Below are 57,671 nucleotides of genomic sequence, written 5' to 3' on the forward strand. Positions count from 1 at the left end.
GATAACGTGTTGCCTTTCAGCGTCAGCGTTACGCTCACATCTGCTTGTGCAGAAGCTTTCTTATCGAAGTTAGCGGTGTTTGTGCTTAGCTCACTATTCTTCGGCGTAGTATCGCTCACTGTGATTGCCAGTGTCTGTGGGTTGCCTGCGCTGAATTCAAAGGTTAGTGTTGTCGTACCAACCGTTTGCGTCGCTAAATACGATTTTTCAATTGTCACTGTGTTGCCTGTAACCGTATAATCTGTGCCGTCCACTAATGCTGCTGCACCATTCTTGATGCTGGTTAGCGTGTTGCCATTCAACGTTAGCGCAGTTGTTACATCCGCTTGTACTGCAACATTCTTGTCAAAGTTGGCGGTGTCCGGGCTGATGGTGGATGATACAGGTGAGGACGTGGTCAGCACCAATTGTGAATTGCCGGAGATGATCACTTGACCATTCACAGACATCAGAGAATACGCTTGTGCATCTGTTAAATCAACGTTGGCATTCTGCCAAGTCGTTCCCTGATCATTGGAATAATAGACTTCTGGTTTATAGGTACCGGAAACTGCACCAAGTGCATAGATATTATTCCCTTTTGCCCCCAATACCGGTGTCAAACCGAATAAGGAGTCATTCCCTATTACCGTTGGCGCAGACCAGGTGGCCAGATCCGTACTGGTACGGGAGAACATTTTATATGAGGGATCATAGCCTAGCAAAATATATTTGGTGCCGTCATAGAGAATATCACTGATAGCATCCGTCTGGTTCGGATAGCTACTAGAGCGATTGGTCCAGTCGGTGCCGTCCGGGGATGTCCAAATGCTCAATCCGTTCACATTAGCGGAGTTATCGTAGGAGTAACCCAGCGCAATAAATTGATTGTTGGTGAAAGTCACAGAGAACAACGCCTGAATAGCTTGATTTGGCACGACAGGATCACTCCATGTGACACCATCTGCTGATGTTTTAAGAGAAGGAGTCGTGTACCCCTTCGTACCTACCGCTACGAACTTGCCATTTCCAAAAGCGATATCTGAAAAAAGAGTAGAGTCCGTAACACCCGTCTGCACCGTCCAGGCGGAACCGTTCGCGGAAGTTGCAACTGTGGTTTTATCCTGGTTCCAGTCGCCTACAGCAACGTATTTACCATTACCGTAAGCAACGGCATTAAAACTGTTAGCTCTTGCCGACACACTTGCCGGGTTCCAGGAAGTCAGATCACTCGAGGTCCATATTGCCCCGTCGCTTCCTTGTTTACCCACTGCAATATACTTCGAGCCGTCATGAATGACTTCATTATAAGTTCCGCCCCACTTGTAGCTCCAATCGGAGCCGTTGGAAGAAACCATAAGCCCCTCATTGCCAAGACGGAAATACTTCCCGTTGAGGAAGGATGAACTTTGAGTCACGAAAAAATTGTTATAGGGCTGCATGGTCCATGAGTTACCGTCTGTAGACGTGTAAACCGCCCCATAACCATAAGGAGCTTGAAAGCCAAACAAATAATATTGGGTGCCATCGTAGAATCCATTGAACATCTGATTATTTACTTGTGAGGAGTTTTGTTTAAACGGAGCACCCGCTAGCGTAAATGCAGACAAATTTGTAGACGTCCACATATAACCCCAAGGGTCTGAAATGTAGTACTGGTCTTTCATCCAAACCAGCATATTGGTACCGATAGAGGGGTTGCCCTCTGGATTCACCGGACGTGCAGACGTCCATGTCGTACCATTGGTTGTAGAGTAAATGAATCCTGAAGTATCACCAACTGCAAGGCGGTTACCATTATTGCCTACGGTGATTTGTGTTAGCGCTGTCGTAGCATTCAAACCTGTTGGCACAACTGCGGTCCATGTGATCCCATCAGCGGACTTCAGCAGCTTGCCTTCCGTTAGCGCATAAAATGCAGAGACCCCATTATGATCCAGGTACTTCACATTCGTGATTGTTTTGGTCACACCTGAAGTCCGTTGTGTCCAGTTCGTACCATCTGTAGAGGTGAGTATCACACCCTCATTTCCGGTAACAACGAACTTTCCACTTCCATAAGCTGCTCCGTAAAAGACAAAAGAGCTGGGATTGCCCACGCCGGTGTAATTAACATCCGCCTGCGTTTTTACATTACTCCAGTTTTCTGCGTCCGTCGATTTGATAATTGCACCATAGTAGCCGACTGCAATATACAGATTATTGCCGTAAGCAATATTGGTCATCGCTGAACTGGGCAAATCTGATTTGCTCTTGGTAATAAAGGTGTCGGGTGCAGCACCTGCTGCGAATGAAGCGGAGGGATGAATGCTGTAAAGAATAAATATACTGAATAACAACAGGCCTATTTTCGCTAACCTTGATGCCGTGAAGCCTTCTCCCATAAGGTAACCCCCAATATTTTTTTCGAAAAAATATAATTAGTAAAGAAGCCGCATACTCCTTCCTCTCATGAATGAAAATCAAAACAAACTAGACTTTGTTAAATCAATCCTATATTTCGACAAAAAAACCGAAATTCCTTCACGAATTCGACCTATAAACAAAAATATTTATGATTATTTTCATAGCAATTTCCGATTAATCCGATTGAAAAGCAAATAACCCATAAAAAGACCACTTTTATTCAAAGGGATTCACCTTACGGGCTAGTGTTCAAATGAGCTTATCCGGTTCTATTCTTGACGCCTTTCAGTATGTATGGGTACCATAGGAATAATATAGTTTATATTTTGATTAACCTAACTAGATAACCGTGGCTGGAGCAAAAGAAGAATAATGCACCCTATTGGGTTCTTGCGACATCTTAACCAGCTTAGACATAGGAGAGTGAGATTTTGAGTAGCTTGCAACATTCATTTCAAGAGGTCTTTACCATTATGGAGGCTTCGTTCCCAATTTCGGAATTCAGAACACGTGAAGCACAGGAGGCTCTACTGAATCATCCACGTTACCGCCTCATTACAGACAAGAATGACACGGGTAGCGTTATAGCGTTTATGGGTGTGTGGGAGTTTCCCGAATTCCGCTTTGTGGAGCATATCGCCGTCGATCCGGCTGCTCGGGGCAAAGGTGCAGGGGACAAGCTCATGCGCGCCTACATCGCAGCATCGGAAATACCGGTACTGCTTGAGGTGGAACCACCGGCTGATGAATGGTCCCGCAGAAGAATCGGTTTTTATGAACGTTTGGGCTTCTGTCTAAATACGTATGACTATATGCAGCCACCGCTCAGAGAGGGTCAGGATGATTTGCCTTTGAAGATCATGAGTCATGGCCGTCCTATAAATGAAGATGAATTCAATCATTTCAAAGACACTGTATATAGACATGTATATAAGGTCTTGCCTATTGTGTAATATGTCTTACAGGAGCTAGAACGAGGCGTGATGAACAGCTCTCTGCTGTCAAAGAGACCAAAAAAGCCGGCAAGTCTTCGTGTAAACGAAGGCTCCCGGCTTCTTGCTTTATAGAACAGATAATCAGCAATCTACAGGCTCATATGGAGAATAGGGAATGGTTTACCGGAAGGATCCAGCTCCGAACGGCTCTGCTGCACAAAACCGAACTTAGTGTAAAAAGCACAGGCACCTGGATTTTGCTCATTGACATCTACCTGTAGCTTGTCACCCTTCAGGCTGATTGCCTTATTTAACAATCCCTTGCCAATTCCCTGACCATGCACCTTAGGGTCCACGAACAGCATCTCTACCTTCGGTCCATCCAGGCCGATAAAACCCGTCGGTTTCCCAGCCTCGTCTACTGCCATCCACACTTCCACGCTGGTCAGCGCTTCATCACGCACCATTCCATGGAAGAACTGAATGTCCTCCTCCGTCAAAAAATGATGTGTAGCCCGCACAGCCTGCAGCCAAATCTCCACTAGTTGTTCATGCGCTTGTGCTTCATAAGGAATAATCTTCATCGTAATCCGATCCTGCTTTCATAATATTAATAATAGAAAATAAGTTCGTTATTATTTCAAAAGCGTTACCGACTGCTGCTGTGGATTCCATTTCACATTGATCCCGAACAATGCGGGCACGCTGCTGAGTGGAATCAACAGACGGTCATTCACATTCCGGGAGGGCAGCATAGTAACACTCGTACCATTAACTACAGCCTTATCAGACAATGGCTTATGCGTCACCGAACGGTTCCCGATTGCTATGGTCAGCTCACCTGTTCCGGCGTTACGGTTCATCGTTCCTCCGCTCAGAGTGACCAATTCCTTTAACGGAACGTAGACCCGGGATTGTTCAACGACAAACGGTTCTTGCAATTTCGTGGAAACCCCGCCTACGATGAACGTTCCGGGAACAATGGTCTTCCCTACAGCGTATCCATGATTGACCGCAATGCTCTCCATATCGGCAGAAGTCGAAATAATAACAACTGTAGTATTCTTGGAGATCCGAGGATACAACCAGCGAATATCTTCATTATGCATGCGGATGCATCCGGCACTTACATATTTTCCGATAGATGATTCGTTATTATTGCCATGTATCGCATAAGTAGTGCCTTTCGTCCCGTTTACTTCCAGCCCCAGCCAGCGGTCGCCCAGCGGATTAGAAGGATCTCCTCCAGGAATCTTATCTTTATAATAGGGTCTGTTCTGGATTTTGACAACAATCTTGAAGCTGCCTTCCGGGGTTAAAGCTTTGGTCTTACCTGTAGCTACCGGGAAAGTCTTCTCCAGCTTCCCACCGCTGAAATACGCCAGCTTGTTGGTTTTCTTGTTCACAATCAGCAGGTCCGTGCTGGCGGATGCTTCCGCCACGCCCCCTATGCAGGCTGTGAACAGCAGCCCGAGCACAAGCATAAGCCCAAGGGTCCGCTTCAGGGAAAGCCGCAAAGGGCCTTCCGTCAAACAAAAATTCATGTATGCACCTCCGACAAGTCGTTGAGTGTTTCCAGATGAAACACTTTTATTTACATACGAAAACCAGCCGTAATTGTTGCACCACGACCTGTACCTATTTCGTTACCCTTGTCCACGTTGGATCTACCGTTTCTTTCCCGAAACAAATGCGATAACATAACCGTCCACCAATCCGGCACCACAGGGCTAGTAAATAATGGGGCTACAGAATAATCCAAATTGCTGCAAGTCATAATAAAAGCGCATTATAAACCGAACCCGCCAAGGAGGCTACCCAATTGAATTCAAATCTTTCCAGCCAAATCAACCAATGTGAGCAAATTATTCAGCAACTCGTGAACCAAACGCAACAAGCAAGCCAAAACTACCAACAGCTGCTGCAACAGGAGCAGCAAAATGCAGTAAGACTTGAAGAAATTGCCCAGCGTGAACATAAAGCTGCCCAAATGATTCAAAGTGCCCTGCAAGGTCATCAAACGGCCATCCAGCAAATGCAGCAGATCTCTCAGATCTGTAGACAGCTTGAGAGCAGTGCACAGACCAGCAGCTACAACACTTCAATGCCAAGCTACACTCCATCCTTCACCCCGTCTTATAACCCGTCGTTTAACCAGCAGCAACCTATGCATACATCACAGCATTCTCCAATGCAATCAAGCAGTAGCATGGGTAACAATTCAGGGTTTTCGAATCATTCCGGATATAACACAGGTTACAGTTCCGGTATGAACCATTCCATGCCGAACAATTCCATGCCAAACAACAACAGAAGCTATCAATAAGCAGCATACCATGGTAAAAAAGAGGCGAACGGGTCACCGTCCGCCTTTTTCTAATGCTGATCATCTGGTCAGCCGATCTGCCGACCTGCTAACCCACCGACCTGCCGGCCTTCATAAGGCCTTTTACTATATAACCAATCGGCCTCTCTTCTCGGCCAGACTAATCGTTGCCTCCACTCCGGAGTTGAACTCCAGAAAGTCACTCTCCACACCGTCACTGAAGATTACCCCGTTCTCCGGCATCTGCGAAGTGATGCGCAGCGGACTCTCCTCACCAATCTGTCCAAAAACCAATTCGGCAGAGGTGGCTCTGCTGGGAAATGGCTCTCTTACCGTGAAATACAGCTTGGAATGATCCCAGGGCAGCCTGACTTCCGGCGGATCCTGAGTTCCTGTAGCAGCATTACCTCTGCTGCTATCCGTATCTTCCAACATAGACATCACCTTCATTTCTGCCGCCCTCTTCGATATACCAGCAGCCCCAGCCAGCACGCTTTTGAGCCAGCCAGTCGAGCCAAGCCCAGTCGATACGATAACCCCGCTGGAGGATTGCTGCTCTGTCTGCCCGCTAACCTGCAACTGGTAACGGGCGGACACATGTGTATTTCGGCCAATGAACAGATCGTTGACGCCGTAGAGACTTTGCCCATCGTTAAGCTGAGCCTTGGCTAGTGTTACTTCTGTCAGCTGACGTCTGCCGCGAAGTACATCTGGAATGATCAGTTTCAGATCCTTGACCGTAAAGGGCAATAGCACTCCGTCCCAACGGCCTGGGTCGGGGTTGACCCCAACCAGCGGCTGGCCGTTCAGATATTTGAGGATATTAGCGACAAGTCCATCCTGCCCGACAGCCACCACTGTATCCTCTTCTCCAAAGATAAAGTTCGGGACATGCTGGCGGTCCAGCACCTGCACCCGCCCCAATGCGCCAAGCTCAATTACGGCTTGTTCCACGGCTGCCCTATAATGAAAGTCCTCAGACACATAGTCACTGAAGTCTGCCCCAAGCCGCTCGATATAGAATTGGGCTTGCTGGATCGTATTATAGCGGACGACCAGCTCCTCCAGCCGGGTCTTGCGTTTCACCAAAACAATCTTGTTCTCCGATCTTGCTCCACTCATCGGCCGCCCGCCCCTCTGCCCGCTGGCGCTGCGATGCCGTCAGGCTTCGCAATCAGTCCTTGCAGCAGATCAGGCGTGATATTAAGCTGCCCGATCTTTCCGGCGTTGCCGGCCAGATCCTGAAACGCGATGGCGATCAGCTTCTCCGGATTCATGCCCACCTGGGTCAAAGCCTGTAGCACATTCGGTGCCACATTTTGCAGCGAGTTCATAATGGCCGACAGCTCATAGGCACGGGCATCTGCTTCTGCTTTTTTATTGGCAATAGCCAGTTCAATTAGCTCCTGCTTCTTCTCTTCCAGTGCCGTATCGAAGCTGAGCTGTTCTTCCTTCATCTGATTCTGCTTCTGCTTCACCGCGCGCTCGGCGTCCAGCTGCGTCTCGCGGATCTGTTTTTTCTTCGTCTCTACAGCGATCTCGGTGCTCAGCTCATTCTCCTTAACCCGTCTCTCTTGTTCAATCGAAGCATTGCGCCGCTCGTACAGCGCATTGTCGGCATCGCGCAGAATTTCTTCTCTGGCCTGCGCTTCCAGCGCCCGCAATGTCTCCTTATTCGGCACGATGGCCAGAATCGATAAGCCCATTAGTTCAATACCCAGCTTCTCAATCTCTTCATTCCTGGCGATTTCCTGTGTGATGCTCCGGGCCAGGCGTTCACTGGATTGAATGGCATCCCTGAGCGGAAGCTGCTCCATTTGCTTCTTCGTCAGTACTTTGGCGATATTAATGACCCGCTGGGCCAGCTTGCCGGGATCATCGGAGAGGTACGTATTTTTTTTCAGATTATAGGTATAATTCAAAATTTGCGTTGTTTTACGGTAATCGACGATCCGATAAGTCAGCTGCCCCTGTACAGTCACAGTCTGATAGTCATGGGTAATTTCCTCGAATATAAACGGAACATCTATCGACGATACCGGAACAACAACCACCGAGGTCGTAGGCGCATAATAATGAAAAGAAAGACCGATACCTTCACGGACGACTTTGCCGTTCTTCACCTTCAGTACATATTCACTAGGCTGGAATTTCACAAATCTGAATCCGAACATGGACAAAACCTCCTGTTGTTAACTCTTTCGTTATTAACATTTTGTTATTAACAATATAATACCATGACATTTTGTTATTATCAATATGTTATTAACAGTTTTTTGAGTTGTTCATGTTCACTGTTTGTATTGTTCATTTTCTTTGTTTAAGCGACTCATTCCTACTGTTTTTGCACAAAACCAATTGTTCGCTTTAGGTTTGTCCATTGAGTCATGAAGCACATTCCTTTATGATAATTTTTATCGAGAATGATTATCATTATTGGTGATGGTCTTATATCTATATGGGGGGACAAACTATAATGAAGCAAGTTAGACAATCCATAGCCGTAGTATGCATGATCGTACTGATGGGCACGCTGCTGCTCGCCTGCAGCAGTAAGAACGAGCCACAGGTCAGCAATAACAAAGGGAACAATGCCAGCACTAGTAACACCACTGCAGAGGCATCTTCGTCACCAGAAGCTACAAGCGATACGGCTACAAAGACTGGGGGTACCCATTCGTATACAGATTACAGAGGACATACTGTAGAAATTCCAGATAACCCGCAGAAAATTGTCTTCTTCGGGGAGACTTACGGCGACCTGCTGACTCTGGGTGTACAAGCCATTGGCGCGGCCAAAGTATTGTATGAGAACCAAATTTATGAGGATAAGGTTCAAGGCGTAGAGGATGTTGGCTTACCCATCAGCCTGGAGAAGACACTTGATCTGCAACCCGACTTGATCATTTACTCCGTTACGGATGAAGCAGATTTTGAAGCGTTGTCCAAAATCGCCCCTACCGTCATCTTCGATACCTTTGCACCGCTGAAGGAACGGATGCTGGAGCTTGGAACAATCCTTGGTAAAACAAAAGAAGCCGAATCCTGGCTGGCCCAGTACAAGGTTAAGGAAGCAGCGATGTGGGAACAGCTTAAAGCTTCCGGCATGAAGCCAGGTGAGACCGCATCGGTCTTCACGTATTACCCTGGCGACCGCCTGTTTGTTATGGCCACTACAGGACTTTCACAGGTGTTGTATGAGGAGAATGGCTTTAAGCCAACTCCATTAATCCAGAAGGTACTGGATGATAAGAAAGGCTTCGAGGAAATATCCATGGAGCTGCTTAAGGAATACGCTGGTGATCGTATCTTCATCCTGAATCCGGTAGCGGACGAAGCCAAAAAATCCACAGAACAGCTGATTAGCAGCCAGCTGTGGAAGAACCTCCCTGCCGTCAAAAACGGATATGTATACTTCCAGGATATCGAGCAAACATCTGCTGACGCCTCCACCAGAGATTGGCTCCTGCAGCAGATTCCGAACCTGATTTCCGAAAAGTAAAACGGAGTTACCGCTGCAGTAAACGATTCGAAGCCGATCAACATCTGTTGATCGGCTTCTTTGTTTTATATACAATAGATATAATTGATAATGATTATCACTGAACTAAGGAGGACACTACCTATGCTTCACCCCACACCCCCTACCGCGCCGCTACATTCCTTACTGTTTCAACTGTCGGATGTTGAACTAAGAATGCAAACTGCCGGTACATCCTCCCAGCCAGCACCCGCTAAGCAGTATACTCTGCTCGTCTTTACCAGCGGTACAGGAGAGCTGCAAGCAGGCGACGAGACTGTGATGCTAAGAACAGAAGCATGCGTCCTACTCTCCCCCGGGGAGTCTCTCCAAATCTGCGACAACGAGTCAACGCTCTATTACTATGAGGTTAGTTTTACATCCATTTATACCAGTGAAAACAATTCACCTGTAGCGTATTCCCGCCGGTTGCTGACAGGCCGACGGGAACTGGTCGCCTATCCGTTCTCCAAGCTGATCCGGCTTGTGGAAGAATTATACTCAGAACGTACGTATACCGATGAGATCAGTCGTATGAAGCAGAATCTTAAACTTCAGGAGCTACTGCTGTTCTTGTTCGAGTACAATTTCCGTTCTGAAGACATTGAAAGTCCTACCCAATCTGTTGAACGTACGATACGTTACTTGCAGGATCACTATATGGAGAACATTACAGTGAAGCAGCTGTCCGAGATTGCCGGCATGTCCATCTGGCAGTACACCCCAATCTTCCAGAACCTTACCGGGAGCAAGCCGTTAGAGTATTTGACTGATCTGCGCATTCAACACTCCAAGCAGTTGCTACTCCACTCGGGTGAACCGCTACGGGAAATTGCCCGCCAGGTCGGTTATGCTGATGAGTATTACTTCAATCGCCGCTTCCGGCAGAGAACAGGGATCGCCCCGGGTCAGTACGCCCATTCCCATCGCCCAACACGCCGGGTAACCGACTGGACTGGTCATGAAGTAGAAATTCCGGAGAAGCCGAAACGTATCATCTATCACGGCGAGACGATCGGCGATCTGCTGGCGCTGGGGATCAAGCCTATCGGTGGAGAAGATGCCTTCTCCTGGAATCGGGTCTACAAGCACCGACTGAAAAAGCTGGTCAATGTCGGCTTCCCTATGGATGCCGAAGCAGCCGACTCCCTGAGTCCCGATCTGATCATTCTGGCCAATTCCAATGATCAAGAGTACAGCCGAATCTCCACCATCGCGCCGACGCTGGCCTTCAATTCATTTGCTTCGCTGCAGGATCGACTCCGTCTGCTGGGAAGCTGGCTAGGCAAAGAAGGTGAGGCCGCAGCCTGGCTGGACAGCTTCAACACAAAAAACGCTGCCTTGTGGCAGCGCCTGTATGTTGAAGAGCTGGTGAAACCGGGTGAAACGGCCTCTGTTCTAATTCATGACCATGGAAACCGCCTGTTTGTCATGGGTTGCTCCGGTTTGGCCCCGGCGCTCTATGCGCCGGGCGGCTTTATGCCTGTGGACAGGATCAAAGTGGAAATTCTGGACCAGGATCTCGGCTTCGGCGAGATTGAAGCCGGTGACATGGCTGCCTACACAGGCGACCGCATCTTCATGCTCATCCCCGAACGGGAGGATTCCCGTTTGGCCATGGAAGAGCTATTGCGAAGTCCCGAGTGGGCCAGCCTGCCGGCTGTGCAAAACGGCCTCGTCTATTTGCTGGACGGGGCTAAATGGAACGCCTCCGATGCCCTGACCAGGGAGAAGCTGCTGACATGGCTGCCCAAGCTGTTGCAAGATCCTGCTCGGTAAATCGACTACTTCAATGACCCCAGAATCCTGCGAATCTCGGTGACCCGCGCCGCGTCCACCGGGCGCAGCGGATCACCGTTCTTCCGAGCGGCGGAGCCAAAATGCAAACGGCGCACGCCTGTGTCGCGCACAAAATCACTTAGGCCACTAGCGGTCAAACCGCTGCCGGCCAGAATACGAAGCGGCTTCCCCACAGTCAGCCGCTCCAGTACGGCCAACCGTTCCGCCCCTTCCGGGGCTGTCCGGCGGCCACCGGACGTTAGGATATCCGTAATCTGTGGATATCCAAGCAACACCTCCAGAGCCTCCAACTGGTCGGTCACTTCATCAAACGCCCGGTGGAAGGTAACCGGCACACCAGGAGCCTCCTCCAAAAGCGAAGCCAGCGCCCGCTCATCAATGGTACCATCAGGGTGCAACACCCCCAACACCATGGACAACCCGCCTACCGACGCAATGTGACGGATATCTCTGCGCATAACTCTAAGCTCGGATTCATCATATACAAAAGAGCGAGCATGCGGACGAATCATTACCCGGACCGGGATGTTTACGGCCGCTCGCACCTGCTCAATCAGGCCAAGGCTTGGCGTTAAACCGCCTTCAGCGATGCCTGCAATCAGTTCTATGCGGTCAGCACCAAAACGCTCGGCTGTCACAGCATCCCCTAAGGTTGTCGCAATCACTTCCAATAGCATAGTCACTCTTCCCCCTATCCATGTCTTCCTTATGAATACTGCTAATATGGCTTTATCCAATCTCTCTATAAGTTACAATAATCTACATTCATTGTACTGCGTTCCAAGGAACTTTTACAATTTTACATCAATTCAGGACTTTATTAGGTAAATAATTACCTCGTAAACTTTTATATATTACATACATGTAACATAATCACCCTACTGTCGAATTATATTGTAAATATAGTTCACATCAGTATAATGACAATTAGTATATTTCATCATCGTCATATTGAAAGGATGGGTCGCACATGACTACCGAACCTATAATCACACTAGTGGAATCATTGACTCCAGAAATTGAACTTGGGTTAAGTGAAATGCTGATCTCCGTTGTGAATGATGGAGCCTCCATCGGCTTCCTCCCGCCATTAGACAAAGCCGAAGCCTTGGATTATTGGCGGAGTGTCCTGGGTCCCGGTGTCTTGCTCTGGATTGCGCGGGAAGGAGATACCGTTACAGGTACGATCCAGTTGCAGCTGGCTAGAAAGGCCAATGCGCTCCACCGTGCGGAGATCGCCAAACTAATGGTTCATCCGGATCATCGCAGAAAAGGCATTGCCGGGCGGCTCATGGATACCGCCGAGGCTACAGCTGCTGCAGAAGACCGTGAGCTGTTGACACTGGATACCCGTGAGGGTGATCCCTCCAACCTGCTCTACCAGTCGCGCGGTTTTATTGAGGCGGGCAGAATCCCGTATTTTGCCCGCTCCGGGAATGGAGAACTCCACACCACAGTGTTGTACTACAAAAAGCAATAACGAAGCACGATTTTATGAATAAACGGCAAGCCCCGGGAGTTGGGGCTTGCCGTTTATTCATGAGGATAAAACTGATGATCTGCAAGCAGCGTTGCTGGGTCTTTGGTCATTTGACTCCCCTTTCGCCAAATGATAGGGTAGTTTCGAAGTAAAACTTTTTCCGGGAGGGAACATCATGACTGAAGTGAAGCTTACGATTGGCTACGACGAATTCGAAGAGGGTAAGCGGATTGGTGAAGAGATTGAAAAGCTCAGCCAGAGCGCTGAAAGTGCAGCACTGAGCAGCCTGATTATTGGCGATTGGGGACAGACCTATGAGAACAGCTCGGAAGAGGTGGTAGAGGCCCTTGTCCAGCACAGTGCAAGCTTCCCACTGCTTCGTAAGCTGTTCATCGGCGAGATGGACTCTGAGGAATGCGAGATTTCGTGGATTACCCAAAGTGATCTGTCGCCGCTGCTCACTGCCTTTCCGGAGCTGCAATCCTTCACCATTCAAGGCTCGAATAATCTGAGCCTGAGCCATCTGAAGCATGACAAGCTGGAGGAACTGAGAATCATCTGTGGCGGCCTGGGCAAGGATGTTCTTGCGCAAATTGCCGGCAGCAGTCTGCCGAATCTACGCAAGCTAGAGCTGTACCTCGGTGTAGATGAATACGGATTTGACGGCAGTCTGGAAGATATTCTCCCACTGATTGAACCCGGCAAGTTCCCCAAGCTCAACTATCTAGGATTGAAAAATAGCGAGATGCAGGACGAGATCGCAGCAGCGATCGCAGATGCTCCAATTCTGGATCAGCTCGACACACTCGACCTGTCCCTTGGCACTTTAAGCGATACCGGTGCTGAAGCACTGCTCGCCAGTGATCGAATCAAGAAATTAAAAGCGCTGAATCTCAGCTATCATTATATGTCTAATGAAATGGTAGCCCGCTGGCAGCAGAGCGGACTGCCTGTCGATGTCAGCGACCAGCAGCAAAGCGATGATGACGAGGACTGGCGTTATCCGTCCATCACGGAGTAACGCAGAGATGCAGCCGCTGATCGTCATCGGCCATCCTGGCGACCGGCGGACCGAGGGCATCCGGCAGGCCAGGGAGAGGCTTGGCCTCCCGCCCGCCATCATCCTGCCCTACGCCGGACTGCTCCAGGGCCGGCATATAGCTGAGCTGCTGGCAGAGCAGCAGCCAGCAATAGCCGACGCTGCCGGAAGGAGCAGCGTTTCCCCGCTGCTGCGCCTGGATTCGCCAGGCGGCAGCTTCGAGAGTGAGCGCGCCCTGATTGCCCTGGGCGCGCCGGACGCCCCGGATGCCAGCGATGCGCTGTATCCGGGCTTGGAGCGGCAGCAGCAGAGCTCGCTGCTGCCGGGCACTGGGCAGCGCGGACACGATTCGCTGCCTCCGAACATGGAGCAGCGACAGCTCGATTCGCTGCCGCCAAACACCGAGCAGCGACGACTCGGTTCGCTGCCGCCAAACACCGAGCAGCGACAACTCGATTCGCTGCCACAGAGCGCTGAGCGGCGACAGCTCGGCCCGCTGCCGCTCAGCGTCAAGGCGGCGCTCCGGCTGCAGGACTTGCCGGGCGTGCTGCACCATCCTTCCCAGTGGTTCCGCGGCTACAGCCGACTGCTGGGAAGGTTGAAGCGCGAGGCGGCGGAGGCCTGGCCCGGCGCGGAATGGCTTAATGATCCGGCGGAGATTATCGCCATGACCGACAAGCGGGAGACACAGCGAACTCTCGCAGCAGCGGGAGTTCCCGTGCCGCGCCCGCTCGGTGGCACTCAGCCCCCTGTGGACTATGCTTCGCTCCGTGAGAAAATGGCCGCGGAACGAATGCACCGTGTGTTCATCAAGCTGGCCTGCGGCTCTGCCGCTTCCGGCGTGATCGCTTATCAGGTGAACCCTTCCGCTGGGGCGGAACTGGCGATAACAACCGTCGGGGTAGAATCCTTCATTACCCGGCCTCCAGTCTATTATAATTCCGGCAAGCTGCGCCGCTATACCGACAGGAAAACCATCGAAGCTATTATCAACTGGCTCTATCGGCACGGGGCCTATGCCGAGCAGTGGGTGCCCAAGGCTAGTCAAGGCGGACGATCCTTCGATATCCGTCAGCTTGTCGTCTTCGGAGAGGCCTGCCATGCTGTGGCCCGCTGCAGCACGACGCCGATCACAAATCTGCATCTGCGCAGCCAGCGGATGACACCCACCGAAGCCGGGCTATCCGAAGAGATGCTGGAACAAGTGCAGGAGACTGCCAGGCAGGCACTTGCTGCTTTTCCAGGCTCCGCAATCGCGGGGATGGATGTACTGGTATCTGGCAACCCGCAGCGCACATATATTGCCGATGTTAATCCATTCGGCGATCTGCTGTATGATGTGGAGTACCACGGCTACGGTACCTATGAATGGGAGATGAAGATGCTGGCTGACAGAGCCCAGCCTTCCCTCCCTCAACATCGTTTATAAAGGACGGATCATCATGACAGATATGAACACTATTGTTGGCACCCATGACATCCTAATGATTACACTCGATACTCTACGTTATGATGCTGCCGTTCTGGAGGAAGAGAATTGTCCCAACCTGTGCGGAACCGGATCATGGGAGAAACGACATACGCCGGGAAGCTTCACTTATGCGGCTCATCACGCATTTTTCGGCGGCTTCCTGCCAACGCCTGCAACAACAGACAAGTCGGAACATATTCGCATGTTCCATTCCAAGAACACCGGGATGAAGACCCATCCCCATACCTGGCTGTTCGATACACCGGACATCGTCTCCGGACTGGCGGCTGAAGGCTACCGGACGGTTTGTATCGGGGGCGTTATTTTTTTCACCAAGAAGAATCCGCTCGCCCGGGTACTGCCCGGTTATTTTCAACAAAGCTACTGGCGTATGAACTTCGGTGTGACGAACCCCCGTTCTACAGAGCATCAGGTGAATCATGCCCTTAAAATTCTGGATACTGTGGATCGGTCACAGCGGTTATTCATGTTCCTGAACGTATCCGCGATCCATGGACCGAACCATTATTTCCTGCCAGGAGCCAAAAAAGACTCCGTCGACAGCCAGCGCGCTGCGCTCCGCTACGTCGATGGAGAACTCGGCCGTCTATTCCAGGCCTTCCGTGAGCGCGGCAATCCGACATTCTGTCTGGCCTTCTCCGACCATGGCACAGCCTATGGCGAAGATGGCTATCAAGGTCACCGGCTCGCGCATGAGACGGTATGGAATGTTCCATACCGCGAATTTATTTTGTGATACCAAATGGATTCCGAAAGGATGGAGAACAGTCTATGGCGTCATCGTATCATCCCCGGTTGCTCCATGGCGACGTTAGCCCGTCCCCCTCATCGGAGGAGCTTCTGCAATGGAAAAGCGGAATTACCGCTGATCCTTATCGTTCTTATCTGTATTCCTATCCGCATAAAACGGCTTACCGTGATTTGGAACCGCCGCTGCCCTTGAATGAACTATGGCGTGACGAACCTGCCGAATCGTTCTTTCTATACATGCATATCCCGTTCTGCGGTGCCCGCTGCGGGTTCTGCAATCTGTTCACACTGCCGGACAAACGGGCTGATGTGCACGCCCGCTATGTGGATGCTCTGGAGCGTCAAGCCCGGCAGTGGGCGCCGTTCACGGCCCATAAGCCATATGCCCGGTTTGCCATTGGCGGCGGCACCCCGACCTTACTTGCCCCGGATCAGCTCCGCCGCCTGTTCTACATTGCCACGGACATCATGGGGCTCGCAACAGACAAAGTCTCGATCTCGGTAGAAACTTCGCCAGAGACCCTTACTGTAGAAAAACTGGAAATTCTGAAAGACGCAAACGTAGACCGGGTCAGCATGGGCATTCAAAGCTTCGTCGCCTCAGAGTCGGCAGCGATTTACCGGCCTCAAGACCCTGACATTGTCTACCGGGCGCTGGAGCTGCTGGGGCGATATGATTTTCCAATTCTGAATCTCGATCTGATCTATGGACTTCCAGGTCAGACCGTAGAGACTTGGCTGTATTCGCTGAACCAGACGCTGTCTTATAATCCAGGTGAAATCTTCATCTATCCCCTCTACACCCGTGAGCACACGATAGTGAAACCCGGCGATCTGGACCGACAGGAGGATATCCGGATACAGTGCTATAATGCTGCCCGCGAATTGCTTGAGCGTCATGGGTACCGTCAGTATTCTATGCGCCGCTTCGCTAAGGAGACAGCCGAAAGTCACAAGCCGCTTCTGGATTACAGCTGCCAGGAAGAAGGGATGGTGGGGCTGGGGTGCGGAGCCCGCTCCTATACCCGGGGCGTACACTATGCCTCTCGTTATGGAGTCAGCCGCAAGGCTACGGAGAGCATCATCGCCGATTATGTGGCCGCAGAACGTTATGATACCGCCGATTACGGAATTGTGCTGGAGCCGGAAGAACAGAAACGCCGCTTTATCCTGAAGGCTATTCTGCACAGCGAGGGCTTGAAGATGTCTCAGTATACGGAACGTTTCGGCACCCTGCTGTGGAGCGATTTTCCTGAGCTAGCGCTGCTTACCGACTCAGGCTTCGGCCTTGTGGAAGACGATGTGCTACGCCTGACTGGCGAAGCCCTCGGCTACTCTGACTCTATTGGTGACTGGTTTATTTCATCCGACATCCGGGAGCGCATGGAAAGGTTCGTCCTCCCATGAAGGCCGTTCTCTATTACCGCGGCACTCTCACCTCCTGTAACTATGACTGCCCTTACTGCCCCTTCGGCAAAACACGGGATAGCGCCGCCACACTCGCCAAAGACCGCGAGGGCGTCGAGCGGTTCGTACAATGGGCGGGCGATCAGGGAAAATCCGGTCACCGCCTTTCCATCTTCTTCAATCCGTACGGTGAAGGCCTGACTCACCGCTGGTACAAGGACGCCATCACGACCCTTGCAGGTATGGAGCATGTCGATAAGGTGGCGATCCAGACCAATCTGTCGGCCAGATTGGATTTCACCGCCGGGCTGGACCCGGCCAAGGTAGCATTCTGGGCAACCTATCATCCCGGACAAGTGGAAGAAGAACGTTTTCTCGCCCAGTGCATGAGACTCTACAATAAGGGAATTCCGTTCAGTGTAGGCAGTGTGGGCGTCCGCAGTGCCTTTCCCGCTATAGCTTCACTGCGTACCTCTTTGCCTGAGGACGTATACTTGTGGATCAATGCCTACAAGGATCGCCCGAATTACTACACGGCAGAAGACCTGACCTATCTGCGAGGGTTAGACCCGCACTTCGAAATTAATGCAACAGATTATGAAAGCCTCGGTAAATTCTGCAGCGCTGGCAGCACCGTCTTCTATGTCCAGGGAGCCGGGCTGGTGAAACGCTGCTACAAAGACCGGGGTGTAATCGGCAACCTGTACCGGGACGGACTGGAAGGCCTCTCGGCCAAGCGGGCTTGCCGAATGAATGTTTGCGACTGCTATATTGGCTACATCCACATGCCCCATCTGGAGCTGCAGGAAATCTATGGCTCCGGGCTGCTGGAGCGAATCCCATACGGAGATATGAACCTATGAATGAGAACAAGAATACCGGATTTACATTGTGGCTAACCGGCTTGTCCGGTGCCGGCAAATCAACGATTGCCTCCAGACTGACGGCAGTACTGGAAGAGCTGGGCCAACCTGTCGAATGGCTGGATGGCGATGACCTCCGGCAGCATGTCTGCAAGGGCCTGGGCTTCAGCCGTGAAGACCGGTTCGAGAATATCCGCCGCGCTGTCTATCTCGCAGGGCTGCTGAACCGTCATGACGTAATCACAATCGTATCTGTGATCAGTCCTTACCGCGAGATGCGGGAATACGCCCGGCAGACCCTGTCAGGCTTCGCCGAGATCTATGTGGACTGTCCTTTACAGGTATGCGAGGAACGGGATGTCAAGGGACTATACGCCAAGGCGCGCCGTGGCGATATCCCCCTGTTCACAGGCATCACTGATCCCTACGAAATCCCGGAACATCCGGAGCTAACCTTGCATACAGCAGAACAATCCCCCGAAGAAAGTGTGGCTACTCTGCTGGAATGGCTGAAAAACAACAAGGGGATGTAATGGCTGCGTTAAATTTGCGAAATTGGAGCCCTGCCGGCTTTTTCGGACAGGGTTTCTTTGCTGCATGTGGAAATAGAATGGGGATAGCCTGACCTCTCAGGCACACTAAACAAACCATTGGAGGGACAGTATACCGATGACTTCAATTATAAATTTTGCCCACCGCGGTGCATCCGCAGTCTGCCCGGAGAACACGATGGCGGCCTTCCGCAAGAGCCTGGAGTTGGGAGCAACCGGGATCGAAACTGACGTTCAAATGTCCAAGGATGGCGCACTTATTCTGATTCATGATGAAACGCTGGAACGCACCACAAGCGGCATCGGTGCTGTGAAGGATCACACACTGCGCGAGCTGCTCAGCCTCGATGCCGGCTCCTGGTTCGGAAAAGACTTTGCAGGGGAACCGCTGCCGCTGCTGGAAGACCTCCTGGAGCTGCTCCACAAGACTGACACCATTCTCAATATTGAGCTTAAAAACGGAGTGTTCCCTTACCCTGACATGGAGGAAAAAGTGATTGCCGCTGTCAGGGAATGGGGAATGAGTGAACGGGTTGTTATTTCGAGCTTTAATCACTACTCTCTTGCGTATTTCCACGCCTTGGCCCCGGAGATCCGCACGGGTATCCTGTACATGGAGGGCCTGTACCGTCCTTGGGATTATGCCGCTACACTTGGTGCCACTGCGCTGCACGCTAACCACTACGCGGTACTGCCGGAATTCGTTTCGGAAGCTGCGGCTCGTGGCGTCGTCTACCATCCGTTCACTGTTAATGATCCTGAGCGGATGAAATACCTGATCGATGCAGGTGTAGCCGGAATTATTACGGACCATCCTGACATTCTGGCCGGACTGCTGGCTGCCAAAGGAGTGTGACACGGTGAAAAAGGTCTGGCTGCTCGGCTTCGGCTTTTTCAGCATCAGCATTACGTGGAGCTTGTATAACGCGTTTGTTCCTTTTTTCCTGGAAAAGTATGTGCACAGTGTAGCTCTGATCAGCTTTATGATGACCATTGATAATTACTTTGCGCTGTTCCTGCAGCCGTGGATCGGTAACCGCAGCGACCGCACAGTGACCCGCTATGGGCGCAGAATGCCCTATCTGTTAATCGGCATGCCCCTGGCCGCTGTATTGACGATGCTGATTCCGTTCCACACCGGACTATTCACCTTGCTACTCTTCATGATGCTCATGAATCTGGCGATGAGCCTGTACCGTTCGCCCACTGTGGCGCTGATGCCCGATATTACACCAGATAACCAGCGGACGAAGGCGAACGGACTAATCAACTTCATGGGTGGAATCGGCTCCATCCTGGCCTTTGGTGTGGGATCTATCCTTTATGATTCCAGCCCGACGTTGCCCTTTATTGTGGCCGGACTGATTACACTACTCTGTCTGCTAGTTGTATCACGATTTATTAATGAGAAACGGGACCGGGTGAACGATACAGCTATGCCTTCTGATGAAGCGTCAACCGAACCCCCTCTTATCGGCGAAAAGAACTTACTACCGAGTTCTGTACCACTCACCGCCAAAGCTAGACGCATCTCATTTAAAAGCCAATTGGACCGGACCACCCTATTTCTGCTAGCTGCTATTTTCTTCTGGTTCGTTGCTTACCAAGGGGTGGAAACGCTGTTTACGCTGTATGGCAAACACCACCTTGGTCTTAGCGAAAAGGCAGCTTCCTTCTCACTCACCTTCTTCTCGCTGGCCTTTGTACTCTTCGCCATTCCCAGCGGCTGGCTGGGAGGGCGGTTCGGCAAGAAAAAAGTCATCATTACCGGCGTATGCGGTCTGATGACTGTGTTTGCGCTTGTAGGTTTGGCTGAGAATCTGCTTATACTGCGGGGACTGCTAGTGCTGGGGGGCATCTTCTGGGCCTGCATCAACATCAACTCTTATCCATATCTCGTTGCTACAGGAACAGAGGAGAGCATCGGCACACGGACAGGAATGTATTATCTGGTCTCCTCCCTGGCTGCCGTCGGATCTCCGCCAATTCTCGGTCTATTAATTGATCTGCTAGGATATTCTGTACTGTTCTACTGCGCAGCCTTTAGTATGGCGGTGGCTCTGCTCTGCCTGCTGCTAATAAAGGGACGTAAGAGTACCGCCAGTCCCTATCGAACCCCGGGTGCCTGAACAAAAGAAACCCGTGTTATCACACCGATTGATCTTTAAGATGTCATCCTATTTGGCATTCAATGTGTTGCTGACCGGTTTATATACGGAGTAACGTCCGGTTCCAAGCTGCTTTGCATTATACATGGCGATGTCAGCCTCCTTGAGAAGCCGGTAGCGGTCAACCTTGCCGTGGCTCATGGTGATACCTATACTGGCTGATACGAACAGATTATGCTGTTCCAGGCTATATTTTTTGGCGGTCTTCTCCAGAATACGGACGGCGAGCTGCTCTGCTTCCTTCTGGCTGTAGCGCTTGGCAATGATGACGAACTCGTCTCCACCGATCCGATAAATATGCCGCCGCCCCTTACTAGAGAACTGGGCCAGCTTGCCGCCAACGGCCTCCAATAATAAATCACCTACATGATGGCCGAGCCTGTCATTGATCGACTTGAAACGGTTCAGGTCGATAAACAATACCGCAATCTGTTCATTTTCTTTACAGTGGTCCCAAAAATGGTCCATACCATTCTTGTTCAGCAGCCCTGTCAACGCATCCTTATAGGCCAGCTCCTTGAGCTGGTCTCTTTCTGCCATAATCAGCATGATTCTGGAGCACAGGAACATTAGAAAAGCAATGGTTATGGCGTAAACCGCCGAAGAGATAATTAGATTCTGTCCGGTTTCGTCAGTATGTGGACTGCGCACGCGTCCCAGGATATGCATCCCCCATATACCGCAGCCGTTTATAATAATGACTATGCCGGTGTACATGGCCCGGACTCGCTGGGACTTGCCTGCATAACCCTGAAGCAACCGCAGTGATGCATAGGCGGCTGACACAGCAATGAGGACGGAGCACACAGTTAATATAAATACTCGGGTTTCTTCCATGTTTCATCCACACAACCTTTATTGAATATTAAAATTGCGGATAATAATATTTAAGTATAACATAAGCCACCTCAACATTTTCTGAACAAGTCTGTCCAAAGGAGCCTGAAAAGGCGGAACTGGAGCGAAGTGAGAAGCAAGGCTAGCCTTGCTTCTCAACAGTATTTTAAAATAGTTCCGGCTGCACATCTGAACGTTAGTGCATTGCTTTAAAAATGGCAGTCCGCACATTAATCGCGGACTGCCATTTTAATAATTTTAGAAGGGAAATCACTTATTGTGTTAACAACTACCTCTAGCCACTCAGATGCTCGATACAGTTGTAAAGCTCGCAACTCCAGATGCCATCTGTTTTAACTACCCGAGTAATAGAGGTGTTCTTGAGCAGATCATTAACATCCAGACCGGGAATAAGCCCGCGCAACGTGTGGCGCAACAAAGCGCCATGGCTGACTATCAGTACATTTTTGCCCGGGTGTCTCTCCGCCAGTTCTTCGATCGCCTGCCGGCCTCTCTGCTGGGCAAAATCAGGATTCTCCAGACCAAGATCAAGCGCTTTCCAGTCTTTTCCCCAGCGGTCCACACGCTCCTGTTCATTGGTGCCTTCAATAAGTCCCCCGTCCATCTCGCGCATACCTGGTACGAGACCGGCAATTTCCATACCTAGTCTCCGGCTGATAGCCTGCGCCGTCTGTCGTGCCCGGAGCAAATCACTAGAGTAGAGATAATCCCATGTCTCACCGCTGAGTCGTTCAGCAATCGCTTCTGCCTGCTCCAGCCCCTCCTCATCGAGCGGGTTATCTGTAATGCCCTGGACCCGGCCTTCCTTGTTCCAGAACGTGCTCCCGTGCCGTATCAAGCCAATTGTGGTCGTCATTGCATTACCTGCCTTTATGCATTATATATTCCATGATTACTTAAAGTATAAACTATGACGGCTGCGGTTGCACATGACGGTTCCCCTAAGCGGTTCCCTAAACCAAAATACAGGGGTTTCTGCCTGCGCTCCAAACGGTATGAATTGACGGTTTCGGGGACCAGTTATATGATAAGTACGCCCAAGATTATGCAAATTGGGCCATATTATCCTAATTGACGGCATTAGATGCTGCACAGACCAAAGGAGATACATACGGATTATGAACATGAGAAAAACATGCAGTTCACTGATTTTGACCGCCGCCCTTCTACTTCCAACGCTCACCTCGGCGCCTTCGTCCGCCGGTGCGGCCCCCGCACCCAAGACTCTGGTATACGTTGACAAGGGTAACCATTCTTACATTCCCCTCCGCTTCCTGAATGGCTTTGATGGAATTAAGGCTGGATGGAGCGCTGCCGGAGACAAAATTGAAATTACTAAGGACGACAATGTCCTCACGCTTGTACCTGGACAAGTTGGAGCCTCTTTGAATGGTAAAGCAACAACGACTACGGAACGCGCTTTTACAGATAACGGCACTTTATATGTCCCCCTGTCTGTAGTCAGCAAATCACTGGGATTGGGGCTAAAGTGGGACGCGCCATCCTCTTCCATTACGATCGCTAGCGGGGACGTTTCCTCCACCCTGCCTGTACTTAGTGGCGCACTGATCCCCGCGGAGAGCCAAGGGGTAGTTGCGGCTGCCAAGAGCGTTAAGGTCGGAAGCCGCAGCTTCCAAATCCAGACGGTCACCGTCTCTCTGCTGCATCCCAAGGTCAGACTGGATATGGTCCTGGCTGGAAATACAGTTGGAAAAGTAGAGGATCTGAACAGCATTGCCAAGCGCAGTGGTGCCATTGCTGCTGTCAACGGAACTTTCTTTGATGCCTATACCAAAGGATCATATAAAGCTCCTTACGGATATATCGTGAGCAACGGTAAGCTGCTCAAAGACAGCCCAGCCGATCGCAGAGCCGTCTTCGCTTACGATAAGAATTACTTGGCCGGACTGGTAGCTGGTCTTGATTTCAAGGCTCGCTTCAACGCCGGACAAGTTGAGGGTGCTGTTCAAGCTGGCCCGCGTCTGCTGCTTGACGGCAAGGTATCCCTGAATGTGGCCGCCGAAGGCTTCCGCGATCCCAAGATTCTGACCGGCGGCGGCGCGCGCAGCGCACTGGGTCTGACACGTGACCATAAGCTGATTATTGTGACCACAGGCGGTGCTACCATTCCGCAAATGGCAGAGATTATGAAGCAGGCTGGCGCTTATCAGGCGATGAATCTGGATGGCGGAGCCTCCAGCGGGCTATTCTACAATGGAAAATATTTAACCTCGCCTGGGCGCCAGATCAGCAATGCCCTGATCGTCAAATATCAATAATTTCTGCTGTTGCCTTTACTCTGAGCCAAAGGAGACCTGAACATGGAGACGATTTTCATTGTCGAGGATGACGCCAAGCTAGCCACCCTGCTGAGTGCCTATCTTACCAAATATGAATTCCGGACCGTTATCGTAGACGATTTTAACAGTGTACTGGAGGACTTTAAGCACAGCGCTGCCGATCTCGTACTCCTGGACGTCAATCTGCCGAGGTATGACGGGTTCTACTGGTGCCGCCAAATCCGCAAGTTCTCTCTATGTCCCATTCTCTTCATCTCCGCCCGGGACAGCGGAATGGATCAGGTTATGGCACTGGAGAACGGCGCCGACGATTATATTACGAAGCCCTTTCACTACGAGGTGGTACTAGCCAAGATCCGCAGCCACCTGCGCAGGGCCTACGGTTCCTATGCGCAGACCCAGGAAGAACGTACGCTGCGGTCAGGAGGGCTGATCCTTTATCCGGAGCGGTACGTTGTGCAGTATGCCGGGGAAACTGCCGAACTGACTCAGAAAGAAGCTGTGTTGCTAGAAGCACTTATGCTCAAGGAAGGCCGTGTCGTCAGCCGGGAGCGACTGCTGGACCTCATGTGGGAAGACCAGCATTTCATTGATGACAACACTTTGAACGTATATATTACCCGGGCCCGGAAAAAGCTCAAGGAGCTGGGGCTAGAGGACATCGTGGAAACTGTGAGGGGAGCAGGCTACCGTCTCAGTCTTGGTGACAGCAGCCTATGAAGCTATTCTGGAAGAATCAACTCCCCTTGCTGCTGTTCTACCTGCTGCAAATGCTGCTAGTACCCGTGCTGTACTGGATATCCGGGGAGAACAGGCCGCTATCCATTGTGCTGTACGGTATGCTGATTAGTAGTGTCATTCTGTTGCTTTACCTGTGCTACCGTTATATACAGCACCGCCGGCTGTATGCTGTACTGAGTCTGCAGCAGGAGCCTTCTTCCAAGGATCACCTTGCGCCGCTCGGTGACTCTCCACTGCCGGAAGCAGTCAATGAGTTGATGCAGCGGATGGACCGCCATTATCAGGAGCAGCTTAACATGCATGTCACGCGGATGGATCAGCATATCGTTTTCATGAACCGCTGGGTTCATCAGATGAAAACGCCGCTATCCGTGATCCAACTCACACTCCAGGATTTGGAGGACGATGCCGCTGCCAGCATCCAGGAAGAGGTGGAACGGCTCCGTAAAGGGCTGGAGATGGTAATCTACACTTCCAGGCTGGAACGTTTCGAAGAAGACTTCCAGGTGGAAGCGCTGCTCCTGCGTCAGACGGTGAGCGCGGCGGTCTCCGAGAACCGCCGGCTCTTCATCCGGCGGGGCATTCATGCCGAGATCCGGGTAGACCCGGACCTCTCGGTGTACAGCGATGCCAAATGGCTGATGTTCATGCTGAGTCAGTTGCTGACCAATGCTGTTAATTACACCTCCGGCTCTGGTAAAACGGTGATCATCACAGCAGAGCGTCAGGGCCTGGATACAGTCCTTAAAATCGCGGACCAAGGTATCGGTATAACCCCAGAAGATCTGAAACGGGTATTCAATCCTTACTTCACCGGCGAACGGGGACGCCAATACCATGAATCTACCGGCATGGGTCTCTATCTCGTCCGCGAGATTTGCGCCCGGCTGGGACACCAGGTAAAGCTGGAGTCCCGGGTTCAAGAGGGAACGACCGTACAGATTATTTTCAGCGGCGCTGCCCAAAGATAGTACCCCAAGGGTCATCCGTAAAAAGCCACTTGCGGCTTTTTACGGATGACCTCTTTTTTAACTCTGGATTCAGAGATTAATCCCCTATGCAAAACCTTAATCCAGAATGAGGAATATGATCCGGGGAATAATACAGCCGCACATCAAAACCTGCCTCAAGGAACGGCCTTGCCAGTAATACGAACATAACCTTAAAGGATATGTAAGATTATGTTAAGGTAATTCCATAGCACACACCTGCCCCATTCCTGTACATTGATAGCAGGAAGTCATGCCTCTTGTCCCTTTAAGCGGCAAGAGCGACATTAACGCTTGAGACAGGAAAGGAATGAAACGTCATGAACGTATTGGAAGTTAAAGCACTTAACAAAGTCTATCCCGGTAAAGTGCTCACCCAAGCGCTAACCGATATTCATCTCAGCATCGAAAGCGGTGAGTTTGTTGGCATTATGGGCCCGTCCGGCAGTGGCAAGACCACTCTGCTAAACATGGTCTCCACCATTGACCAGCCCACTTCGGGCGAAGTGAACATCAATGGCAGCAATCCCTACCGGATGAACAAGAAGGAGCTCGCCCATTTTCGCCGCAGACAGCTCGGCTTCGTCTTTCAGGACTTTAACCTGCTGGAAACGTTGACCGTAGCGGAAAATATCGTGTTACCGTTAACCCTGGATAACCGTAAGCTCAGTGAAATGGAAGCATTGCTGCAAAAGGTGGCTGGACAGCTTAATATTACGGGCATCCTGAACAAGCGCACCTATGAAATTTCCGGTGGACAACGGCAGCGGACGGCCATCGCCCGCGCCATTATCACCTCGCCCGCAATTATTCTGGCCGACGAGCCGACCGGGGCACTGGATTCCAATTCCTCCCGAATCGTGATGGAGTCGCTGGAAGAGATCAACCGCAAGGACGGCGCCACCTTGATGCTCGTGACCCATGATCCGCTGGCAGCAAGCTATTGCAACCGGATCGTCTTTATCAAGGACGGAAAGCTCGCAGCCGAGATTCATCGCGGGGATAACCGGCAGGCGTTCTTCCAGAAGATCATCGATACACTTTCATTCTGGGGAGGGAATAGTCATGAACTTTCCTCAATTCGCGTTTAATAATGTCCGGCGCAATGCCAGGGCGTACATCGCCTATTTTCTGAGTAGCGCCTTTATGGTCATGGTCTTTTTTGCATATACCGTCTTCATTTATCATCCGGATGTAGCCAATAATTCCATGGGACCTAGTGCCGCAATCAGCATGAAGGTGGCAGCGTCTATTGTATATGTGTTCGCCTTTTTCTTCGTTATGTACTCCATTGGAACGTTCCTTAAATCGCGGAATCTGGAATTCGGGCTGCTGACTATTCTGGGTGCACGTCCGGGGCAGATCAATAAGCTGGTCTTTCTGGAAAATATGCTGATTGGTCTGCTCGCAATTGTCACGGGAATTGGAGGCGGCATGCTGCTCTCCAAGTTCTTTCTGCTGCTTAGCACCAAAATCATCGGCATTGATGAGCTTCCGTTCTATCTGCCTCTCAAGCCAATGCTGTTCACAGCGGCTTCCTTTGTCGCTTTGTTCCTGGTGATCTCGATCTTCACCCTACTGTTCATTCGTAAAAACAGAGTGCTGGAGCTGCTGCAAGGCAACGCAAAACCTAAAAAACCGCCTAAAGCCTCCATTCTGTTATCTCTGTTTGGCGCCGCACTGCTTACGACCGGATTTTTCGCGCTGCGCATAGAACTGAACCCTGTGACCATTATTCTTGCCGCCGTAACGGGAATCGCTGGAACGTATTTCTTCTACTCACAGCTGTCCGTACTGTTCATGCGCCTGCTCCAGCGCAGCAGGAAATCAACTTGGCGCGGCACACGTCTGCTCTGGGTCTCAGAGATGAGCTACAAGCTGCGCGATAATTCGCGGATGCTCTTCCTGATTACAGTGGTTACCGCACTCGCCAGCATGGGCGCGGGCGTCGTTCTGTCGATCAACCAGGCTGGCAGCGATATGTATTTCGGCAATCCTTTTGCCGTGACCAAGACCTTTTACGAGACGTCTTCCGCCGAACCTGACCGGAGTGAAATTCATCGCGAGCTAAAAGCGGCAGGCGTTGCGTATACAGAGACGAGAATCGATACGCTGTATGCCACGTTGGCCAATTCTCGCGAAAGCGGAAATAGACCCAAAACCTTTTATTTGCTGGGTTTGGCCCAATATAAGGAGCTTGTAGGGATACTCGGATTCCCGGCTATTAATAGCCTGGGTCCCAATGAGGCTGCTCTGCTCGCCAGTACGGACAACATCGCCTCTGATTATATCCGCAAGGGCGGAATCACTATGGAAGATCATCCGGCAGAGACGCTCGCAGTTAAAAAGATCATTATTTCAGACCAAGCGGATTTCCTTAATAAAAGCACTCCTATTGTGATCATCCCAGAATCCACGCTGGAAACGATTCGGGCCGCCAAATCAGCCAAGGTTGGAAGGGAAATTACACCTTATATAGAGTATCTCTACAAAGTTCCGGCATGGGATAAAGGATCTCTGCCTACAGCAAGCAGTCAGGAAGCTATGATTGGGGCGAAGCTGTACCAGATTGAAGCCGCAAATCGGGACAAAAGCAGTGGGAAGTTGACTTCCTACCTAGTGGCTCGTGGGGAAAACTATCTATTACTGAAGCAAAGCACAGCCATGGTCAGCTTCGTCAGCATCTTTGTAGCACTAATCTTCTCGGTCGCATCCGCAAGTTTCCTGTATTTCAAACTGCACAGTGAGCTGGCCGCAGATATCCGCATGTACCGCGCGCTGTCCAAAATTGGGCTAAGTACCGTAGAGATGTCTGCAGTTGCAACCAAGCAGATTGCTATCCTGTTCTATATCCCTATCTTCATCTCGGCCATTCAAAGCCTAGTCGTGATCAGTCCAATTCTCGGTCAGATGGGGATCGTTAATGTAGTTGAGCCCGTCCTCGTCACCTTTGCCGCCTATCTCGTTCTGCAAAGTGTGTTCTTCCTCATCGTGAAATCACGCTATATTCACAGTCTTAAGAAAATGATGGTTTAATGGCAAACTGAAAAACCTCCTGCTAATGCTACCTACCCTATCTAGGGCCGTAAGCGCATATTAGCAGGAGGTTTTCCTTCTATTGTTACAGCTTACCCCCGCATTATAATTTTCGCGCCAAGGCCGTCAGCTTCTGCATGCCCTCACGCAGCAGCGGTTCGCTTACAAAAGAGTAGCAGAGCCGCAGCCATGATCTCATCTCGCCAAGCGGATCGAAAACCGATCCGGGCACAAAAGATAGGGAATGCTCCAGACTTTTGCGAAGAAGGGCATCCACCGGCGTTCCATCTGGCAGCTTTACCCAGAGCGTCAGCCCGCCACCGGGAGTCTCCCATCGCCAACCGCTTTGGGACAGTTCCTGTTCCATAATTTCCTTTTGCACCTGAAGCGCGATCCGCAGCTTGCCGAGATGCTGCTGCAGCCGGGGCGAAGTATAGTAATGCAGGAAAATCTTCTGGTTTAATAGCGGCGTGCCGTTATCTTCAAGCGATTTGATCATGATCAGCCGTTCCATCAGCGGATACCGGCAGGCGACAGCGCATATCCGCAGACCGGGCGCAACGTATTTGCTGAAACTGCCAATATAGACGACCCAACCCTCAGTATCATAGGCAAAAATAGGTGGCGGTGGCTCTTCTTCAAAATACATATCCCGAAACGGATCATCCTCTACCAGCAGGCAGCGGTAACGTTCCGCGAGTTCCACCAGCAGCTTACGCTGCCGTACAGGCACCGTATAACCTGTGGGATTATGATGCGTCGGATTCATATAAAACATGCGAGGCTTATGCTTGGCCATCAAGGCCTCAACCTCATCCAGATCATACCCGTCCGGAGTAATCTCCACCGGAACCAGCCGTGCACCTGCCCGGCGAAAAATATCCATAGCTACGCTGTATGTTGGTCGTTCTATCAACACCGAATCCATAGGTCCGAGCATCATCCGGGCAATCAGATTGATCGCCTGCTGGGCCCCAGAGGTTATCAAGAGCTCGCCAGATGACAGTTGCAAATGCTGCTGCTTCCGAAAATGCCCACTAAGCGTTTCCCGCAGTTCTTCGTCACCCTGTACGCTGGCATAAGTCCCCATCACCTTGGGGTACATGTCGAACACTCTTTTCACATAGTCAGATAAGAAAAGATTGGGCAGCAGCCCCGGATCAATGAGAGCCAAGGAGAACTGATATTTCACAGGAATGCGCTGGATGTCATACATGGGATTGCTGTGCGGATACGAAGAGACCCCGCTTCCTTCGTCAAAACCTTGGACCAGCATTTGCCCGTTGCCTTGGGATACATAATAACCCGACTTATCCTTGACATACACCTTGCCGTCCTCGGTCAATTGACGGTAAGCCTTAAACACTGTCAGCCGGTGTACTCCTAATTCCTCGGCTAACAGCCGGATGGATGGCAGCTTGTCATGACTTTTCCACTCTCCCCGTTCTATACGATTCAGGGCGTACTCATATACTTGACGGAACAAGGGATGTGCCTGCTCCGTTTCCCTCACTTTTTTCATCAGACACAAGCCTCCTTCTCGTTCTTTCCGTTCTTTCTATTCTTGCCGCACTTTCTATATTTCCTTATACCGTATTGTACATTATCTCCGTAACCATCTGTTCTGTATTTATCAATCTGTTCTGTTCTCTTCCTTATATGATTAACGAATACTTCAAGCACGACTCCACAATATTTCCAAAGGGGAACTGAACATGATTCTTTTAGCTTATACTCTTGTTTGTCTGATCTTCGCCACGACCTTCCTGGCCATTAAAATCGGCGTGGATGCCGGAGCGCCGCCTTTCTTCTCCGCAGGACTGCGTTTTTTCCTGGCTGGTGTCATTCTGTTCCTATGGATGGTCTGGAAACGCAAAGCCAGCTTCTCCCTGCTGCTGCGCAAGGAAATGCTGTTCACCGGAGCCGCACTGACCTTCGGAACCTTCGCTGCCCTTTATTGGGCGGAACAATATGTATCTTCAGGATTGGCTGCGGTACTGTCGGCAACCGGTCCGATTATGATTCTGCTCTTGCAAACTCTCGTTCTGCGGCAAAAGACCCCCGCACTCTCCCTGTACGGCTGTCTTATCGGATTCACCGGTGTTCTGCTGCTGGTTCTGCCTAATCTTACCGTGGATGTCTCTCCCTTATGGACTATAGGCTGTATCGTCATTCTGATCGGAGAGCTCTGCTATGCGGCAGGCGCAATTTATTCCAAAAAAGTCATCACCAATATGCCCGAAGTCTCGCCTATCGCCCTGAATGCCGCCCAAATGATGTACGGCGGAGCGTTCATCTTTATCCTCTCGTTCTTTACAGAGAATGTACAGCCAGATTGGCTGTTGTCTTTCCCTGTAGCTGGATCAGTACTGTATCTTATTGTGATCGGGTCCATGGTGGGTCATACGCTATTCTACTGGCTCGTCGCCAAGACCAACCCGGTTTTCCCATCAACCTGGCTGTACGTTTCACCGCCTATTGCTGTAGGGGTGGGGGTTCTTTTTTACAATGAAACGATCAACTGGGTGACCCTTCTCGGCATAATAACCATTATTGCTGGAACCATACTTATTAATGGAAAAGCCCTGAAGCAGATGATTTTCAAAGCCAAGCGCACACCAGCGTTACCAAAAAAAATATAGCTTACATTTTCAGAAAAATGACTTTTTTTTCACAGAATTTTAAGCGAGATATGATAAATTGGGGATGGTCCAAATGCCGGGAACGGCAGGGGCCATCCTTTTTTCGCTGAATACGGTCAGAACATCTGGACGGAATCAGAATTTTTCTACTATTTATCTGTTGCCAAGGAGGATTCATCTATGAAATCGAGTAAAGTTAAGCTTTTGACACTCACCGTAATCAGCGCCGTCCTGCTTGTCTTCTTGTACCGAATGATTTTTCCGATACAGTACAGCTTTCTAGTGGAGGGCAAGGAAAGTCCCCCACCCAAATTTCAGCTTAGCCACGGTGAATTATTCGTTCCCGCATCTTTTCTGGAGAACAGTCTGGGCTTGAAAATCAAATGGGACCCGTTGCCGCAAGAATCAACTCCCACCGGTAAAGGGATCTATTACCGCGACAAGGTGCTTACGCTGATGTACCATGCCATTTCTCCAGAGGTACAGAAGGGAGCCTCCTCCATATCTACGGCAGAATTTAGAACCCAGCTTGAATTGTTAAAAAAGAATAATTTCCACATCATCACAATGGATCAATATGCTGATTTCATGCTTAAGGGCGGCAAGATACCGGATAACGCGGTACTGCTGACTTTTGACGACGGATACGAATCCTTTTACACCTATGCTTATCCGCTCCTGAAGGAGTTTGGGGATACGGCGACCAACTTTGTCATCGTCGGCGCGGTTGACGGCCATGTGCCAGGTTTGCCCAAGCTAACATGGGATCAAATGCGGGAGATGAAAAAGTCCGGTATGAGCTTCTACAACCATACCTACGATGCCCATCATATGATCACTGTTAACAGTGAAGGCGATCAGAAGCCTGCGCTGGCACATTTACAATTTCTGCCCAAAGAAAATCGGGTAGAAACCGTGCAGGAATACCGAAACAGAATCGATGCTGATTTGCGGCACGCGGATAACCGGCTGCAGACCGAACTCGGCAATACCCGTAACATCCTGTGCTTCCCCTACGGAAAATACAGCCTGACTGCCCTCGAAGTAGCACAGTCACAGGGCATCAATCTTTTCTTCACGATCGGAAAAGGCATCAATACGAAATTTGACCGAATCGGCTACCGTTTGGACGCTTCCAAGGCGGGAGAAACACCGGAGCATTTGATTGCCAGAATGAAACGGGGAGGCAAAGAATCGGAGAATGCTGAAACGAAAGGGTTGCTCATGGTCAACGACATTCCGCTGCCTTTTTCCGGCTCCGTACCTAAAATGAAAGACAACGAGCTGATGATTCCCTTACGGGAATTTAGCGCCGCTACAAAGGTCAACATGACCCTCAGCAACAGAGACCGCAAAGTGACATTGAGCATGTTCTAATGCTTTAATTCAAGCAAGGCGTATCAGAAAAACAAATTAAGGCGATCTTGCCCAGATCTAATACCTGCATGCAGGATATTGGTTCTGGGCACAGGTCGCCTTTTTATTGTTGACGCTGGGTTGGAGTGCTGTGGGGATAGAGGGGGTGAAGGCCAACGTACTGCTATAAGTCTTCCTTTTCACCAAGGTCCTTCTTCTTAGCCTCCCGCCGTCGCTCCTCACGGATCTGCTCGCCTACAGTGCCTTTACCTCCATGTTCGCTTGGGAGCGTGTCCATAGCATCCATCGTGCCTGTTGAATAGGCCAAGGATCTGGCATCCTTCTGGTCAGCTGCCGCAAGTGCATCCGATTCTTCAACAGAGCCAGTCATTCCTGAACGGTGAATGTCCTGTGCCGCCCGGTCCTGTGGGAGCTTTTCTGAAGAGGGAGTACTCCTGCTATCCAGCTCAGTATCGTTCTTGTCCTCCAGACCAGAACCGTTAAAAGCGGCTTCTAAGGTATCTTGCACGGAATCAGAATCATTGGTAGCTTCACGGACATCCAGCGCCTGAGCTTCGGGTAACTCCTCCGCAATCTCCCTATCCGAGTAATTGGCATTCACGGCATGATACCCTCCGAAAATACGGTGGACCTCTTGTTCACGCTCGCCTCCCGCATCTACCATCACGAGGATATGTCCCGAGCCTACATATCGGTCATAGCTTTCGGCCTCGTCCTCCGGAATACCAAGTCCGATCAGTCCTCCAACCAGGCCGCCGGTCCCGGCACCCACAGCCGCCCCTGCCAAAGTTGCCGCGATGGGTCCTGCTGCAATAATCGGCCCAATGCCGGGAATAGCCAACGCACCGATCCCGATCAGCAGTCCTGTCACGCCTCCAAGCACGCCTCCGGTTGCTGCACCTGAAGCCATGCCCTCTGGCGCCCTAGTTCCTGTTCCTTCAAGGATCGTATGGGCATCCTCTGGATTACGGGCAATGACGGAGATATCATCGGTCCGAAAACCATGTCTTTTTAATTCCTCAATGGCTGCGGAAGCCTCATGTTCGGCTGTAAAAACACCCACAATTCTTTTATCCATAACGGTACCCTCCTGTTGTTGGTTCTCATTAGTTTGCCCTGCTTCATAGCTTAATTAACCAAACTTTCAGCAGATAAACGAATGCCTGTTCATTCCACCAGGGGGGTACACAACCATCTATTCAGGAATTGGGGTATAATGAGGGTGCTGTTCTTGAATCAGAACTATTCTTTCGGAGAAAAGAGGCTGAAGCAGCCATGGCGATCTATAACTATAATCCGGAACGTCCCTTTCGGAGCAATCCAGATCTGCACTTGCACTACTGGGGGCGTGAACAATGTGTTCCAGGACATACGGTCGGTCCCGGTGTGCGTGATCATTACAAAATTCATTTTATCCATGGAGGCACCGGTGTGGTCGAGGTTGGCGGATGCAGCCACACCCTTGGCGCCGGACAGGCCTTCCTGACGTATCCACATATCGTTACTTACTATGCCGCTGATCAAGATGATCCCTGGTCCTATTCCTGGATCGGTTTTACCGGTGAACAGATGGAGTCTATTCTGTCCAAAACTTCTTTATCTCCAGGTTGTCCTGTATTTCCGATGGATGATCATCTGATGCCGAACCTGTATGCGCAGTTAACTTCTACAGCAGAGGCAGCAGATTGCCTGGACCTGTCTTTAAAAGCGATTATGTATGAGTTCTTTTCTCTGCTGCTTAAAACCGTCCCGGCGTCTCCGATCCAATTGCCCGTGCTACGGCAAAAGAGTGCCTATGTGGAGCAATGTCTGCATTTTCTTCATTCACATTACTGTGAGACGATTACTGTGGAGATGATGTCCTCCGCCTTGAAGCTGGACCGAAAATATTTATCAGCACTGTTCAAGCGCACTGTCGGGCTACCGCCGCAGCAGTATCTGCTTCACTTTCGCATCGCCAAAGCCTGCGAGTTGCTAACAGAAACACCCTGCAGCATAGGTGAAATCGCAAGGTCGGTGGGCTACCAGGATCCGCTACTCTTCTCCCGCATGTTCAAGAAGGTGAAGGGCTGCTCTCCGAAGGATTTCCGACTAAGTCATGCCAAAACAGACATTGTACTATAATTCCCTTCCTTTCTGACATACGCTTGGATGACTCCTTTCGCTACAATAAGAACGTAGCCCAAACCTGAAAAGAGCGTTGATTTTCTGTAAAATCCTTCGCCTAACCGTACCATTGACAGTGCTTTTCAGAGTCAGTTTTATCTTGAAGGATCTCAAGTGAGCAAGCTTCATAAAACATTTAGGAGGAACTTTCATGTACAATGCCAGCCCTACCCGATACGACAGCATGACATATAACCGGACAGGCAATAGCGGTCTCCGTCTTCCAGCCATTTCCCTCGGCCTTTGGCATAATTTTGGCGGCATCGATACCTTTGAGAACGGCAGAGCCATGGTCAGACGCGCCTTCGATCTTGGTATCACTCATTTCGATCTTGCTAATAACTACGGACCGCCTGCAGGTTCTGCGGAAGAGAGCTTCGGCCAGATTCTGGCCAAAGACTTTGGCGCTTACCGTGACGAGCTGATTATCTCTACAAAAGCAGGATATTATATGTGGCCAGGTCCTTATGGGGAATGGGGTTCCAAGAAGTACCTCGTCTCCAGTCTTGATCAGAGCCTCAAACGGATGGGCCTGGATTATGTAGATATTTTCTATCATCACCGTCCAGATCCTAACACCCCGCTGGAAGAAACAATGGCCGCACTGGATCTGCTTGTCCGCCAGGGCAAGGCGCTTTACGTGGGAATCAGTAACTACAACGCGGAGGATACCCGCAAGGCTTCGCAAATTCTGCGTCAGCTCGGAACTCCATGTCTGATTCATCAGCCGAACTACTCCATGTTGTCGCGCTGGATTGAAGATGGACTGCAGGATGTGCTGGCCGAAGAAGGCGTAGGCACCATTGCGTTCTCTCCCCTGCAAAAGGGTATTCTGACCGATCGTTATCTGAACGGAATTACCGCCGATTCCCGGGCAGCCGGACCAAGCGTGTTCCTCTCCGAGAATGAAATTACTGAGGAGGTTCTTGGAAAAGTACGGAAGCTGAACGAGCTTGCCGCCGCACGCGGCCAGAAGATGTCGCAGCTTGCCCTCTCCTGGGTTCTTCGCGGCGGAAGAGTAACCTCTGCCCTGATCGGTGCCAGCAAGGTGAGCCAAATCGAGGATGCCGTAGCTTCCTTGAACGCGCCTGAGCTTAGCGCGGAAGAGCTGGAGCAAATCGAGTCCATTTTACGCGGATAATTGAATACAAGCGTGCCAAAAAGCGGCAACTGGAGCCGGGTAGCTATACGCTGCACCGGCTTCGGTTGCCGTTTTTGCTTTATGACTTGCATAACAAAGGGGCTAGCTGATAAGCACCTATTTTATTGCGTTGAGTGCATTATCCCTTTCTTTCTCTCTTTCTCTCTTTCTCCCTTTCTCCCTTTCTCCCCTTCTCCCCTTCTCCCCTTCTCCCCTTCTCCCCTTCTCCCCTTCTCCCCTTCTCCCCTTCTCCCCTTGATCAATTGTCCCGGGCTTGGAAAGGAAAAAGAGAGAGCTTTTATAAGAAGGATCGACGTGTAATTAACGGCATTTTTGTACCTTAAATCCTCTGCAGCTACCGGTTAGTAGAAATTAAGTGCAATATTGTACCTTAAATCTTCCAGAATACCCCTTCCAGCGTGCTTTTTCAAAAAATAAGATACAATAATGCCCTTATTTGACTTTTTTACCTACATTGAAGAAAAATAAGGTACAAAAATGCTGTTAGTTGGGGAGCAGCCTCCTCTTTTCCACTGTTAAGGCGACTGGTTAAGGGGAATTTACCGCTCCCAGTGGTTGAAAACTGTCAACAGTCTATACTCCAGTGCTAGCTGTCCTATGGAAAGCTTTCAGGCGGGAACGGGCAGCGATAGAGCTGTGGAACGCAGAGGGTACGTTTCTGGAGGAGAGCCGACGAGCGTTCAGCTAACGAGCGGCCAGCTAACGAGCGTTCAGCGAACGAGCGGCCAGCCAACGAGCAGCCAACGAGCGACAAGCCAACGAGCGACCAGCCAACGAGCGACCAGCTAACGAGCGACCAGCCAACGAGCGACCAGCTAACGAGCGACCAGCCAACGAGCAGCCAGCTAACGAGCAGCCCCCAGCCAACGAGCGTTCAGCCAACGAGCCCATATGCCACCAACCGCCATCATCCATTCTTTTGGGGCGGATCATGCCAAAGAGGATGTCCTTAGAGCTAATAGCTTTGGGGACATCCTCTTGAGTCATAGCATAATTCAATTCAGTCACGCCTTAGCATGAGCAGTGAGTTACAGCTTAGAGATCACCATAACGGCTTCAGCACGAGTAGCTTTCTTATTCGGCTCAAGTTTGTTATCACTACCCTGAACCAATTCAAGCTTATGGGCAGCGGCTGCATAAGGCTTGGCCCAGGTCGATATTTGCGCCTGATCGGCGAACGGTATTCCTTCATCGCCTACATTAAATGGCAGCATATATTTATAGGCATAAGCCTTCATCAACATAACGACCATCTCCTGACGAGAGATTGGGCGATCCGGTACAAACAGTGTTTCGGACTGTCCACTGGCAATCCCCGCCCCCACTACGGCGGCTACGGAATCGCTATACCATTTGGTAGAAGGTACATCGGTAAAGTCAGATGCACCGGAAGCTTTCAAGTTCAGCTTGCGGGCAATAAAGGTAGCAAATTCCGCGCGTGTCACTTGCTGATTAGGGGAGAAGCGGGTATCGCTTGTTCCTGTTGCCACATGCTGAGCAACCATGGATTTAATCGCAGGTGAAGCCCAATGGCTGACAGGCACATCCGTGAACGATTTGTCATATTGCAGCACGGCGTATTTGCTGAAATGACTGACATCTATCGTCAAATATCCGTCACTTAGCCGTCCTCCTAAATACTGCACTCCGCCCAGTTCATTCAGATAATAGATGCCCGTAAGATTGGGATTGCTTCCTTCTGCAACTTTGAGCTTCAACGTTACCGGATAGCTGAACTCGCTAAGCTTACTTTCCTTTCCATCATTTGTGATAAGCGACAGCGTAATGTTGAAGGCTGCACCACTTGGCGTGATTACAGAATTAGCAGACTGCGAAGCTGCTCTGGCTGTATCTTCAGCAAGCTCGATACTACCGATCGGGGCGAATCCGACAGAAATTCTTGAAGTGTTTAGCTGCGCTACAGGAACCAGGCTTTTTAGCTGTTCAAGCACCTGTCCAGGGATAGCCAGCGATAAGTCATCTTTTTCAATCACCAGAGTGTTGTCCTTAATTAATAACTCCCCTGCTGCTGGCAACAGAAGCTGCTTGATATCCTCTGCAACCGGTACTTTAACCTTGCCATTCTCGCTTCTTAACGCAACACCCAAGGTCTTGGAGATACCATCCTTGTCCACTAGAGTGGCTAACAGCGCCGGACCTGCAGGGGCCGGTTCCAATGTTGCAGGTGCTGGAGCCGTTACGCCACCACCGCCGCCGTTACCATTCCCAGGGCCTGAACCTCCTGGTTCTGTACCACCACTTCCATCCGGTACCTTAGGTACAGGGAAGATAAAGGCCTGCAGCGAACGACCACCGTCCTTGTTTACGGCAGCTACGTTGACATGATACGTCTTTCCGTTGGTCAATCCATCAATGAAGAAGCTGGTCTTCTGAATCGGAGATTGCGTCAGCAACTTGCCATCCAACCATACCAGATACCCATCCAGATCCTCCTCCGTATTACGGTTCCAATTCAAGCTTAGTGTCCCGTCTCCTGGAGTAGCTCTTAAGCCTGTAGGAGGTTCTGGAAATGTACCGATGAACGCCTCTACAGATGCTTCAAATCTATAGCTCAAGGCATGTTCAGGCAGAGTTTCCACATAAAGATCAATACCAGCGCTTCTTGTGTTCACCTTGGGTAGGGCAATCTCATCACCAGAAGCCTGTTTGGAGAGACGCAACGTATAGGTTGCTCTGCTATCTAAAACCTGTTGGAAAGAAAGGCTAATCGTCTTATTCTTGGGCGTTAATCCTCTCACGGGAATGACCGTGCCGTCCGATTTTACCAGTTCGAAATCACTTGCCTGGATAGCAGCATAGTTGAGCGTATAAGGCACGGCATTGTAGTCGTAATCAAGGGCATCTGTGAACTTCAAATCCAGTTGGAATGCGTCCGAAGAGACACTTGTCAGCTGATCCGAGCTTGGCGTGAAGGATACGATGCTCTCAAGTGGCTGGAGCTTCGTTCCTGGTTTGGCTCCCCCATACTCAGCCTTTGCCTCCTTCATCAAGCCCGGAGCTCTCATCATATACGGCGCCGACCTCTCCGTCTCATGACCCAGCCAGTCCACTGCACTTACCTGAAATTGGTGAAAAGAATGGTATGGAAATACCGGAAGTCGATCATATCGTTCTGTTATCGGAAACATAGAGTTGTCACGGGTTGAGAATATAAGCTCGTTATTGTCGTATACCTTGTAGTGAGAAAAGCCGAACACGCTACCCCGGTTTACTGGCGACCAATTCAGAAAAAGATGAGTGCCGTCATTATAGTAATCATATTGAAAATTCCGATAGATATCGGGAGCATGAAACAACGGGGCGAAATTGAAGTCATAGGTGGTTCCCGTTACACTGGCCGGTATCAGATTCTCATCGCCCGCCCTGACCTTAATGTTCCAGGGAGCCAGTCCCGTTCCAATCTGCCCATTCACATTCGCCCAGAAGATATTGGATGAATAGGAATGATACACTTCTCCCACCACGTTCGAAGAGACGGGAACCTCTTGTCCTCCCAGGTCAAGACTCAAAGAAATATCCCTCTGATCGGAATAGATAATTCCCGAGATCTCCCCGGTTGAAGCATCATACTTCAATTTGAGAATGCTAGCCGCATATGTCAAGACCGGAGCGCTCAGAGCCAGCAGCATGACAACTGCCAGGGAAACGCTGATTTTTCGCATAATCTTGTGCAGAATAATTCCTCCTAAAAATAGATATCTATGTATTGGAAATCTTTCCCCATAATAAGATGAATTCCAACAAATAACAATATGTATTTGCTATAGATATATTCCTATTTCTTACTTTTCTCCACCTTTTTCAGCATCTCCTGATACTTCTTGTTAGCAGGGACCTTCGACGCAGCGATCCTAATCTCGTTAATTGCCTTTTTCATCGTACTCTCATCCCCTTGGGACTCTGCCAAACCGGAATAAGCAGTAGCCATTTGGTAGTGTACCTTATCCGACCAAGGTAGCATTTTCTCCGCCGATTGCAGGCTTTGCAGCGCGCTCTTCCACTCCCTCCGGGCACTTGCCGCTTCTCCCTTAGAGATCAACATATATCCTGCTGTCATCCAGACAAAAGTGCAGATAGCGATAAGGCAAGGCAGCACAACTGCAGTAGTTCTCAGGCCGGTGAGCATGATTTCTTTTCCCTTGTATCCCGCAAGCTCCATTTCAGCCAGCAGCATGACAAACAAACCGAAGACCAGCGGATAGGCCATGTCGATGTCAAAAGCAAGATGGGCGCAGAAAAGCAACACGGCCAGCATAATGCTTAAGCCTTCCCGCCCCCGGCGCCACTTGGCCCGGAGTGCAGTCAAAATCATGGCTATAAACGCCAAGGCTCCGGCAATGCCCGTATCCAGTGCCATTTGCAAATACTGCTGATGCACATATTTTACGAAAACTGAGGGATACAGCACGGCCCAGCCGCCCCCGCCGGTACCCGTCAGCCAATGCGTCTTCCATAACCGGAGGCCATCACTCCAATAGATACGACGCAGAGAAAACTCCGTGGCGTTCCAGCCAATGCTGCGAATGCTGCCAGTGCCGCCATAGAGTACGCCGACGACAACTGCTGCCAATAGGACCACAAGCATAATAATTGCTCCCCATACAGCCCCTTTGCTTCTTCTATTTAAAAATAAAAGAAAGGCCGTTCCGGCAGCTACAAGAATCAATACTGCTCTTGAACCTGACATCAACAGCCCGCACAATTGAATGGCCATTAGCAGCCAATATCTCTGCTGACTGGACCGTCTGTAGGCATGCCAGCCAGCGGTCAAGCCCGCTGCCATCACGACAGCGTACACATTGGCATAGCCTAACGTGGATTCCAGCCTGCCCTCACGGAAGAGGCCGAAGAAGAGCCCCCAAAGTGTGAGTCCTGCACCGCCCCAGGACCATGCCGCCCAAAGCCGGTCACGCTGAAAACTGGATAAGCCTGAGAATAGCAGCGTGACCGGCAGCAGCAGCGACACTTTAACCGCTTCCAGAACAGCTTGCTCAGGATCAGCGGCATATCCGACAGCCAGCCAATATAAAACCATAATAATCAGTAGAAAAATATGCACCGGTAGCAGCGTAAACTTTTTAACCCCTGCCAGATATACCGCTGTTACAGCATAAAGAACCGCAGCTAACGCCAAAAAGGAACGGGGCTCAAAAAAACCCGCTCCAAGCATTCCAGCAATAATAAATAACAGCAACGTATAAAATGGCAATTTTTTCGTTTCATATATGGTCATCATAAATGTTCTTGTTCGACAGACTTTACCAAAAATCCTTTATCCACCCTATTGGAAAATCTGTGTGATATACACCATGATGAGAAGCCCGATAATGAACGAATAAGTCGATGAACGCTCGTAGCCATGGCCGTGACTCTCCGGAATCAGTTCCTTGTATACGATAAAGAGCATCGCCCCTGCAGCAAAAGCAAGACCGTAGCCGACTACATTTTGCAGCGAACTGGCCGTAAAATAACCGATCACCGCCGATACCATCTCCATCAGTCCGGTCAAAGCGGCAATCCCTAACGCCTTCCATCGGCTTGTCCGGGAATTCATCATAAATACAGCCAGAATCAGCCCTTCCGGAATGTTCTGTGCACCGATAGCCAGAGCAACCGTGGGCCCAAGGCTGGCCTGCTGACTGGCGTAACTAAAACCTGTACTAAGCCCTTCTGGGATGTTGTGGATAAAGAGCGCAATGATAACGAGCAATGCCTTCGAATCCATATTGGTGTAGCCGGGCTTGTTCTCCACATCAATGTGGGGAATATGGCTCTCGATCAAGTCCAGCAGCAGCACGCCGGTGATCAGACCAAGGGTCAAGGATATGATCCCCGACTCCTGGATTGCCTGAGGCATTAAGCCAAAGGTGGCAGCAGACACCATGATTCCGGCTGTGAACGCAACCAGTATATCCTTCCATTTCTCCGATAGTCTCTTCACGAACAGAATAGGGATTACGCCGAGAACAGTCGCCATTGCCGATAAAAAACTGCCTAGAAGCGCAGTAGCCAAGTCTTCAACTCCTTTGGGACAAGTCGGATAGACCAGCATATGCTCTAGGCAGGAATGTTATTACAATTATTTGTAGCTCCTCGGATTCAAAATGTTCTCCGTTCACTTAAATCCAGGCTCATATGTTCATCGTCGTAGTAAGTATCACCGATCTTAACCGCTTTTTTCTCCTTGCCATAGCAAGTGAACCCTAGCGACTCATACAGCCTTACCGCTGCTTCATTCCCAGACATCACAGCCAGGTTCAGAATCTCCACGCCCTCAAGCTGTGCCGCTCTGGCGATAAGTTCCTCCATTAAAGCAAAACCGAGACGAAGCTTCCGGGCTTCCGGGCTCACATACACCGCTACTACAAGCCCTTTGTGCTTGACCTTCTCTCGGTTCTCCCGGATAAAAGTCACTATACCTGCAAGCTCACCATTATCGTTAAAAGCTCCGAGAGTGAACCTATTCTGATCGGCCTGCAGCCTTGTTTGTACCATAGCCAGCGGCATATCCTTTTCATCTTCATAGCTGCTTAAAAAGGCCTCGGGATGATCTCTTAATGCTCTTAACCGAAGCTTTTGATAGGTCTCAGCATCGTTAGCATTTAAAATACGAATAACCAAATCTACCACTTCTCCTTCTTAAAGCTGCATTCTCCACTTCCCCCTGTTATATTATCGCAAATTCGAAATCCTTGTCTCAATATAAATAAAACTCACACAGAATCTAGCTAGTGTGAGTTTTGTCTTGTAGCTTTTTGTGTTTACACCAATCGCTTCCGAATCGTACCTGAGATAATATCAATCACCGTAATCATCACAATAATTCCGAGCAGAATGATACCTACGCGGTCCCAATTTCGCGCTCCAAGCGCGAAGATTAACGGCGTACCAATCCCCCCGGCACCGATGACACCAAGAATCGTCGCTGAGCGGACGTTGATCTCGAACCGGTACAGTGTATAGGAAAGGAACCCGGGCAACACCTGGGGCAGCACCGCAAACCACAATACTTGCATGCGGCTAGCACCCGAAGAAATCAGTGCTTCCAGCGGTCCACGGTCGATATTCTCGATTTCGTCCGCGAACAGCTTCCCTAGCATCCCTATTGAGTGCAGCCCCAGAGCCAGTACACCGGCGAAAGAACCCGGGCCTACGGCCTTGATGAACAGCAAGGCCATAACAATCTCGGGAAAGGTACGAACAAAGCTCAAGACCAGCTTACCGGAACCCGAGATTACTTTTCCCCGGCTCATATTCACAGCTGCCCAGAAAGCGAACGGAATACAAACAAATGTAGAAATAAATGTCCCGAGCACTGAAATCGCTAGTGTCTCCAGCAATCCGTGCAGCAGGTCCTCACCGTCCGGCAAATAAACAAATCCCCAATCGGGGGAGAAGATTCCGCTAAAGATCGCCTTCGTAATTACCCCGGCCGTCTCCTTAAATCCGTTAAACGGCACACCTGAAAAAGCCCAAATATAAATTGCAGCCAGCGCTACATAAATCAGCCAGCGGAAACGGTTCTTTCGTGGCTTGGGAACAATCTCACTCCATGGTTTACTCATAATAATTTCTCCCGCAGCTTTGTACTTGCATAATCAATAATCAGCACCACTGCCAGTGTGAACAGGATAATGGTGCAGGTCTTGTTGTATTCCAGAAAGCCTAGCGTAACCTCATAGTAGTGGCCGATACCTCCCGCTCCTACCAGACCAAGCACAGCCGCCGCACGGACATTGATTTCAAAGGCATACAGCACATAAGACATGAAATGCGCTTGCACCTGTGGAATTACACCAAAGACAATGCGCTGAATCTTGTTCGCCCCCGCGGAAGTCATGGCTTCCAGCGGTCCTTGATCAATGGTCTCCAGCGCCTCATAGGTAAGCTTGGCAATCAGTCCCAGCGAGAAGACCGTCAAGGCGAAGATCCCCGGCAGTGGCCCTAGCCCGAAGATGGCTACAAAGATAGAAGCTAGCAGCAGATCAGGGATCGTGCGAATCAGATTCAATAGCAGGCGGACCGGATGATGCAGCCAACGGCTAACGGTGATATTGCTTGCACTAAATAATGCCACCGGCACAGCCAGAATAGCGCCCAGTGTAGTGCCGACCAGTGCCATCCGGATCGTCTCCAGCATCGCATCCACGATTTTTTCAAAATAGGACCATTTCGGCGGGAACATTTCCTTTAACAGGTCCAGCATATTGGGCAGGCCCGACACCAGCTCTCCCAAGCTGGAATCTGTCAGAACAGCACTTCTCCACAGCAGAATAATCAAGATCGCCGCCGTAAAATAGTGCTTCAGCTTCCTCGGTGCTTTCGGCCGAAGTTTCTCCGTATTGGTACTCATGACACAGGCACCTCTGTCACAGGTTCGCCAAGCAGCTCGTCCTTCTGGATGGGACGTCCATAGATTTCTGCGAACTTCTCATCGGTCGCTTCAGACACCGGTCCGTCGAATACGACCTCTCCAGCCCGCAGCCCGATGATTCGGGTGGCATATTGTCTCGCTAAATCAATAAAATGCAGGTTCACAATCGTAGTGATGCCTAGCTCTGTATTGATTTTCTTCAGATCATCCATAACCTGCTTCGTCGTGAGCGGGTCCAGTGAAGCTACAGGCTCATCGGCGAGAATCACCCGCGCCTCCTGTGCCAATACCCGGGCAATCGCCACCCGCTGTTGCTGTCCGCCAGAGAGCTGGTCTGCACGTGAATAGGCCTTCTCAACAATATTCACCCGGTCCAGTGCCTGAAATGCCAGTTCGATATCGCTTTTCGGGAAACGGCCAAGGATCGTGCGCAGCGTAGAATGATAACCAACTCTTCCGGCCAATACGTTTCGCAGAACCGTAGTGCGCTTCACAAGGTTGAAGCTTTGAAAAATCATCCCGATGTCCCTGCGAATCCTCCGTAGCTGGCTACCCTTGGCCTTCGTAATGGATTGACCGCCGATGCGTATATCGCCTTCAGTAATGTCATGAAGCCGGTTGATCGAACGCAGCAGCGTTGATTTCCCCGCACCGGAGAGTCCCACAATCACGACAAATTCACCGTGAGCGATGGTAAGATTAATCCCATTCAGGCCCTTGGTACCGTTCGGATAAGTTTTGGATACATTGTGAAGCTCTATCAATGGAATCATTCCTTTATATTATCGAATAAAAGAGATAGCCAGACCGGGGCAAGCGCCCGGACCGGCTATCCTCATGTCTTATCAGTAAGATTGTTGTGAAAGACCCGACCTACTCTGTTTTAACCTTCTCGTTGTATTCGCGAACGATATCGAATTTGCTGTCATCGGATTTTACATAACCTTCGTGGGAATAAATATCCTTGATGATTTCATGACCTTCTTTGTCGGCCACAATATCGATGAAGGCATTCTGGATTTTCTCCACCCACTCTTTGTTCATGTCGGAACGAACCGAGATGGTGTCATTAGGAATCTTGTCCGTGAAGGCCAGTACCCGCGTGTCTTCAAAGACTTTCGGATAGTCTTTCAGGACGATGTTACGGGCATCCTGGAAAATAGCAGCGGCATCAACATCACCGTTCAGCACGGCCAGTACGCCTTGGTCATGCCCCTTCACTGTGATCGCCTGAACATCCTTCAACGGGTCAAGACCTGCGTCCATCAGCGTCGCAGCCGGCCATACAAAACCTGCAGAAGAGGTTACGTTCTGATAAGCAATCTTCTTTCCTTTCAGATCGGCAACGGTTTGGATCGGAGAATCTTTTTTAACAATAATCATCGATTTATAGAAATCCACCAGTTGATCGGTAGGTGCGCCTGTATCATCATTCACCCCGAAGCGTTGTGCTTGCAGGATAACTTCAGCTGCGCCTTTTTCCTTGGCAAGAACATAAGCGGTTGGCGGCAAGAAGCCTACGTCCACTTTCTTAGAAGCCATTGCTTCGATCACGGTGTTGTAGTCAGTGGAGATGCTAACTTGGACAGGAATTCCAAGTCTGTCGCTCAGCAATTTTTCTAGCGGCTTGGCTTTAGCTTCGAGCGTATCCGCATTCTGGGATGGTACAAATTGTACAGTCAGCTTCTCGGGAACATAGCCTTCCGCTACTGGAGCCGTCGTTTCCTGTGGGGCATTGGTAGCATTAGCCGATCCTTGGTCTGCGGAGTTGGCCTGGTTCGTGTTGTTAGATCCACAACCACTAAGTAATGCAAAAGACATCATTAGCGGCAAAACGAATTTACTGATTTTTTTCAACCTTAAGACCTCCAGATTTGTCTATTTTTTGTACTTCTAAACTATAAAGGGATTCTGTTAAAAGTAAGGAGGGGGATTGTCAATTCTCCGTAAAATCTTCCCCTAACCTCTTAAATCCACTTTTTTTTCTGTTAGAATGATAGCGAAATGATCTTGGGGAGGCCTATTACTCATGAAAAAAAACGATACTATCACCTGTGAAATTCTCGTCACAAGTGATCTGCACGGCCATATCCAGCCTGTCGATTACCGGACTCGCGAGGTGCACCATCAAGGCTTGGCCCAAATCGCAACCCTCATTCACAGGGAACGACTTCATACACCTGAACTGCTGCTGATCGATAACGGTGACCTTATCCAAGGTACGCCGCTGGCATATTATTCAGCTACTCAAGGCAAAGAGAATCGCCATCCAGCAATTTCTGTCCTGAATGAGCTACGCTATGATGCAGCAGTTTTCGGTAATCATGAATTCAACTTCGGGATGGATGTGCTCGGCCAAGCAGTGCAGGACTCCAACTTCCCGTGGCTCTCGGCGGGGATTACCAATAGGGATACCGGTGAGCCGGCCTTCGGCAATCCTTATATTGTCAAATGGATCGATCAGAAAATCAAAGTTGTGATTCTTGGCGTAACTACACACTATATTCCCCATTGGGAGAATGCTCTTCATCTTGAGGGATTGGAATTCCATGACGCCCTTGAATCTGTAAAAAGGTGGTGTGCGGACATTCGGACGAGCGAACAGCCCGACCTTCTGGTCGTTTCGTATCATGGGGGATTCGAACGGGATCTGCTTACCGGGGAACCTACAGAAAGACTTACCGGAGAGAACCAAGGTTATGCGATGTGTATGGAGATTGAGGGACTGGATGTGCTGATTACCGGTCACCAGCACCGTTCCATTACCAGTGAAATCAATGGAGTAACTGTGCTTCAACCCGGCTTCAATGGGCAGGCGCTAGGCAAGATTACAGCCACCTTCACCGAAGAAAATGGTAAATGGAAGCTTCGGGACAAGCAAGCCGAGTTGCTATCCGTAGACTCCACTATTGCTGTGGATGAGCGTATTATTGAGCTGACACGTGCGGTTGAAGCTGAAACGCAGGTCTGGCTTGACTACATCGTGGGACAGGTTCAGGGAGACCTCTCCATTGCGAACGCTGCTGAATGCCGATTGGCCGATCACCCGTTCATAGAATTCATGAACAAGGTGCAGATGGAAGCGGCGGGCGTAGACATTTCGACAGCACCGCTGCTTCGCAACGAGTGCAGAGGTTTCGATCAGACCATTACACGCCGGGACATTCTGGCCAACTTCATCTATCCCAACACATTGACCGTGCTGCGACTGAAAGGAAGCGATATTCGGCAGGCCTTAGAGCAGACCGCGAATTACTTCCAGCTTGATGAAAACGGCCAGCTTGAGATCAATCCAACCTATATCGAGCCTAAACCGCAACATTACAATTATGATATGTGGGAAGGCATTGAGTACATCCTCGATATTGCCCGGCCAGTCGGCCAGCGCGTCACTCTGCTGAACTACCATGGCAAGCCGCTGGACAATGACGGGGAATACGACGTTGTCATGAACAATTACCGTGCGGTCGGCGGGGGCGACTATGAGATGTATCTGGGAAAACCGGTCATTAAAGAGATTCTCATCGATATATCGGAGATTGTGACGCATTATATTGAGCAGAAGGGGCATATTGAGGCGACTTGCGATGGGAATTGGCGAGTGATTGTGGGAACTAGAGAATAACTGTGGGATCCTATAAACACACAACTTCATTTCAATAATGACTTCGATATCTCAATAAAGAACTTCCTGTAGCCTAAAGTACAAAATGACCCTTTCGTTCTAAGGAGCTCCCTCAGCCAGATGACAATTACGCCAGAAAGCTCCACTTCACTCGATCGGGCATGGGAGTAACGGGAATAGTTCCTGTTATTTTGATTAAATTTACGTCTTTCCTAAAGATAACTGGAAAATATCCCGTTAATCACCTCATAGCTGGACAATTACGGAGAAAAGAGGTTTTTTAACGGGATAAATTCCCTTTATTTAGGACGAATAAGCCGAAGGGAGCGAATTAACGGTATATTTTCCTGCTATCAAAGCCCCGCTCAAACTCAAACGTGGGCTTAGGCAAGCGAGTGTAGACATTTGTTCATACGTACAGCTTATAATAGCGCACTAATGAGCGCTTCGCTATCCAATTTAGGTCCTGCGGATAAACTCTGCAATATCTTCTTCGATCAGACTGAGCGCCCCTCTCCAAAAATCAACGGAGTGAACATCGATGCTCATTTTGGCGGCCACATCAACGATGTTATGCTTGCTTGTAGCACTCAGGAACAGACGATACTGATCCACAAAGTCCTCGCCTCTTTTTAAATATTCCGCATAAAGACCCTTGGAGAACAACAGGCCGAATGAATATGGAAAGTTCAAAAATTCATTCCCTGCCATAAAATATCCCGCCTTACCCAGCCACATATACGAATGAAGCGTGTCCGGATCAATGCTCTCCCCATAAGCTTCCGACATACATGTAAGCATCAGCTCATTAAGCTCCTGAACAGACAACGTTCCTAATGCCCTCCGCTCATACAAGCGTATCTCAAATAAATATCGGGCATAGAAATCCACAAGATAATAGCCAGCGTCAGAAATACTTCTCTCCAGAATCGGCGCAATATCTTTCTCTGCTGCACTAGCAATTAAGGTCTGGTTAACCAACGTCTCACAAAAAATCGAAGCCGTCTCGGCAATCGGAATCGGATAATCCGTATTCAGCATCGTCTGACCCGCCAGACAGGAGCTATGATAGGCATGGCCAATCTCATGAGCAAGCACAGCAATATCCATAGAATTACCTGTAAACTGCGTCATAATTCTGCTTTCCTGAATCGGAAAAATATCAATACACATTCCGTAGCCGCCTTTTCCAGCTCTCGGCTCCGCATCAATCCAATGCTGTTCAAATACCTTCCGGGCGAAATCCGCTAGCTCTCCGCTAAAAGCTCCGAAACTAGATACTATCGTATTCTGTGCATCTTCATAGGAGATTCCACTCTTTTCTTCATTCATTGGCGCAAAAAGATCATAGAAAGGCAGCTTGGCTGAATGTCCCAGCAGTACCGCCTTCTTCTCGTAAAATTTATGAAAGCTTGGCAAGCTTTCTTGAAGTGCCGAGAGCATGGCGTTCAATGTCTCCCGGCCCATTCTTGAAGCTGTCAGTACCTTGTCCAAAGGTGAAGCGTATCCCCGCATTCCGTACACTGTTAGCGCCTCACCGCTTATTCCGTTGATGCAGGCCGCACAGATTTGAGCAATTGATTTATAGGCCCCAGTCTCGGCCTCATAAGCTGCTTTTCTTACCTTGGGATTGTGATCATAGGCCATGCTTCTCAGTTCCGCCAGTGTTGCTTTACGCGACCCATCACCCGTTTCAAGTTCTGCAAGCACGCTCGAAGCCGTCTCCATATAAAGCCTTTCCCAGGCTTTGGACCCGGTGCTCTGCATTTTGGCAATAGCGGCCTCCACTTCTTCATTTAACACAAACCTCGATTGGGACAGCACTTCGCTTAAATAAAAACGATGCTCCAGTAGATACGCTGAACTTCCGGTAAGCTCGTCCAGGTTCTCACAATTAGCATACCAGCGTTTAAATCCTGCGATCACTCCGCCAATTCCTGCATTCGCATTTTCAATATCATCCAGAAGATTTATTGCTTCCTGACTGCTGCCGTCAGCGCTGAGTACTAGCTCTGCGTAGGCCATCAGGCAAACATATACACCTTTATATTGATTATATATTCGCAAAAAAGCCTCGGTTGAAGCAGGTGTAGGCCCCTCAGTATGCAAATTTGCCGTAGCCCATTCTTTTAAATCCTCTATATATTGACCCAGACGACTGCGGTCTTCCTTCAGCTTCCCAGACTCGAAAGAAGGATACAGGCTGTTCAGATCCCATGTCATACCCATTGATGAACCTCTCCTTCGTACAGCCAATATGTTAAGTCCAATTCCTCAATAATAGCAGTGTCAATATCATTTTTCATTATCCTTTTTCACATTTCCCTATAAACTCTTCATTAGGAATTTTAAAGAATAATATGGATTAATATTGAATTCACAAGGATTTATCACTAAATGATTACTGGAGAATAACATGAGAAATTTTACGAGCAGCACCGCCAAGAAAATATTGGCCAATGAAATTAGCATGGAAGTATTATTACAACAATATCCGGAGTATCAAGAAGAGGTTCTGCAAGAAATTAGTGTGCTAAGAAACAGCAGAGAATCACAGATTATTACGGCCATCCTTGATAAATACACGGTAAGCGCAAAGATTGCTCATACTAAAATTCAAAAAAGCAGGTTCAATGAAACAACAATAAATGCATTTTTGCCCGATGTGATCAAGGCCCGATTTGCTATTTATTTGCTAGAGCAGCTTAATATCGCCGTTTCATCCAAAACCCCGGAGAACAATGTAAAGTTCAATCTTTGGGATGGCACTATTTTGCAGAAGCTTTTGTTCAGAAAAGGTCTTGAGAGGAAGCCCGTCTCACTCGGACTTTTTAAGTTCTGGTGGAGGTTCGTCATCCATAAGAAGATATTAATGCCTCTGGTCAATAAAAAAGGGATTTATTGTTTCTATTCGCGAGCGTTCATTAAAGAGCTTTCCAGTCTGATCGGAAATCAATCCTGTCTTGAAATCGCTGCCGGTGACGGCACCTTGGCTAATTTTTTGAAGAGTGAGCATATAAACTGCCAAGCTACCGATGACTATAGCTGGAGCCATTATATAGCTTACCCTACTTTTGTGGAAAAAGCGGACGCCAAAAAGGCCCTGCTCAAATACACTCCCCAGGTAGTGCTATGTTCTTGGCCTGTGCCTAAAAACTCATATGAAAAACATGTATTCAAGGCGCCCTCAGTTGACCTATATATCGTTATCGGGACAAAGAATCCCGCATTTACCGGAGATTTCGATGCCTATTATAGCGCTGATAAGTTTACTATGGAGTTGGACGAACGACTTTCTTCTCTCATTATGCCCCCGTCGGATGAAAATGCTGTTTATCTTTTTAGGCGGAAAAAGAATCCTTCTGCAAACCTTCCGGCCGTGCCTATCAAGGCGGGGCTTGAGTAATGGCTTTACTCTTATACGAGCTAAAAAAGGAATGGTCGGCCTTTATTACATCATGTGGCCCATTCCTTATACGGTGGACCGAACAATGTCCAGAAAATTGAATTCATTAATTTAATCTACTCAGGAAGCCTCTTCGTCCTAACTATTATTCTTAATCCTTATCTTTCTTCTTTATGTATTTATTCCAGCATAACAAGCCCACTACTATTAAAAGCAATATAAGCAGACCATAGATTAGTGGTTCCAAATGCGCAATGATAAAATATGTATTTCTAAATTGATAATCTTCATCTGCTAAAAACATATTATATCCCCTTCAGTCGGCACTTTGCATCTAGCGCTGAATTGTTCACACTTCAAAAGACAAGTAAAACAAAGCTATGCCTAACACAATAACTCCGCCAATTATCATTTCAATACCTTTTCTGTTTCTCAGATAGCGATATCCGCCGATAGATATAAGCGCTCCAGACATCAGTACGATCATCAAGGATAGCTGTTCTCTATTCGTATCATCATGATCTTTGATTAATAACGAAATGACTATAAGAATAGTTGCCACACAAAAGTGGACACCAAACTCTCTGAATATTTTTTTCACCCTAACACTCCTTATGTAAAATGCCCCGCCATTACTGGCAGGGCACGTTGCTTCCGTTGCATTTATTGTACTGGATGCTGGTATGATCTGTTAACCATATTTCCCCAAAATAAAAACCCTTGAAGGGCCCGTAAAATCAGGCCTCTCAAGGGTTTTCTAAAACTTGCTTACATCATTCCGCCCATTCCACCCATGCCGCCCATGTCAGGAACGCCAGCAGCGCCTGCTGGTTCTGGCTTGTCAGCAATAACAGCTTCGGTAGTCAGGAACATGGACGCTACAGAAGCAGCGTTTTGCAGTGCGGAACGAGTTACTTTGGCAGGGTCAACGATCCCTGCTTCGAACATGTTCACCCACTCACCAGTAGCAGCGTTGTAGCCGATACCGATAGCTTCTTTTTTCAAGCGGTCCACGATAACGGAACCTTCTTGACCAGCGTTCGCTGCGATTGTGCGAACTGGCTCTTCCAACGCGCGAAGCACGATGTTTACGCCGGTTTTCTCGTCGCCGGATACATTCACTGCCGCAACAGCGTTATATACGTTCACAAGAGCTGTACCCCCACCGGATACGATACCTTCTTCAACCGCAGCGCGGGTTGCGTTCAGGGCGTCTTCGATGCGCAGTTTACGCTCTTTCAATTCAGTTTCAGTTGCAGCGCCAACTTTGACAACGGCTACGCCGCCAGCCAATTTAGCCAGACGCTCTTGCAATTTCTCTTTGTCGAACTCGGAAGTCGTTTCTTCCAGTTGAGCACGGATTTGGTTCACACGGGCAGTGATGTCTGCTTTGTCGCCGCTTCCGTCAACGATTGTAGTGTTCTCTTTGGTTACGCGCACTTGACGTGCGTTACCCAGTTGCTCGATGGAAGTGCTCTTCAGGTCCAGACCGAGCTTCTCAGTGATCACTTGGCCGCCAGTCAGGGCAGCGATATCTTGCAGCATAGCTTCACGACGGTCGCCAAAGCCAGGAGCTTTAACAGCAACAGCGTTGAAAGTTCCACGCAGTTTGTTCACGATCAGCATAGCTTGTGCTTCGCCTTCGATATCTTCAGCGATGATTACAAGCGGTCTAGCTTGTTGAACGATTTTTTCAAGCAGTGGCAAGATTTCTTGCGTGCTGCTGATTTTCTTGTCAGTGATCAGGATGTACGGGTTCTCCAGAACGGCTTCCATTTTATCCGTGTCAGTGATCATGTACGGAGAAATGTAACCACGGTCGAACTGCATACCTTCAACCACTTCAAGCTCAGTCAGGAATCCACGGGATTCTTCAACGGTGATTACGCCGTCTTTACCCACTTTTTCCATAGCTTCAGCAATCAGTTGGCCTACTTCATCGTCAGCAGCGGAGATTGCAGCTACTTGAGCGATGGATTGTTGACCTTCGATTGGCTTAGCGATCTTTTGCAGTTCTTCTACTGCTGCACGAACTGCTTTGTCGATCCCTTTACGGATAACCATAGGGTTAGCGCCTGCAGTTACGTTCTTCAGACCTTCACGGATCATGGCTTGAGCCAGAACCGTTGCAGTTGTAGTACCGTCACCAGCAACATCGTTGGTTTTAGTAGCTACTTCTTTAACCAGTTGAGCACCCATGTTCTCGAAAGCATCTTCGAGTTCGATTTCTTTGGCGATGGTTACACCATCGTTAGTGATCAGCGGGCTACCGAATTTCTTCTCCAGTACCACGTTGCGGCCTTTCGGTCCAAGTGTTACTTTTACCGCGTTTGCCAAAGCATCAACCCCGCGCAGCATTGCGCGGCGAGCATCTTCACTGAACTTGATTTCTTTTGCCATTGTGTAATATACCTCCCAAAAGTTTTGTGAATATACTTCCTCGATCTTCTCCGTCAAAACTGGCTTCGAAAGCATCGTCCTAGTTTTGTTAGCGTACACTTCTTCGTGCACTATTCATAAGTAATTGAGTTCAATCTTATAAACGATTCTTAGTCAAGAATCGCGTGAATGTCGCTTTCTTTCATAATCAAATATTCTTTGCCTTCGTATTTGATTTCGGTTCCGGCATACTTCGAGAAGATTACACGGTCGCCTTCTTTAACTTCCAGTGCCACACGCACGCCATCTTTCAATGCGCCGCTGCCTACTGCGATAACCTTGCCTTCTTGTGGCTTCTCCTTGGAGGAGTCCGGAAGCACGATTCCGAAAGAAGTAGTTTCCTCCTGCTCGCTCGGTTCTACCAATACGCGTTCACCTAAAGGTTTGATCATGAAAAATAGCCTCCTTTAAAATTATGTGATTGATCTTGAAAACAGAGATTAGGAATATCGCTGTAGTCTACAGACTGCGATATTTTGAAAAATATGAATCTGGCATAGGAAATGCCCGTCATTCCATATTTTTCAGCATCATTAGCACTCGACACTCCGTAGTGCTAACAACAATTTTTATGATACTCAACTTGAGAGCGGATTTCAAGTCCTTTTACACAAATTCGTATTTTGTTTTCGGGAAAAAATGGTTTTGGAGGGTTGTCCGACACATGCCCCTTTACATTCTATCCAGCCATCGGAAAAATATGCCTTTCCTCTCTATCATTCACCCGTAACAGCATCTTGTCTGTGCTTGCGGATATAGGCGAGGCCGAGTCGCATGAATTCGGCTGCCAGCGGCGGAATATCACTCTCATTCTTGACCGCCATCACCACTTCCTGCATGAGCGCAGGAGCGAAAGAAACAGCTGGCAGCTTTGCGCCGAGTCTGGAAATATAGAACCGGGGCAGTATGGACAGGCCTAAGCCTTCCTGCACCATCACCTGAATCGTATTGAAATCCTTTACTTCCATCACAACATTGAAGCCGGGATGGCGGGACAGCAGCAGCTTGCGCAGATCCTCGTCCTTCGGCATTAGGAAGCACTGTTCCTTGATTTGCTCAAAATTCAAAAAGGGTTCCTGCCCCAGCCGATGATTCTCCGGTAAAAGCACTACCATCTCATCGCGGATCAGGGGTACACTATGCCACTGTGGGTCCGGGAACATCGTTATGCCGACATCAATAACACCACTGGCGATCCATTCATTAATCTCCTCGGATTCTCCTTCGAAGACCACCATCTCCGCGCCAGGGAAAGACTGCTTGAATACCTCGGACAATTCCGGCACGAACCGGCAGGCAATATCTGGCGTGGCACCGATCCGCAGTGAACCAGCCTGCATTTGCACCGCAAGAGCGGCTTCTTCCTTCATAACCTGGGTTGTATGCAAAATAAGACGGGCATGCTTAAGCATCACCTCTCCGTTCCCGGTCAGAACAATGCCTTGGCGGCTGCGGTGAAACAATAAAATGCCCAATTCTTTCTCAAGACTTTGAATCATCTGCGATACGGCAGATTGGGTAAAACCAAGATCTTCGGCAGCACGGGTGAAGCTCTTTGCTTCCGCTGCGGCCGCAAACACTTGCAACTGGAGTATAGTCATCTTCCTCCCTGCCGGAAGCCGGCAGAAGAATCCTCCCCTCTGTGGCACATCAAGCCCAAATCAGCCATTAGTAAAAACTAATATCAACATCATCAACCTTAATTTTACTAACAAAATAGCGGCATGTATACTCCAGTTGTGCAGATCGGGGAATGCACTAGCCAAGTGAAAGAAAGCGGGGAAAACACTTCATGACAGCCAAAAAAATCAACCCATTATCATTCTTTCGGTCCTACGACGGGGCCGTTTGGCTCCAGTTCACTGGTACTATTCTCAGTTCATTAACGATGTTCATGATCCGGCCTTTTCTGGTCTTATACTTGCATGACCAAATGAACGGCTCTGTGCTGCTCCCGATTCTAATTGTCGGCCTGCAGCCCTTATTCGGCATCTTCGCCGGAATCGGCGGCGGAAGCCTCAGTGACCGGTATGGACGAAAGCCTATTATGGTTGCTTCGCTACTGTTACAAACCCTCTCCTTCGCCGGCTATGCCCTGGCGGATGGAATCATCCTCTTCGCAGCCGCCTCTATCCTGAACGGGATCGGCTCCGCCCTGTTCCAGCCAGCGGCCAGCGCTCAAATCTCCGACATTGTCCAGCCGGAGAAGCGGGCAGAGGTCTATGCGCTGCTGCACATGGCGCTTAATTTCGGCGCTGCCTTCGGTCCCGCCCTCGGACTCATGCTGTTCTCCTGGAACGTGCATATCGTCTTCTGGATCGCCGCACTGCTGCTGGCTGCCTATTCAGGGCTGCTCTGGCTCCGCTTGAAAGAATCGGCACCGTCCAGGCTGCAGGGAAGCAGACAAACTGCTGGGCCAGCCGTACCTTGGCTAACGGCAGCAAAACAGCCAGAGAACCGGATGATTCTCTGGCTGACATTCTGCTACCTGCCTGTTGGCTTTCTATATGCCCAGGTGGACTCTACATTACCTTTCCAGCTCCAGACGCATTTCGATAACTATAAAGCCGTACTTGCCACGATGCTGACCTTCAACGGTGTGACGGTCATCCTGCTCCAGTTGTGGGTTGCCAAAGTGACGTCACGCTTCACAGCACGCCGCATGCTCAGCATCGCCTACCTGCTCTTCGCTGTGGTCGCACTGGGCTACGGATTCGCCCCTACGCTTGTCCTGCTGCTAACCGCAGAGTTTATTTTCTCTGTCGGTGAGATGCTGCATGGACCTCATGCGCAGAAAGCCGTGGCCGAGATGGCTGCGGCCGATCAGCGAGGGTACGCCTTTGCCATCTATGGCATGGGTCCTCAAGTCTCCAGGGCGCTTGGACCACTTCTGGGCGGTATAGTCCTGGATCTCTGGAACGGCACCGCGTTGTTCGTACTGATTGCCCTTTTCACCCTGAGCATGGAGAGAATTCAGTCACGCTTGTTACGCAATGCTGCTTCAGGAAAGCATTACCCTGCAAGCACTTCCGTTAATCCTCCTGTCGCTTAACGTAACGATCCTCCAGCTCCTTATCCGCAGCAAGCTGCTTGCGGTATACAAAGGCAGAGAGAAACACGCTGAATTCATACAGAACCAGCAGTGGAATCGCTACCAGAAAGTCAGAGATGAAATCCGGCGGAGTAATCACAATCCCGATAAAGACCAGGACGAAATACGCATAACGCCGCAGCTTGCGCAAGCGCAACGGGTTAAGAATTCTGATTTTAGTCAGGAACATAACCACCAGCGGAAGCTCAAACAGCAGTGCCATCGGCAGGACCAAGCTGAACATAAAGTCAAAATATTGAGCAATGCCATAGGTCTCTTCTAGTCCCATATCTCTTGTGATAGAGATCGTAAAAGAAAGCGCCATTGGAAACACAATGTAATAAGCGAATAATACCCCGAGGATAAAAAGGATGAATACGTACGGCACATAACGCAGCGCCGCGTTCCGCTCCACCTGACGCAGCCCTGGGCTAACGAATGCCCATAGCTGATAGATGATAAAAGGAACGGAAATGGCCAGAGATACGGCCATGGCAATCTTCATGTACATGCCAATCCCGTCCCAGAAGGAGAAGGCGTGCAGCACGAAGCCTTTTGCCAGATCGGAACGGATCAGATATTCGTAGATCGGCTTAGCGCAGAACAATCCGCCCACCAAGCCCAGAACAAAGACAATCAGCACATAAATAATCCGTTTGCGTAATTCGGTGAGATGATCTACCAACGACATCTCATCACCCTTCACAGACATGCAGACACCACCCATG

The 57,671-nt window shown here is 49.7% G+C and carries 49 protein-coding genes; 25 read left to right on the forward strand and 24 right to left on the reverse strand.

The window, feature by feature from the left end; genetic code table 11:
* Positions 1-2,363, reverse strand: a 2,363-nt coding sequence (locus tag ACFRAM_RS18990; protein WP_379467190.1) for a X2-like carbohydrate binding domain-containing protein, incomplete at its 3' end; no start/stop codon positions are given.
* A gap of 495 nt (positions 2,364-2,858) precedes the next feature.
* Between ACFRAM_RS18990 and ACFRAM_RS18995 the strand changes: the two genes are divergently transcribed.
* Positions 2,859-3,338 carry a GNAT family N-acetyltransferase gene (locus ACFRAM_RS18995; protein WP_379467397.1) on the forward strand — a complete coding sequence of 160 codons (480 nt, stop codon included), beginning with the start codon at positions 2,859-2,861 and terminating at the stop codon, positions 3,336-3,338.
* A gap of 131 nt (positions 3,339-3,469) precedes the next feature.
* On the opposite strand, the gene ACFRAM_RS19000 is transcribed toward ACFRAM_RS18995, so the two are convergent.
* Positions 3,470-3,910, reverse strand: coding sequence for an acetyltransferase (locus tag ACFRAM_RS19000; RefSeq protein WP_379467399.1), 441 nt, complete (start codon positions 3,908-3,910; stop codon positions 3,470-3,472).
* Positions 3,911-3,955: 45 nt separating this feature from the next.
* Positions 3,956-4,864, reverse strand: a complete 909-nt coding sequence (locus ACFRAM_RS19005) for a L,D-transpeptidase family protein (RefSeq protein ID WP_379467191.1) — start codon at positions 4,862-4,864, stop codon at positions 3,956-3,958.
* Between the two features lie 278 nt (positions 4,865-5,142).
* Here ACFRAM_RS19005 and ACFRAM_RS19010 point away from each other — a divergent pair, with 278 nt between their 5' ends.
* The gene (locus ACFRAM_RS19010; protein WP_379467192.1) at positions 5,143-5,646 is read left to right on the forward strand and encodes a hypothetical protein; all 504 of its coding nucleotides are present in this window, start codon (positions 5,143-5,145) and stop codon (positions 5,644-5,646) included.
* A gap of 126 nt (positions 5,647-5,772) precedes the next feature.
* On the opposite strand, the gene ACFRAM_RS19015 is transcribed toward ACFRAM_RS19010, so the two are convergent.
* Together ACFRAM_RS19015 and ACFRAM_RS19020 are read right to left on the reverse strand one after the other, a co-directional pair.
* Positions 5,773-6,768, reverse strand: coding sequence for a diacylglycerol kinase catalytic domain-containing protein (locus ACFRAM_RS19015; protein ID WP_379467193.1), 996 nt, complete (start codon positions 6,766-6,768; stop codon positions 5,773-5,775).
* Positions 6,765-7,820 (reverse strand): SPFH domain-containing protein, encoded by a 1,056-nt coding sequence (locus tag ACFRAM_RS19020; protein WP_379467194.1) that lies wholly within the window; start codon positions 7,818-7,820, stop codon positions 6,765-6,767. The genes ACFRAM_RS19015 and ACFRAM_RS19020 overlap by 4 nt, the downstream gene beginning before the upstream one ends.
* 302 nt (positions 7,821-8,122) lie before the next feature.
* On the opposite strand from ACFRAM_RS19020, the gene ACFRAM_RS19025 reads away from it, so the two are divergent.
* Both ACFRAM_RS19025 and ACFRAM_RS19030 read left to right on the forward strand, forming a co-directional pair.
* Positions 8,123-9,148 (forward strand): ABC transporter substrate-binding protein, encoded by a 1,026-nt coding sequence (locus ACFRAM_RS19025; protein WP_379467195.1) that lies wholly within the window; start codon positions 8,123-8,125, stop codon positions 9,146-9,148.
* Between the two features lie 123 nt (positions 9,149-9,271).
* Entirely contained in the window at positions 9,272-10,945 is a 1,674-nt protein-coding gene (locus ACFRAM_RS19030) for a helix-turn-helix domain-containing protein (RefSeq protein ID WP_379467196.1), read from the forward strand.
* Positions 10,946-10,950: 5 nt separating this feature from the next.
* Here ACFRAM_RS19030 and ACFRAM_RS19035 read toward each other — a convergent pair whose 3' ends face one another.
* Positions 10,951-11,643 carry a copper homeostasis protein CutC gene (locus ACFRAM_RS19035; protein WP_379467401.1) on the reverse strand — a complete coding sequence of 231 codons (693 nt, stop codon included), beginning with the start codon at positions 11,641-11,643 and terminating at the stop codon, positions 10,951-10,953.
* A gap of 293 nt (positions 11,644-11,936) precedes the next feature.
* On the opposite strand from ACFRAM_RS19035, the gene ACFRAM_RS19040 reads away from it, so the two are divergent.
* From ACFRAM_RS19040 to ACFRAM_RS19080, 9 genes are all read left to right on the forward strand, one after another.
* Positions 11,937-12,446: a GNAT family N-acetyltransferase gene (locus tag ACFRAM_RS19040; protein ID WP_379467197.1), complete on the forward strand. Its 510-nt coding sequence runs from the start codon at positions 11,937-11,939 to the stop codon at positions 12,444-12,446.
* Between the two features lie 175 nt (positions 12,447-12,621).
* A complete protein-coding gene (locus ACFRAM_RS19045) occupies positions 12,622-13,467 on the forward strand; it encodes an STM4015 family protein (RefSeq protein WP_175373978.1) in 846 nt (281 codons plus the stop codon).
* Positions 13,427-14,914, forward strand: a complete 1,488-nt coding sequence (locus tag ACFRAM_RS19050) for an STM4014 family protein (protein WP_379467198.1) — start codon at positions 13,427-13,429, stop codon at positions 14,912-14,914. The genes ACFRAM_RS19045 and ACFRAM_RS19050 overlap by 41 nt, the downstream gene beginning before the upstream one ends.
* A 13-nt stretch (positions 14,915-14,927) precedes the next feature.
* On the forward strand, positions 14,928-15,713 hold the full coding sequence (locus ACFRAM_RS19055) for an STM4013/SEN3800 family hydrolase (protein WP_175373977.1): 786 nt from the start codon (positions 14,928-14,930) through the stop codon (positions 15,711-15,713).
* Between the two features lie 35 nt (positions 15,714-15,748).
* A complete protein-coding gene (locus ACFRAM_RS19060) occupies positions 15,749-17,134 on the forward strand; it encodes an STM4012 family radical SAM protein (RefSeq protein ID WP_379467199.1) in 1,386 nt (461 codons plus the stop codon).
* Positions 17,131-17,997 (forward strand): STM4011 family radical SAM protein, encoded by an 867-nt coding sequence (locus ACFRAM_RS19065; RefSeq protein WP_379467200.1) that lies wholly within the window; start codon positions 17,131-17,133, stop codon positions 17,995-17,997. The genes ACFRAM_RS19060 and ACFRAM_RS19065 overlap by 4 nt, the downstream gene beginning before the upstream one ends.
* Entirely contained in the window at positions 17,994-18,530 is a 537-nt protein-coding gene (gene cysC / locus ACFRAM_RS19070; RefSeq protein ID WP_379467201.1) for an adenylyl-sulfate kinase, read from the forward strand. Before ACFRAM_RS19065 ends, cysC begins: the two co-directional genes overlap by 4 nt.
* A 136-nt stretch (positions 18,531-18,666) precedes the next feature.
* On the forward strand, positions 18,667-19,404 hold the full coding sequence (locus tag ACFRAM_RS19075; protein ID WP_379467202.1) for a glycerophosphodiester phosphodiesterase: 738 nt from the start codon (positions 18,667-18,669) through the stop codon (positions 19,402-19,404).
* Between the two features lie 4 nt (positions 19,405-19,408).
* A complete protein-coding gene (locus ACFRAM_RS19080; RefSeq protein ID WP_379467203.1) occupies positions 19,409-20,677 on the forward strand; it encodes an SLC45 family MFS transporter in 1,269 nt (422 codons plus the stop codon).
* Between the two features lie 48 nt (positions 20,678-20,725).
* On the opposite strand, the gene ACFRAM_RS19085 is transcribed toward ACFRAM_RS19080, so the two are convergent.
* Positions 20,726-21,553: a diguanylate cyclase domain-containing protein gene (locus tag ACFRAM_RS19085; protein ID WP_379467204.1), complete on the reverse strand. Its 828-nt coding sequence runs from the start codon at positions 21,551-21,553 to the stop codon at positions 20,726-20,728.
* Between the two features lie 295 nt (positions 21,554-21,848).
* Positions 21,849-22,430 carry a histidine phosphatase family protein gene (locus ACFRAM_RS19090; RefSeq protein ID WP_379467205.1) on the reverse strand — a complete coding sequence of 194 codons (582 nt, stop codon included), beginning with the start codon at positions 22,428-22,430 and terminating at the stop codon, positions 21,849-21,851.
* A gap of 262 nt (positions 22,431-22,692) precedes the next feature.
* On the opposite strand from ACFRAM_RS19090, the gene ACFRAM_RS19095 reads away from it, so the two are divergent.
* The 5 genes from ACFRAM_RS19095 (at position 22,693) to ACFRAM_RS19115 (ending at position 28,640) form a co-directional block, all read left to right on the forward strand.
* Positions 22,693-23,853: a phosphodiester glycosidase family protein gene (locus tag ACFRAM_RS19095; RefSeq protein WP_379467206.1), complete on the forward strand. Its 1,161-nt coding sequence runs from the start codon at positions 22,693-22,695 to the stop codon at positions 23,851-23,853.
* 42 nt (positions 23,854-23,895) lie between these two features.
* Positions 23,896-24,594: a response regulator transcription factor gene (locus ACFRAM_RS19100; RefSeq protein ID WP_379467207.1), complete on the forward strand. Its 699-nt coding sequence runs from the start codon at positions 23,896-23,898 to the stop codon at positions 24,592-24,594.
* Positions 24,591-25,586, forward strand: a complete 996-nt coding sequence (locus tag ACFRAM_RS19105; protein ID WP_379467208.1) for a sensor histidine kinase — start codon at positions 24,591-24,593, stop codon at positions 25,584-25,586. Before ACFRAM_RS19100 ends, ACFRAM_RS19105 begins: the two co-directional genes overlap by 4 nt.
* A 338-nt stretch (positions 25,587-25,924) precedes the next feature.
* Complete coding sequence (locus tag ACFRAM_RS19110; RefSeq protein ID WP_175373967.1) at positions 25,925-26,695, forward strand: ABC transporter ATP-binding protein; 771 nt, start codon at positions 25,925-25,927, stop codon at positions 26,693-26,695.
* Positions 26,670-28,640 carry an FtsX-like permease family protein gene (locus ACFRAM_RS19115; RefSeq protein WP_379467209.1) on the forward strand — a complete coding sequence of 657 codons (1,971 nt, stop codon included), beginning with the start codon at positions 26,670-26,672 and terminating at the stop codon, positions 28,638-28,640. The genes ACFRAM_RS19110 and ACFRAM_RS19115 overlap by 26 nt, the downstream gene beginning before the upstream one ends.
* A 103-nt stretch (positions 28,641-28,743) precedes the next feature.
* Here ACFRAM_RS19115 and ACFRAM_RS19120 read toward each other — a convergent pair whose 3' ends face one another.
* Positions 28,744-30,162, reverse strand: a complete 1,419-nt coding sequence (locus tag ACFRAM_RS19120) for an aminotransferase-like domain-containing protein (RefSeq protein WP_379467210.1) — start codon at positions 30,160-30,162, stop codon at positions 28,744-28,746.
* A gap of 193 nt (positions 30,163-30,355) precedes the next feature.
* On the opposite strand from ACFRAM_RS19120, the gene ACFRAM_RS19125 reads away from it, so the two are divergent.
* Complete coding sequence (locus ACFRAM_RS19125) at positions 30,356-31,282, forward strand: DMT family transporter (RefSeq protein ID WP_379467211.1); 927 nt, start codon at positions 30,356-30,358, stop codon at positions 31,280-31,282.
* 180 nt (positions 31,283-31,462) lie between these two features.
* Entirely contained in the window at positions 31,463-32,659 is a 1,197-nt protein-coding gene (locus tag ACFRAM_RS19130; RefSeq protein WP_379467212.1) for a polysaccharide deacetylase family protein, read from the forward strand.
* Between the two features lie 163 nt (positions 32,660-32,822).
* Here ACFRAM_RS19130 and ACFRAM_RS19135 read toward each other — a convergent pair whose 3' ends face one another.
* The gene (locus ACFRAM_RS19135; RefSeq protein ID WP_379467213.1) at positions 32,823-33,737 is read right to left on the reverse strand and encodes a general stress protein; all 915 of its coding nucleotides are present in this window, start codon (positions 33,735-33,737) and stop codon (positions 32,823-32,825) included.
* Between the two features lie 197 nt (positions 33,738-33,934).
* On the opposite strand from ACFRAM_RS19135, the gene ACFRAM_RS19140 reads away from it, so the two are divergent.
* Complete coding sequence (locus ACFRAM_RS19140; RefSeq protein WP_379467214.1) at positions 33,935-34,783, forward strand: AraC family transcriptional regulator; 849 nt, start codon at positions 33,935-33,937, stop codon at positions 34,781-34,783.
* A gap of 193 nt (positions 34,784-34,976) precedes the next feature.
* Complete coding sequence (gene mgrA, locus ACFRAM_RS19145; RefSeq protein ID WP_379467215.1) at positions 34,977-35,966, forward strand: L-glyceraldehyde 3-phosphate reductase; 990 nt, start codon at positions 34,977-34,979, stop codon at positions 35,964-35,966.
* A gap of 1,049 nt (positions 35,967-37,015) precedes the next feature.
* Here the strand turns inward: mgrA and ACFRAM_RS19150 are convergent.
* The 8 genes from ACFRAM_RS19150 to ACFRAM_RS19185 form a co-directional block, all read right to left on the reverse strand.
* Positions 37,016-39,670 (reverse strand): S-layer homology domain-containing protein, encoded by a 2,655-nt coding sequence (locus ACFRAM_RS19150; protein ID WP_379467216.1) that lies wholly within the window; start codon positions 39,668-39,670, stop codon positions 37,016-37,018.
* A 113-nt stretch (positions 39,671-39,783) separates the two neighbouring features.
* Complete coding sequence (locus ACFRAM_RS19155; RefSeq protein WP_379467217.1) at positions 39,784-41,244, reverse strand: O-antigen ligase family protein; 1,461 nt, start codon at positions 41,242-41,244, stop codon at positions 39,784-39,786.
* A 45-nt stretch (positions 41,245-41,289) separates the two neighbouring features.
* Positions 41,290-42,021, reverse strand: coding sequence for a ZIP family metal transporter (locus tag ACFRAM_RS19160; RefSeq protein ID WP_083205455.1), 732 nt, complete (start codon positions 42,019-42,021; stop codon positions 41,290-41,292).
* A gap of 86 nt (positions 42,022-42,107) precedes the next feature.
* On the reverse strand, positions 42,108-42,629 hold the full coding sequence (locus tag ACFRAM_RS19165) for a GNAT family N-acetyltransferase (protein ID WP_379467218.1): 522 nt from the start codon (positions 42,627-42,629) through the stop codon (positions 42,108-42,110).
* A 140-nt stretch (positions 42,630-42,769) separates the two neighbouring features.
* Positions 42,770-43,573, reverse strand: a complete 804-nt coding sequence (gene phnE, locus ACFRAM_RS19170) for a phosphonate ABC transporter, permease protein PhnE (protein ID WP_175373954.1) — start codon at positions 43,571-43,573, stop codon at positions 42,770-42,772.
* Positions 43,570-44,361, reverse strand: coding sequence for a phosphonate ABC transporter, permease protein PhnE (gene phnE, locus ACFRAM_RS19175; protein WP_379467219.1), 792 nt, complete (start codon positions 44,359-44,361; stop codon positions 43,570-43,572). The genes phnE (ACFRAM_RS19170) and phnE (ACFRAM_RS19175) overlap by 4 nt, the downstream gene beginning before the upstream one ends.
* On the reverse strand, positions 44,358-45,146 hold the full coding sequence (phnC, locus tag ACFRAM_RS19180) for a phosphonate ABC transporter ATP-binding protein (RefSeq protein ID WP_379467220.1): 789 nt from the start codon (positions 45,144-45,146) through the stop codon (positions 44,358-44,360). Before phnC ends, phnE (ACFRAM_RS19175) begins: the two co-directional genes overlap by 4 nt.
* Positions 45,147-45,255: 109 nt before the next feature.
* Positions 45,256-46,239: a phosphate/phosphite/phosphonate ABC transporter substrate-binding protein gene (locus ACFRAM_RS19185; RefSeq protein WP_066377456.1), complete on the reverse strand. Its 984-nt coding sequence runs from the start codon at positions 46,237-46,239 to the stop codon at positions 45,256-45,258.
* Between the two features lie 172 nt (positions 46,240-46,411).
* Between ACFRAM_RS19185 and ACFRAM_RS19190 the strand changes: the two genes are divergently transcribed.
* Complete coding sequence (locus tag ACFRAM_RS19190; RefSeq protein ID WP_379467221.1) at positions 46,412-48,007, forward strand: bifunctional metallophosphatase/5'-nucleotidase; 1,596 nt, start codon at positions 46,412-46,414, stop codon at positions 48,005-48,007.
* Between the two features lie 459 nt (positions 48,008-48,466).
* On the opposite strand, the gene ACFRAM_RS19195 is transcribed toward ACFRAM_RS19190, so the two are convergent.
* On the reverse strand, positions 48,467-50,236 hold the full coding sequence (locus ACFRAM_RS19195; RefSeq protein WP_379467222.1) for a M3 family oligoendopeptidase: 1,770 nt from the start codon (positions 50,234-50,236) through the stop codon (positions 48,467-48,469).
* Positions 50,237-50,423: 187 nt separating this feature from the next.
* On the opposite strand from ACFRAM_RS19195, the gene ACFRAM_RS19200 reads away from it, so the two are divergent.
* Positions 50,424-51,413 (forward strand): hypothetical protein, encoded by a 990-nt coding sequence (locus tag ACFRAM_RS19200; protein WP_379467223.1) that lies wholly within the window; start codon positions 50,424-50,426, stop codon positions 51,411-51,413.
* Positions 51,414-51,762: 349 nt separating this feature from the next.
* On the opposite strand, the gene ACFRAM_RS19205 is transcribed toward ACFRAM_RS19200, so the two are convergent.
* The 4 genes from ACFRAM_RS19205 to ACFRAM_RS19220 form a co-directional block, all read right to left on the reverse strand.
* Positions 51,763-52,014 carry a hypothetical protein gene (locus tag ACFRAM_RS19205; RefSeq protein ID WP_379467224.1) on the reverse strand — a complete coding sequence of 84 codons (252 nt, stop codon included), beginning with the start codon at positions 52,012-52,014 and terminating at the stop codon, positions 51,763-51,765.
* A gap of 167 nt (positions 52,015-52,181) precedes the next feature.
* Positions 52,182-53,813: a chaperonin GroEL gene (groL, locus tag ACFRAM_RS19210; RefSeq protein ID WP_175373948.1), complete on the reverse strand. Its 1,632-nt coding sequence runs from the start codon at positions 53,811-53,813 to the stop codon at positions 52,182-52,184.
* 149 nt (positions 53,814-53,962) lie between these two features.
* Entirely contained in the window at positions 53,963-54,244 is a 282-nt protein-coding gene (groES, locus tag ACFRAM_RS19215; protein ID WP_175373947.1) for a co-chaperone GroES, read from the reverse strand.
* Between the two features lie 324 nt (positions 54,245-54,568).
* A complete protein-coding gene (locus tag ACFRAM_RS19220) occupies positions 54,569-55,453 on the reverse strand; it encodes a LysR family transcriptional regulator (protein ID WP_379467225.1) in 885 nt (294 codons plus the stop codon).
* Between the two features lie 191 nt (positions 55,454-55,644).
* Here ACFRAM_RS19220 and ACFRAM_RS19225 point away from each other — a divergent pair, with 191 nt between their 5' ends.
* Positions 55,645-56,904 (forward strand): MDR family MFS transporter, encoded by a 1,260-nt coding sequence (locus tag ACFRAM_RS19225; RefSeq protein WP_379467226.1) that lies wholly within the window; start codon positions 55,645-55,647, stop codon positions 56,902-56,904.
* Here ACFRAM_RS19225 and tatC read toward each other — a convergent pair.
* Positions 56,885-57,655, reverse strand: a complete 771-nt coding sequence (gene tatC, locus ACFRAM_RS19230; protein ID WP_379467227.1) for a twin-arginine translocase subunit TatC — start codon at positions 57,653-57,655, stop codon at positions 56,885-56,887. The two genes, ACFRAM_RS19225 and tatC, sit on opposite strands and share 20 nt — an antisense overlap.
* Between the last annotated feature and the right edge of the window lie 16 nt (positions 57,656-57,671).

Source organism: Paenibacillus sp. NPDC056722, assembly GCF_042790635.1.
Lineage (GTDB): Bacteria > Bacillota > Bacilli > Paenibacillales > Paenibacillaceae > Paenibacillus_AQ > Paenibacillus_AQ agri.

What these genes read in the sequence shown, in the direction of transcription:
- ACFRAM_RS18995 (WP_379467397.1), top strand. Translation starts at nt 2,859, where the DNA reads ATGGAGGCTTCGTTCCCAATTTCGGAATTCAGAACACGTGAAGCACAG.
- ACFRAM_RS19005 (WP_379467191.1), bottom strand. Translation starts at nt 4,864, where the DNA reads ATGAATTTTTGTTTGACGGAAGGCCCTTTGCGGCTTTCCCTGAAGCGG.
- ACFRAM_RS19015 (WP_379467193.1), bottom strand. Translation starts at nt 6,768, where the DNA reads ATGAGTGGAGCAAGATCGGAGAACAAGATTGTTTTGGTGAAACGCAAG.
- ACFRAM_RS19020 (WP_379467194.1), bottom strand. Translation starts at nt 7,820, where the DNA reads ATGTTCGGATTCAGATTTGTGAAATTCCAGCCTAGTGAATATGTACTG.
- ACFRAM_RS19025 (WP_379467195.1), top strand. Translation starts at nt 8,123, where the DNA reads ATGAAGCAAGTTAGACAATCCATAGCCGTAGTATGCATGATCGTACTG.
- ACFRAM_RS19030 (WP_379467196.1), top strand. Translation starts at nt 9,272, where the DNA reads ATGCTTCACCCCACACCCCCTACCGCGCCGCTACATTCCTTACTGTTT.
- ACFRAM_RS19035 (WP_379467401.1), bottom strand. Translation starts at nt 11,643, where the DNA reads ATGCTATTGGAAGTGATTGCGACAACCTTAGGGGATGCTGTGACAGCC.
- ACFRAM_RS19040 (WP_379467197.1), top strand. Translation starts at nt 11,937, where the DNA reads ATGACTACCGAACCTATAATCACACTAGTGGAATCATTGACTCCAGAA.
- ACFRAM_RS19045 (WP_175373978.1), top strand. Translation starts at nt 12,622, where the DNA reads ATGACTGAAGTGAAGCTTACGATTGGCTACGACGAATTCGAAGAGGGT.
- ACFRAM_RS19050 (WP_379467198.1), top strand. Translation starts at nt 13,427, where the DNA reads ATGATGACGAGGACTGGCGTTATCCGTCCATCACGGAGTAACGCAGAG.
- ACFRAM_RS19055 (WP_175373977.1), top strand. Translation starts at nt 14,928, where the DNA reads ATGACAGATATGAACACTATTGTTGGCACCCATGACATCCTAATGATT.
- ACFRAM_RS19060 (WP_379467199.1), top strand. Translation starts at nt 15,749, where the DNA reads ATGGCGTCATCGTATCATCCCCGGTTGCTCCATGGCGACGTTAGCCCG.
- ACFRAM_RS19065 (WP_379467200.1), top strand. Translation starts at nt 17,131, where the DNA reads ATGAAGGCCGTTCTCTATTACCGCGGCACTCTCACCTCCTGTAACTAT.
- cysC (WP_379467201.1), top strand. Translation starts at nt 17,994, where the DNA reads ATGAATGAGAACAAGAATACCGGATTTACATTGTGGCTAACCGGCTTG.
- ACFRAM_RS19075 (WP_379467202.1), top strand. Translation starts at nt 18,667, where the DNA reads ATGACTTCAATTATAAATTTTGCCCACCGCGGTGCATCCGCAGTCTGC.
- ACFRAM_RS19085 (WP_379467204.1), bottom strand. Translation starts at nt 21,553, where the DNA reads ATGGAAGAAACCCGAGTATTTATATTAACTGTGTGCTCCGTCCTCATT.
- ACFRAM_RS19090 (WP_379467205.1), bottom strand. Translation starts at nt 22,430, where the DNA reads ATGACGACCACAATTGGCTTGATACGGCACGGGAGCACGTTCTGGAAC.
- ACFRAM_RS19095 (WP_379467206.1), top strand. Translation starts at nt 22,693, where the DNA reads ATGAACATGAGAAAAACATGCAGTTCACTGATTTTGACCGCCGCCCTT.
- ACFRAM_RS19100 (WP_379467207.1), top strand. Translation starts at nt 23,896, where the DNA reads ATGGAGACGATTTTCATTGTCGAGGATGACGCCAAGCTAGCCACCCTG.
- ACFRAM_RS19105 (WP_379467208.1), top strand. Translation starts at nt 24,591, where the DNA reads ATGAAGCTATTCTGGAAGAATCAACTCCCCTTGCTGCTGTTCTACCTG.
- ACFRAM_RS19110 (WP_175373967.1), top strand. Translation starts at nt 25,925, where the DNA reads ATGAACGTATTGGAAGTTAAAGCACTTAACAAAGTCTATCCCGGTAAA.
- ACFRAM_RS19115 (WP_379467209.1), top strand. Translation starts at nt 26,670, where the DNA reads ATGAACTTTCCTCAATTCGCGTTTAATAATGTCCGGCGCAATGCCAGG.
- ACFRAM_RS19120 (WP_379467210.1), bottom strand. Translation starts at nt 30,162, where the DNA reads ATGAAAAAAGTGAGGGAAACGGAGCAGGCACATCCCTTGTTCCGTCAA.
- ACFRAM_RS19125 (WP_379467211.1), top strand. Translation starts at nt 30,356, where the DNA reads ATGATTCTTTTAGCTTATACTCTTGTTTGTCTGATCTTCGCCACGACC.
- ACFRAM_RS19130 (WP_379467212.1), top strand. Translation starts at nt 31,463, where the DNA reads ATGAAATCGAGTAAAGTTAAGCTTTTGACACTCACCGTAATCAGCGCC.
- ACFRAM_RS19135 (WP_379467213.1), bottom strand. Translation starts at nt 33,737, where the DNA reads ATGGATAAAAGAATTGTGGGTGTTTTTACAGCCGAACATGAGGCTTCC.
- ACFRAM_RS19140 (WP_379467214.1), top strand. Translation starts at nt 33,935, where the DNA reads ATGGCGATCTATAACTATAATCCGGAACGTCCCTTTCGGAGCAATCCA.
- mgrA (WP_379467215.1), top strand. Translation starts at nt 34,977, where the DNA reads ATGTACAATGCCAGCCCTACCCGATACGACAGCATGACATATAACCGG.
- ACFRAM_RS19150 (WP_379467216.1), bottom strand. Translation starts at nt 39,670, where the DNA reads ATGCGAAAAATCAGCGTTTCCCTGGCAGTTGTCATGCTGCTGGCTCTG.
- ACFRAM_RS19155 (WP_379467217.1), bottom strand. Translation starts at nt 41,244, where the DNA reads ATGATGACCATATATGAAACGAAAAAATTGCCATTTTATACGTTGCTG.
- phnE (WP_175373954.1), bottom strand. Translation starts at nt 43,573, where the DNA reads ATGAGTAAACCATGGAGTGAGATTGTTCCCAAGCCACGAAAGAACCGT.
- phnE (WP_379467219.1), bottom strand. Translation starts at nt 44,361, where the DNA reads ATGAGTACCAATACGGAGAAACTTCGGCCGAAAGCACCGAGGAAGCTG.
- ACFRAM_RS19190 (WP_379467221.1), top strand. Translation starts at nt 46,412, where the DNA reads ATGAAAAAAAACGATACTATCACCTGTGAAATTCTCGTCACAAGTGAT.
- ACFRAM_RS19195 (WP_379467222.1), bottom strand. Translation starts at nt 50,236, where the DNA reads ATGGGTATGACATGGGATCTGAACAGCCTGTATCCTTCTTTCGAGTCT.
- ACFRAM_RS19200 (WP_379467223.1), top strand. Translation starts at nt 50,424, where the DNA reads ATGAGAAATTTTACGAGCAGCACCGCCAAGAAAATATTGGCCAATGAA.
- groL (WP_175373948.1), bottom strand. Translation starts at nt 53,813, where the DNA reads ATGGCAAAAGAAATCAAGTTCAGTGAAGATGCTCGCCGCGCAATGCTG.
- groES (WP_175373947.1), bottom strand. Translation starts at nt 54,244, where the DNA reads ATGATCAAACCTTTAGGTGAACGCGTATTGGTAGAACCGAGCGAGCAG.
- ACFRAM_RS19220 (WP_379467225.1), bottom strand. Translation starts at nt 55,453, where the DNA reads ATGACTATACTCCAGTTGCAAGTGTTTGCGGCCGCAGCGGAAGCAAAG.
- ACFRAM_RS19225 (WP_379467226.1), top strand. Translation starts at nt 55,645, where the DNA reads ATGACAGCCAAAAAAATCAACCCATTATCATTCTTTCGGTCCTACGAC.
- tatC (WP_379467227.1), bottom strand. Translation starts at nt 57,655, where the DNA reads ATGTCTGTGAAGGGTGATGAGATGTCGTTGGTAGATCATCTCACCGAA.